42 protein-coding genes are annotated in these 54350 nt (G+C 73.6%); 19 read left to right on the top strand and 23 right to left on the bottom strand.

Going from position 1 to position 54350, the window contains the following annotated elements:
• Positions 1–54: 54 nt before the first annotated feature.
• The 5 genes from VG276_08200 to VG276_08180 form a co-directional block, all read right to left on the bottom strand.
• Entirely contained in the window at positions 55–906 is an 852-nt protein-coding gene (locus VG276_08200) for a MoxR family ATPase (GenBank protein HEV8649373.1), read from the bottom strand.
• Between the two features lie 210 nt (positions 907–1116).
• Positions 1117–2211: a maleylacetate reductase gene (locus VG276_08195; GenBank protein ID HEV8649372.1), complete on the bottom strand. Its 1095-nt coding sequence runs from the start codon at positions 2209–2211 to the stop codon at positions 1117–1119.
• A complete protein-coding gene (locus VG276_08190; GenBank protein HEV8649371.1) occupies positions 2208–3662 on the bottom strand; it encodes an aldehyde dehydrogenase family protein in 1455 nt (484 codons plus the stop codon). The genes VG276_08195 and VG276_08190 overlap by 4 nt, the downstream gene beginning before the upstream one ends.
• A 190-nt stretch (positions 3663–3852) precedes the next feature.
• Positions 3853–4842, bottom strand: coding sequence for a hydroxyquinol 1,2-dioxygenase (locus tag VG276_08185; GenBank protein HEV8649370.1), 990 nt, complete (start codon positions 4840–4842; stop codon positions 3853–3855).
• A 207-nt stretch (positions 4843–5049) separates the two neighbouring features.
• On the bottom strand, positions 5050–5556 hold the full coding sequence (locus tag VG276_08180; protein ID HEV8649369.1) for a hydroxyquinol 1,2-dioxygenase: 507 nt from the start codon (positions 5554–5556) through the stop codon (positions 5050–5052).
• Between the two features lie 123 nt (positions 5557–5679).
• On the opposite strand from VG276_08180, the gene VG276_08175 reads away from it, so the two are divergent.
• The 4 genes from VG276_08175 to VG276_08160 all read left to right on the top strand — a co-directional run bounded on the left by VG276_08175 (position 5680) and on the right by VG276_08160 (position 10270).
• Positions 5680–6450 carry an IclR family transcriptional regulator C-terminal domain-containing protein gene (locus VG276_08175; GenBank protein HEV8649368.1) on the top strand — a complete coding sequence of 257 codons (771 nt, stop codon included), beginning with the start codon at positions 5680–5682 and terminating at the stop codon, positions 6448–6450.
• 426 nt (positions 6451–6876) lie between these two features.
• Positions 6877–9483: a nitrate- and nitrite sensing domain-containing protein gene (locus VG276_08170; protein HEV8649367.1), complete on the top strand. Its 2607-nt coding sequence runs from the start codon at positions 6877–6879 to the stop codon at positions 9481–9483.
• A complete protein-coding gene (locus VG276_08165) occupies positions 9467–9889 on the top strand; it encodes a roadblock/LC7 domain-containing protein (protein ID HEV8649366.1) in 423 nt (140 codons plus the stop codon). The genes VG276_08170 and VG276_08165 overlap by 17 nt, the downstream gene beginning before the upstream one ends.
• Before the next feature lie 18 nt (positions 9890–9907).
• The gene (locus VG276_08160) at positions 9908–10270 is read left to right on the top strand and encodes a DUF742 domain-containing protein (GenBank protein ID HEV8649365.1); all 363 of its coding nucleotides are present in this window, start codon (positions 9908–9910) and stop codon (positions 10268–10270) included.
• Here the strand turns inward: VG276_08160 and VG276_08155 are convergent.
• A complete protein-coding gene (locus VG276_08155) occupies positions 10267–11265 on the bottom strand; it encodes an LLM class flavin-dependent oxidoreductase (protein HEV8649364.1) in 999 nt (332 codons plus the stop codon). The two genes, VG276_08160 and VG276_08155, sit on opposite strands and share 4 nt — an antisense overlap.
• Before the next feature lie 81 nt (positions 11266–11346).
• On the opposite strand from VG276_08155, the gene VG276_08150 reads away from it, so the two are divergent.
• Complete coding sequence (locus tag VG276_08150; GenBank protein HEV8649363.1) at positions 11347–12789, top strand: VWA domain-containing protein; 1443 nt, start codon at positions 11347–11349, stop codon at positions 12787–12789.
• A 461-nt stretch (positions 12790–13250) separates the two neighbouring features.
• Here VG276_08150 and VG276_08145 read toward each other — a convergent pair whose 3' ends face one another.
• Complete coding sequence (locus VG276_08145; GenBank protein ID HEV8649362.1) at positions 13251–14213, bottom strand: NlpC/P60 family protein; 963 nt, start codon at positions 14211–14213, stop codon at positions 13251–13253.
• Positions 14214–14675: 462 nt separating this feature from the next.
• On the opposite strand from VG276_08145, the gene VG276_08140 reads away from it, so the two are divergent.
• The 7 genes from VG276_08140 to VG276_08110 all read left to right on the top strand — a co-directional run bounded on the left by VG276_08140 (position 14676) and on the right by VG276_08110 (position 23313).
• On the top strand, positions 14676–15830 hold the full coding sequence (locus VG276_08140; GenBank protein ID HEV8649361.1) for a MinD/ParA family protein: 1155 nt from the start codon (positions 14676–14678) through the stop codon (positions 15828–15830).
• A 79-nt stretch (positions 15831–15909) separates the two neighbouring features.
• Positions 15910–16227, top strand: coding sequence for a DUF6112 family protein (locus VG276_08135; GenBank protein ID HEV8649360.1), 318 nt, complete (start codon positions 15910–15912; stop codon positions 16225–16227).
• A 103-nt stretch (positions 16228–16330) separates the two neighbouring features.
• Complete coding sequence (locus VG276_08130; protein HEV8649359.1) at positions 16331–17179, top strand: hypothetical protein; 849 nt, start codon at positions 16331–16333, stop codon at positions 17177–17179.
• Positions 17163–18698, top strand: coding sequence for a hypothetical protein (locus VG276_08125; protein HEV8649358.1), 1536 nt, complete (start codon positions 17163–17165; stop codon positions 18696–18698). The genes VG276_08130 and VG276_08125 overlap by 17 nt, the downstream gene beginning before the upstream one ends.
• Entirely contained in the window at positions 18691–20190 is a 1500-nt protein-coding gene (locus tag VG276_08120) for an SCO6880 family protein (protein HEV8649357.1), read from the top strand. Before VG276_08125 ends, VG276_08120 begins: the two co-directional genes overlap by 8 nt.
• Before the next feature lie 43 nt (positions 20191–20233).
• A complete protein-coding gene (locus tag VG276_08115; protein HEV8649356.1) occupies positions 20234–21529 on the top strand; it encodes an ATP-binding protein in 1296 nt (431 codons plus the stop codon).
• Positions 21526–23313, top strand: a complete 1788-nt coding sequence (locus tag VG276_08110; protein ID HEV8649355.1) for a type IV secretory system conjugative DNA transfer family protein — start codon at positions 21526–21528, stop codon at positions 23311–23313. The genes VG276_08115 and VG276_08110 overlap by 4 nt, the downstream gene beginning before the upstream one ends.
• 7 nt (positions 23314–23320) lie before the next feature.
• Here the strand turns inward: VG276_08110 and VG276_08105 are convergent, their stop codons facing one another.
• The gene (locus tag VG276_08105) at positions 23321–24538 is read right to left on the bottom strand and encodes a phosphotransferase family protein (protein ID HEV8649354.1); all 1218 of its coding nucleotides are present in this window, start codon (positions 24536–24538) and stop codon (positions 23321–23323) included.
• The gene (locus VG276_08100) at positions 24535–25935 is read right to left on the bottom strand and encodes an NAD-dependent malic enzyme (GenBank protein ID HEV8649353.1); all 1401 of its coding nucleotides are present in this window, start codon (positions 25933–25935) and stop codon (positions 24535–24537) included. The genes VG276_08105 and VG276_08100 overlap by 4 nt, the downstream gene beginning before the upstream one ends.
• A gap of 252 nt (positions 25936–26187) precedes the next feature.
• On the opposite strand from VG276_08100, the gene VG276_08095 reads away from it, so the two are divergent.
• The 7 genes from VG276_08095 to VG276_08065 all read left to right on the top strand — a co-directional run bounded on the left by VG276_08095 (position 26188) and on the right by VG276_08065 (position 38003).
• Positions 26188–27093 (top strand): LysR family transcriptional regulator, encoded by a 906-nt coding sequence (locus VG276_08095; protein ID HEV8649352.1) that lies wholly within the window; start codon positions 26188–26190, stop codon positions 27091–27093.
• Between the two features lie 114 nt (positions 27094–27207).
• On the top strand, positions 27208–27336 hold the full coding sequence (locus VG276_08090) for a hypothetical protein (GenBank protein HEV8649351.1): 129 nt from the start codon (positions 27208–27210) through the stop codon (positions 27334–27336).
• 192 nt (positions 27337–27528) lie between these two features.
• Positions 27529–28881 (top strand): isocitrate lyase, encoded by a 1353-nt coding sequence (gene aceA / locus VG276_08085; protein HEV8649350.1) that lies wholly within the window; start codon positions 27529–27531, stop codon positions 28879–28881.
• Between the two features lie 182 nt (positions 28882–29063).
• Entirely contained in the window at positions 29064–30452 is a 1389-nt protein-coding gene (locus VG276_08080) for an NlpC/P60 family protein (GenBank protein HEV8649349.1), read from the top strand.
• A gap of 314 nt (positions 30453–30766) precedes the next feature.
• On the top strand, positions 30767–32794 hold the full coding sequence (gene thrS, locus VG276_08075) for a threonine--tRNA ligase (protein ID HEV8649348.1): 2028 nt from the start codon (positions 30767–30769) through the stop codon (positions 32792–32794).
• The gene (locus VG276_08070) at positions 32791–33288 is read left to right on the top strand and encodes an HIT domain-containing protein (protein ID HEV8649347.1); all 498 of its coding nucleotides are present in this window, start codon (positions 32791–32793) and stop codon (positions 33286–33288) included. The genes thrS and VG276_08070 overlap by 4 nt, the downstream gene beginning before the upstream one ends.
• Positions 33289–35444: 2156 nt before the next feature.
• A complete protein-coding gene (locus VG276_08065; GenBank protein ID HEV8649346.1) occupies positions 35445–38003 on the top strand; it encodes a hypothetical protein in 2559 nt (852 codons plus the stop codon).
• A gap of 39 nt (positions 38004–38042) precedes the next feature.
• Here VG276_08065 and VG276_08060 read toward each other — a convergent pair whose 3' ends face one another.
• From VG276_08060 to VG276_07995, 14 genes are all read right to left on the bottom strand, one after another.
• Complete coding sequence (locus VG276_08060; protein HEV8649345.1) at positions 38043–38729, bottom strand: response regulator transcription factor; 687 nt, start codon at positions 38727–38729, stop codon at positions 38043–38045.
• 855 nt (positions 38730–39584) lie between these two features.
• Positions 39585–40793, bottom strand: a complete 1209-nt coding sequence (locus VG276_08055; GenBank protein ID HEV8649344.1) for a hypothetical protein — start codon at positions 40791–40793, stop codon at positions 39585–39587.
• Between the two features lie 303 nt (positions 40794–41096).
• Positions 41097–41855, bottom strand: coding sequence for a sugar transferase (locus tag VG276_08050; GenBank protein ID HEV8649343.1), 759 nt, complete (start codon positions 41853–41855; stop codon positions 41097–41099).
• 14 nt (positions 41856–41869) lie between these two features.
• Positions 41870–43384, bottom strand: a complete 1515-nt coding sequence (locus VG276_08045; protein HEV8649342.1) for a polysaccharide biosynthesis protein — start codon at positions 43382–43384, stop codon at positions 41870–41872.
• Between the two features lie 391 nt (positions 43385–43775).
• Positions 43776–45092: an O-antigen ligase family protein gene (locus tag VG276_08040; GenBank protein HEV8649341.1), complete on the bottom strand. Its 1317-nt coding sequence runs from the start codon at positions 45090–45092 to the stop codon at positions 43776–43778.
• 22 nt (positions 45093–45114) lie between these two features.
• On the bottom strand, positions 45115–46092 hold the full coding sequence (locus VG276_08035) for an NAD-dependent epimerase/dehydratase family protein (GenBank protein ID HEV8649340.1): 978 nt from the start codon (positions 46090–46092) through the stop codon (positions 45115–45117).
• Complete coding sequence (locus tag VG276_08030) at positions 46089–46310, bottom strand: hypothetical protein (protein ID HEV8649339.1); 222 nt, start codon at positions 46308–46310, stop codon at positions 46089–46091. Before VG276_08030 ends, VG276_08035 begins: the two co-directional genes overlap by 4 nt.
• A gap of 7 nt (positions 46311–46317) precedes the next feature.
• A complete protein-coding gene (cysC, locus tag VG276_08025) occupies positions 46318–46926 on the bottom strand; it encodes an adenylyl-sulfate kinase (protein ID HEV8649338.1) in 609 nt (202 codons plus the stop codon).
• Positions 46923–48308 (bottom strand): alkaline phosphatase family protein, encoded by a 1386-nt coding sequence (locus tag VG276_08020; GenBank protein HEV8649337.1) that lies wholly within the window; start codon positions 48306–48308, stop codon positions 46923–46925. The genes cysC and VG276_08020 overlap by 4 nt, the downstream gene beginning before the upstream one ends.
• Positions 48308–49486, bottom strand: a complete 1179-nt coding sequence (gene sat / locus VG276_08015; GenBank protein ID HEV8649336.1) for a sulfate adenylyltransferase — start codon at positions 49484–49486, stop codon at positions 48308–48310. The genes VG276_08020 and sat overlap by 1 nt, the downstream gene beginning before the upstream one ends.
• 77 nt (positions 49487–49563) lie before the next feature.
• A complete protein-coding gene (locus tag VG276_08010) occupies positions 49564–51369 on the bottom strand; it encodes a CpsD/CapB family tyrosine-protein kinase (GenBank protein HEV8649335.1) in 1806 nt (601 codons plus the stop codon).
• A 39-nt stretch (positions 51370–51408) separates the two neighbouring features.
• Positions 51409–52050, bottom strand: a complete 642-nt coding sequence (locus tag VG276_08005) for a response regulator transcription factor (protein ID HEV8649334.1) — start codon at positions 52048–52050, stop codon at positions 51409–51411.
• A gap of 383 nt (positions 52051–52433) precedes the next feature.
• Positions 52434–52940: a pyridoxamine 5'-phosphate oxidase family protein gene (locus tag VG276_08000; GenBank protein ID HEV8649333.1), complete on the bottom strand. Its 507-nt coding sequence runs from the start codon at positions 52938–52940 to the stop codon at positions 52434–52436.
• Positions 52941–53134: 194 nt separating this feature from the next.
• A partial coding sequence (locus tag VG276_07995; GenBank protein HEV8649332.1) for a PKD domain-containing protein occupies positions 53135–54350 on the bottom strand: 1216 nt, incomplete at its 5' end.

Genomic DNA, 54350 nt, shown 5'->3' with positions numbered 1-54350 from the left:
CGGCGCCCAGCGCCTCGGGCGGCAACGCCGTCGAGGCGGCGCCTCTCTCGGCCATCAGCTCGTCCGCTGCCAGGGCTTCGTCGTGTTGGCCGCGCCGCCGTTGCCCCGGTTGTCGTCCTGGGCGAGCTCCTTGGCGGCCTTGGCGATGTCGGTCTGGTACTTGAGCAGGATGTTGGCGGTGCCGGTGGCGATCTCGGCGTCGACCTTCTCGATGCCCAGCAGCAGCAGGGTCTTGGCCCAGTCGAGGGTCTCGGACACCGACGGCGGCTTCTTCAGCTCGAGCTGGCGGATCGAGCGGACGATGCGGGCCACCTGGTCGGCCAGCTCCTCGGTGATGTCGGGCACCTTGGTGAGGACGATCTCGCGCTCGCGCTCGAGGTCGGGGTAGTCGATGTGGAGGAAGAGGCAGCGCCGCTTGAGCGCCTCGGACAGCTCACGGGTGTTGTTGGAGGTCAGGAACACCAGCGGGATCTGCGTGGCGGCGACGGTGCCCAGCTCGGGGATCGAGACCTGGTAGTCGGACAGGATCTCGAGCAGCAGCGCCTCGGTCTCGACCTCGACCCGGTCGACCTCGTCGATCAGCAGGACGACCGGCTCCTCGGAGCGGATGGCCTCGAGCAGCGGGCGGGTGAGCAGGAAGTCCTCGGAGAAGATGTCCTCCTCGATGTCGCTCCACGAGTTGCCGTCGTTGCGCTCGGCCTGGATGCGCAGGAGCTGCTTCTTGTAGTTCCACTCGTAGAGCGCCTTCGACTCGTCCAGGCCCTCGTAGCACTGCAGCCGGATGAGCCGGGAGCCCGTGGCGGCGGCCAGCGCCTTGGCCAGCTCGGTCTTGCCCACGCCGGCCGGCCCTTCGGCCAGGATCGGCTTCTCCAGCCGGTCGGCCAGGAACACGACGCTCGCGATCATGCGGTTGGGGAGGTAGGAGACCGCGCGCAGGCGCTCGGTCACCTCGTCGACGCCGACGAACCTGGTCCCGCTCACGAGGACCTCCTTGGACCTCTCAACCTTGGACCTCTCAACCAACCCACCCGCGTCGATCCGGCTGCACCGCCATGCGTCGATCCGCGGCACCGCCATCCGCCGGTCGTACCGAGCCTCCCGTGTGCGACGCGTATCCTACGACTCGGCCGCCGTGGGCCGAGCGCCCGCCCATGCGTCCGCCAGGATCGCGCGCAGCTCGTCGCGGTCGGCGGGCCGCGGGGCCTGGGCGACGCGGGCGGCGCACAGCTCGGCGGCCCGGTCGAGGTCGGCCTGGTCGAGGCCGAGCTCGCGGAGGCCGGCCGGCGCGCCCAGGCGGCGGGCGAGGTCATAGCAGCCCGAGGCGGCGTCGGCCGCCCCGAGGGCCTCGGCGACCCTGGCCATCTCGCCGGGGACCGCGACGGACACGAAGCGGACCGCGTGGGGGAGCACGGCCGTGTGGGTGCCGGCGTGGTCCAGGCCGAAGGCGCCCCCCAGGACGTGACAGACCTGGTGGTGGAGGGCGGTGCCGGCAACGGCCACGGCGGCGCCGGCCAGCCACGCCCCGAGCAGCGCGTGCGCCCGTCCCTCCAGGTCCTCCGGCTCGGCCACGGCCGCCGGCAGGCCGCGGGCGAGGGCGCGAGCGCCCTCCATGGCCAGCGCCGAGGTAGCCGGGTTGGCGCCGGGCGCGTAGAGCGCCTCCACGCAGTGGGCCAGGGCGTTCATCCCGCTCGGCCCGGTGAGCGAGGCCGGCAGCGAGACGGTCAGGGCCGGGTCGTAGACCACCACCGCGGGCAGCACCCGCGGGTCGCGGCCAGTCTGCTTGCGCCCGTCGCTGGTGAGCCCCCAGATCGGGGTCATCTCCGAGCCGGCGTAGTTGGTGGGCACGGCCACGATCGGGACCGGGTGCTCGAGGGCGACCGCCTTGGCCAGCCCGGTCGCCGACCCGCCGCCGACCGCCACCAGGCAGTCGGCGGCCAGCTCGCCGGCCAGCTCGCGGGCGGCCTGCGCGGTGGCGGCGGGGACGTGCTGGCGGACGTCGGTGAAGCCGCCCGCGACCCGGCCGCCGAGCCGCTCGACGAAGCTGCCCGGGACCCCGCCGAGCCGCTCGGCCGGGCCCTCGACCGCGCGCTTGCTGCCCACCAGCAGCACCCGCGAGGCGCCCAGGCGGTCGACCTCCTCGTCCAGCCGGTCGGCGGCCCCGATGCCGAAGACGACCCGGCCTGGCAGCGCGTCGTAGATGAAGTCCCTCATCGGCTGCCGCGTGGGTACCAGGGCGGCAGCTCCGCGTCGACGTTGACCCACACCGACTTCGGCTCGGTGTAGCCGTGCATCGCCTCGAAGCCCATCTCGCGGCCGTAGCCGGAGTCGCCCACGCCGCCGAACGGCGAGCCGGGGCTCACCCGCTTGTAGCTGTTGACCCAGACCATGCCGCTGCGGATCCCGCGGGCGACCCGGTGGGCGCGGGCCAGGTCGCGGGTCCACAGCCCGCCGCCGAGCCCGTAGGCCACGCCGTTGGCCAGCTCGAGGGCCTCGGCCTCGGTGGTGAACGTGGTGACGGTGCAGAACGGCCCGAAGACCTCCTCGCGGTTCACCCGGGCGGCTGGGTCGGCCCGCACCACGGTCGGTTCCACGTAGCAGCCGCGGGCGAACCCGTCGCCGTCAGGCGCGCGCCCGCCGGTGAGGACCTCGGCGCCCTCGTCGACCGCCACCTTGACGTAGCCGAGCACCCGGTCGCGGTGCTCGGGGGAGGTGAGCGGCCCCATCTCGGTGGCCGGGTCGAGCGGGTCGCCGAGCCGGATCGAGCGGGCCAGGGCGAGGAAGCAGGCGAGGAACTCGTCGGCGACCGCCTCGTGGAGCAGCAGCCGCGAGCCGGCGATGCAGGCCTGGCCCTGGTTGTGGAAGATGGCGAAGGCCGAGCCGTTCACGGCCGCGGGCAGGTTCGCGTCCTCGAAGACGATGTTGGCGCCCTTGCCGCCGAGCTCGAGCTGCAGCCGGGCCAGGTTCCCGGCCGAGGCGGCCACGATCCGCCGGCCGACCTGGGTCGACCCGGTGAACGAGACCTTCTGGACGCCCGGGTGGGCGGCCAGGTGCGCCCCGGCGGTGTGCCCGAAGCCGGGCACCACGTTGATCACGCCCGGCGGGAAGCCGACCTCGGCGGCCAGCTCGGCGACCCGCAGCGACGACAGCGGGGTCAGCTCGGCCGGCTTCATGACCACGGTGTTGCCCGCGGCCAGGGCCGGTCCCATCTTCCAGCTCGTGAACATCAGCGGGAAGTTCCAGGGCACGATCTGGCCGACGACCCCGACCGGCTGGCGCAGCACGTAGTTGAGAAAGCCGGGCTCCACCGGCACGACGCTGCCCTCGAACTTGTCGGCCATGCCGCCGAAGTAGCGGAAGGTGGCCGCGGTGCGGGGCACGTCCAGCGTGGTGGCGTCGCGGATCGGGTGGCCGGTGTCGGTCGACTCGAGCCGGGCCAGCTCGTCGCCGGCCGCCTCGATGGCGTCGGCCAGCCGGAGCAGCAGCCGTCCCCGCTCGGCCGCGGCCAGCGCGCTCCAGGCCGGGAAGGCGGCGCGGGCGGCGTCCACCGCCCGGTCGACGTCGGCCGCCCTGGCCTCGGCCACCCGGGCCAGCAGGGAGCCGTCGTGGGGGCTGGTGACCTCGAAGGTGGCCCGTTCGGCGCCGTGGGTGAACTCGCCGTCGATGAAGAGCTGGTCCTTGACGCGCACGAAGCTGCCCTCCGGGGAGGTGGTCGTGGTGGCCGCCCGCCCGCGGCGGGCGGCCGGGTCGGTCGGGTGGTCCAGGACCGGGTTGGTCGGGTGGTCCGGGACCGGGTTGGTCGGGTGGTCCGGGACCGGTCGGTCCGGTGGTCCGGGACCGGGTCGGTCGGGCGGTCTAGAAGTCGACCGGGTTGGTGGGCAGCTTGCCGCTGGAGATCAGGCTGGGCAGCTCGCTGTCGGCGTTCTCCCACACCAGCAGCATCGACCGCTTGGGGGAGTAGCCCTGGTGGCGGATGTCGGCCGGCATCGCGGCCACGTCCCCCGCCTTCATCGTCACCTTGGACCGGACCGTGCCCGAGTCGCGGTCCTCGACGTCCCAGTGGATCTGGTCGGAGAGCTGCACGAACCACTCCACCCGGTCGTTGCCGTGGATGATCGGCAGGATGTACTCCTCGGTGGTCGGGCAGAACAGCGAGTCCCTGCAGACCGAGACCACCGACGGGTTCCAGGTCACGTCCGAGCGGGACAGGTAGGCGAACAGGTTGAACGCCGCGACCTCGTTCTCGAACCCGGGCTCGGCGGTGATCTGCGGCTCGTCCTGGGGCACGTCGAGGAAGTGCCGGTTGATCGGGTGGCCGGTGTCGTCGCTGCGCAGCTGCTCGTCGCCGGGGACCGCGACCATGCGCTGGGCGGCGACCCGGTGGCGGGTGATGGCCGGGCGGTTGTCGCCGTTCTTGGGGCCGAAGGCGCTGCCGGTCTCGTCGGGGCTGGCGAACGGGTCGAAGGTCTGGTTGGTCCAGTCGTCCAGCATCGCCTTGAACGTCTCGCGGATCAGCGGGGTGGACATGTTCTCGAGGTGGTCGAGCTCGGCCTTGCGCCAGCCGTCGTTGTAGCGGCCGGCGAACAGGTCCACGGTGCCGTAGTGGTTGACGGTGCCCACCACCCCGTCGAAATTCACGATGCCGTAGAAGAAGTCCCAGGCCACGTCGCGCTGCAGCGCCTTGAGGAAGGCGTCGGCGCTCATCACGTGCCTGCCGGTGGGCCACTCGACGTACACGAAGTACTCGTCGCGGCTGAAGGAGAACTCCCCGAGCCGGAACCCCCGGTATCCGTGCTCGTTGGGGTCGGTCGACTGGACGCTGGCCTCGGTCTCGACGGTCGCCACTGGAACCTCCTGATGCCCTCGGTGCTGCGTACTGCCTGGTGCCGCGTACCGCCTGGTGCCGCGTACCGCCTGGTCCTGCGTACCGCCTGGTGCCGCCTACTGCGCGGTGCCGCGCACCGCCTGGTGCCGCCTACTGCTCGTGCCGCCTGTGGCGGCGATCGATTCCAAGGTGACGAGTCTGCCCGCAAAAGGGCGCGGACGGATTCCTCAGGTCTGGCAGATCTCGGCCCACTTGTAGATGGTGTCGCGGCCCTCGATGGTCTGGAGCAGGATGACGCCGGGCCGGTCGGTCCGGAACCGGTAGGCGGCGCCGGTGGGGAGCAGCGCCATGTGGCCCCGGCGGGCGACGATCGTGCCCATGCGGGGGCCGCCCGGCTCGCCGTCGAGGGCGACCGACCCCTCCTGCCCGGCCGGGGCCTGCTGGCCGTCGCCGAGCTTGACCAGCTCGACGGTGACCTCGCCGTCCATCACCAGCGCGAACTCGTCGTGGGAGCAGGTACGCCACTCCGAGGTGCCCTCGGCCCGGATCGCCTCCAGCACGTACTGGCGGTTCTTGCCGACCGCGACCTTCTCGTAGGGCCTGGACCGGGAGGCGACCTCGTAGACGTTGGAGAAGGCGTAGTGCCGGGCGTCGTCGTCGATGACCTCGACCCGGCCCTTCTCGTAGCCGTCCAGGGAGCCGAACTTCGTCAAGTACCGGGTCAACCTGGTCACTCCCCTTCCTGCGCGCTCCGCTCTGTCCGCGCAATTCTGCACCGTTGGCCAGGCTATCGACAGTGCTGTGCGCGTAGCGTACAGTTGTGCGCTCGATGCACATACTGGGCGGAGATACTTGCAATGTCAAGTGATGGCGACCGCAACTTCATCCGCTCGCTGGAGCGCGGCCTCGCCGTGCTGCAGGTGTTCTCGCACGAGGACCCGTCGCTCACCCTGAGCGAGACGGCCGCCCGGGCCGGCATCACCCGGGCCACGGCCCGCCGGATCCTGCTCACCCTCGAGCGCCTCGGCTACGTGCGCTCGGACGGCCGGCGGTTCTCCCTCACCCCGCGCGTCCTGCGCCTCGGCTACGCCTACCTGTCGTCCCTGGGGCTCTGGCAGATCGCCGAGCCCTACATGGAGCAGCTCGCCGACCTCACCCACGAGTCCTGCTCGGCGGCCACGCTGGACGGCACCAGCCTGGTCTACGTCGCCCGCGTGCCGGCCAAGCGGGTCATGACGATCTCGCTCGGGGTCGGCTCCCGGCTGCCCGCCTACCCGACCTCGATGGGCCGGGTGCTGCTCGCCGACCTGCCCCCGTCCGAGCTTGACGACTATTTCCGCCAGGCCACCCTGGAGCGGCTCGCCCCCGGCACGCTCACCGACGAGCGCCTCCTTCGCCGGCTCTTGGAGCAGGTCCGCCAGCAGGGCTTCGCCCTGGTCGACCAGGAGCTCGAGGACGGGGTGCGGTCGATCGCGGTGCCCGTCCGGGGCCGGGACGGCCGCGCCCTGGCCGCCCTCAACGTCTCCGGCCACGCCGGCAGGGTGACCGTCGAGCAGCTCCGCGTGGAGTTCCTGCCCCACCTGCTCCACGCCGCCAAGCTCATCGGCGACGAGGCGGCGCGCCGCTGAGGGATCTCCCTCGCCTGAAGCGCGCGAGGCCCGGCCGCCTGAAGCGCGCGAGGCCCCTCGGCTGAAGCGCGCGAGGCCCGGCTTGAGGAGCGAAGCGACAGCCGGACAGTTGCAGCCGATCGGGCGAACCAGTGCAGGAGGGTTCCGGCGGGGACGGCCGAGTTGGCGTGGAAGGTGCATCCGCGGGGACGGACAAGGCGTTTGACAGGCCCCTGGTCCTGATGCCACGCCACGCCCGACCTGTTCACGGCTTCTTGCGCGCTTGCAGGTGGAAGTGGCCAACGGTTAGGTTCCGGCTTAGTCCCCCATATGCCCAGTCCGTCACCGGCCCTCTGGGCGCTGCGGCATGTCGGCACCCAAGACTCGACCGAAGCATGGCGTGGGCAGCGAGCCCGGTCGTACGTCCGCTGCGACGAAGGATGGCAGATGCTGGCGAACCTTCCGATCCGGTCCAAGCTCATCGCCGTCCTGGTCGTGCCGATGCTGGTCCTCACCGTGCTCACCCTGATCCAGATCAGGTCGATCCTGAAAGCGGGCGACCAGGCCGACCGGGTGAACAGGCTGACCGGCTTTGCCGTGGAGCTGTCGGCGTTCGTCCACGAGCTGCAGCGGGAACGCGGCCTGTCGGCCGGCTACGTGGCCGCCGGGGCCGGGTACGGCGGCATGATCGCCCAGCGCGTGTGGGTGACCCAGGAGCTGCGCGACTTCACCGCCGACGCCGCGGCGCTCGACCTCGACGGCTTCGACTCCCGCCTGCGCCAGCGGCTCCAGGCGGCCAAGGCCGAGCTGGCCAAGCTCGGCACCCAGCGCCAGGCGATCGACGACCGCCGGGGAACGTCTGTGGACGGGACGTTCAGGTACTACTCGGGCGCGATCGCCAACCTGCTCGAGGTCGAGGCCGCCATCGCCGCCGAGACCGATGACAGCGAGGTCCTGCGCAGCACGTCGGCGTTCACCGCGCTCGCCCGGGCCAAAGAGGCCACCTCCCAGGAGCGCGACCTCGTCAACGCCGTGCTGTCGGTCGGCCGCTTCGGGCCCAAGCAGTACGAGCAGTTCGTGTCCGTGATCGGCTCCGAGGAGACCTGGGTCGCGCAGTTCCAGAGCTCCGCCACCGCTCCCCAGCGGGAGTTCTACCAGCGCACGGCGACCGGCGCGCACATCCAGCGGGCCGTCGGATACCGCAACGCCGTCCTCGAGAGCGGCACTCGCGGGCGGATCGCCACCGACCTGTCCGGGGGGAGCGCGGTGACCGCCGGCCCCGGCGCCAAGCAGGCCGCCTCGAGCAACGCGAAGAACTGGTACGTCGTGATGACCGCCAAGGTCGACCTGCTGCGTCAGGTGGAGTCCAAGCTCGCCGCCGACCTGGTCTCGGCGAGCGCCGCCTCGGAGTCGTCGGCCTCCAGGCAGGCCGCGGTGTCCAGCGGGGTCCTGCTGGTCGCCCTCGCCCTCACCCTGGGCATCTCGCTGCTCGTCGGGCGCTCCATGGTCGGGCCGCTCCGGCGCCTGCGGCACACCGCCATCGACGTGGCCGAGCAGCGGCTCCCCGGGGCGGTCGAGCGGCTGCAGCGTGGGGAGCGCGTCGACGTGGTGGCTGAGACGGCACCGATCGGGATCGCCTCGCGGGACGAGATCGGGCAGGTCACCGAGGCGTTCAACTCCGTCCACCGGGTCGCCGTCCAGGTCGCCACCGACCAGGCCGCGCTGCGCAAGAGCGTCGCCGACACCTTCCTGAACCTGGCCAGGCGCAGCCAGACTCTGATCCACCGCCAGCTCAAGATGATCGACCGCCTGGAACGGAAGACGACCGACCCCGACGAGCTGGAAGAGCTGTTCCGGCTCGACCACCTGGCCACGCGCATGCGCCGCAACGCCGAGGACCTGATCGTGCTCTCTGGCGCCAAGCCGGCCCGGCGCTGGGGTCGCCCGGTGCCGCTCAACGACGTCATCCGGGGCGCGATCGGCGAGGTGGAGGACTACACCCGGGTCACTCTGCTGCCGGCCGCTGGCTTAGCCGTGGTCGGCCAGGCCGTCGGCGACGTGATCCATCTGCTCGCCGAGTTGATCGAGAACGCGACCTCGTTCTCCCCGCCCCACACCAAGGTGCATGTCGCCGGGCAGCCTACAGCCACCGGTTACGTGGTCGAGATCGAGGACCGCGGCATCGGCCTGTCCGACGCCGAGCTCTTCGATGCCAACGAGCGCCTGTCCAGCCCGCCGGCCATGGACCTGGCGCTCAGCCAGCGCCTCGGCCTGTTCGTGGTCGCGCGCCTGGCCGAGCATCACGGCATCAAGGTTCAGCTCCGACACTCCTGGTACGGCGGGGTGACGGCGCTGGTGGGGCTGCCCGAGGCGCTGATCGCGCGGCTGTCCGGCATGCCGGAGGTGGCCGGTGGCGGGCGGCGGGGCGAGCTGGCCGCCCCGGCCCACGGCGAGGACGACGGCGAGGCGCCCGCCAACGGCCTGCCGATCTTCGAGGGGGCCAGGTCGGACTGGTTCGCGGGCGGCGGCGAGCTGGTGCACATGCCCATGGATCGCCACGGCGCCGAGCACGGCGTCAACGGACGCCTGCCGGTCGGGCGCGGCCCCCGGGCCGGCATTCCGCCGCAGGGCACGCCATCGCAGGGCACGCCATCGCAGGGCACGCCGCTGCGCGAAGCCGGCCGCCGCGGGCCGCGCCCGCCCGACGACGCCCCATTGCCTCAGGCCGACGACGTGCTCCCCTTGATCCAGGACGAGCTCCCCCTGATCCAGAAGGAGGCGGGCGCCCCGGCACCGCCCGCAGCAGCGCCCGGCGAGGCTGCGGCCCACCTGCCGCGCCGGGTCCCCCAGGCCAGCCTCGCCCCCGGCATCGTCGCGAACGGGCAGGCGACCGACCCGGAGGCGGGTAGGGGCAGCACGCTCCCACGCCGCACACCGGACGACGTCCGAGCGTTGCTGTCGAGCTACCGCTCCAGCGTCGAGCGGGGGCGCCACGTGGCATCGACCGACGCCTTCCGGTCCTCAGCAGGGGACGACGATGACCAAGCCCAGTAGAGCGGCGCAGAACCTCAGCTGGCTGATGACGAACTTCGTCGAGCGGGTGGTCGGCACCATCCACACGCTGGTGGTGTCGTCCGACGGGCTGCCGCTGGCCATGTCCGACGGGCTCGACCGCCTCCGGGCCGACCAGCTCTCGGCGGTCGTCTCCGGCCTGTCGAGCATCGCCGACGGGGCCGCCCGTCACTTCGGCGGCGGCTCGGTCACCCAGACCATCGTGGAGATGGACAAGGGCTTCCTGTTCGTGATGGCCGTCAGCGACGGATCCTGCCTTGCCGTGCTGGCCTCGACGGACTGCGAAATCGGGCTGATCGGTTACGAGATGGCGCTGCTCGTGGCTCGAGCGGGAGACATGCTCACCCCGGCCGTGCGGGCCGAGCTGCAGGCCTCGCTCCCGCGATGAGCGGAAGGATCGGCTGGCATGAGCACCGGGGACTGGTACGACGACGATCCAGTCGTCCGGCCCTACGCGATGACCGGCGGGCGCACGCGTCCAGCCCATGCGGACCTGGAGGTGGAGTCGCTGGTCTCGACCACGTCGGTGGGTGAGGCGTCCGCGCAGGCGCTCAACTTCGAGCAGCAGTTGATCGCCCTGCTCTGCCGTGACGTGCTCAGCGTGGCCGAGGTCTCGGCCCGGCTCGACCTTCCCCTCGGCGTGGCTCGCGTGCTCGTCGGTGACATGTCCGAGGAGGGCCTGGTGATGGTCCACCGTCCCGCCGACCCCAACGACCGCCCGGACCTGGCCCTCCTGGAACGGGTGCTGTACGGGCTCAAAGCCATCTAGGTTCCGGTCCACCGGGGGCGCCCGCCCCAGCCGGCTGGCGGCTCCGGGGCGGGGGAGCGGGGGGCGCCGGGGGTGAGCTGGGCCAACGTGCCGATCGTCATCGCCGTCACCTGCGCGATCACGTCGTGCACGTCGAGGGAGTTCGGCAGCAGGCAGCGCAGGTCGGTGACGCCGGCATGAGCCAGCTCGATGACCCGGTCGTGGCATCGCTCGAGGGTGCCGAACACGGCGACCTCCTCGGGCCGCCCGAGCCTGGCGAAGGCCGGCTCGGCCTGCCAGCGGGCGTGCGCCTCGGCGGTGGTGCGCCCGACCGAGACGGGCAGGCGGGCCGCGATGCCCAGGGTGGCCGGGTCGCGCCCGGCCACCAGGCAGGCCTGGCGCGCCTCGGCCGCGGCGGCCAGGACCTGCTCGAAGGGCAGGGCGGCGCCGGCGGCGTCCCTGCCGGGCAGGAGCAGGCCGTCGACGACGCCGACGGCCCAGCCGAGCTGCTCGGGCCCGGCCGCCTCGACCGACAGCGTGGGCCGCACGGCCGGGCCGCTGCGCACGGCGGCAGAGAGCGAGCTGGCGCCGGCGTCCAGCCTGGCCGGCACCGCCGTCTCGGCCAGGGTGTCCAGGAACGCCTCCACGTACGCGGCGAGCCGGCCCGGCCCGGCGGGCGGGGGAGCGTCGCGCAGGCACAGCTCGAGGCGGTCGCCCGCGGTGGCGCCGAGGGTGGCGACCATCGCTGCCAGGATGGCGGGCGGCCGCTGGCCGGTGTCGAGCAGGGCGCCGACCCGGGCCTGGCCGGTCACGGGCGCGAGCAGGGCGAGGGTGGTCCAGGCCTCGAGGCGGGGCGTAGGCTCGGGCGCGTCCTCGAGCCAGAGGGCGGCGATGCCGACCCGGTCGCACATCCGGGCCACCTCGGTGAGCCGGCCGACCGGGTTCCTGGTGTCGAGGACGACGGCGAGGCGGACCAGGCGCCCGGGTGGCGGCGACGTTGGCCGAGCGTCGGGCATACCCTGTCCTCTTTCGCCAGCAGCGTTCGCTAAGCGCATATTTGTACGTATAGCGTACACGGAGCGTGCCACGTGGCCGGAATGGTTGCAAGCGCAAGGTCCGCGCCGGACGGTGCCGCGCGCTCGCTCGAGACCTCCCTCCTCGAGTTCTTCCACCGCCTCCGGGACGCCCGCGTGCCGGTGTCCATGGTGGAGGTGCTCGACGCCATCGCCGCGCTGCGCCACGTGGAGCTGGCCGACCGCGCCCAGTTCCGGGCCGCGCTGGCCATGACCCTGGTCAAGCGGGCCGAGGACCGGCAGGCGTTCGACGTGCTGTTCGACGTCTGCTTCCCGTTCACCCCCGGCCCGGTCGCGGCCGCCGGGTCGGGCGGCCTCGGGCCGGCGGCCGCGACCGGGCCGGCCTCCTCGGGGACCGCCGCGGAGGCCGAGCCACAGGGTCCCGCCTCCACCGACCTGCTCGAAGCCCTGCTCGACGCGCTGCGCCACGGCGACCGGGCCGCCCTGCGCACGCTCGCCGGGCTCGCCGTGGACCGCTACGCCGGGCTGGACGCGCAACCCGATGCGTCCGAGCGCTACTACATGTACCGGATCCTGCGCCAGGTCGAGCTGTACCGGCTGCTCCAGCTCGCGCTGGCCGCCGAGGACGGCGCAGAGGACGCGAGCCCCCAGGCCCGCGAGGAGCTGAGCCGGCGCATCGACGACTTCCGCCGCATGCTGGCCGAGCAGGTCCGCCACCGGCTTGCCGTCCGGGTCGGCGCCCAGCAGGTGGCCGAGCTCTACCGCGACCGGCAGCTGGACGAGATCGACTTCCTCGGCGCCACCTTCACCCAGCTCGGCGAGCTGCGCCAGGCCGTCCGCCCGCTGGCCCGCAAGCTGGCCGCCCGGGTGGCGCAGAAGCGCCGGCTCAGGCGCCGGGGCCGGCTCGACGTGCGGCGGACGGTGCGGCGCTCGCTGTCGTCGGGCGGGGTGCCGGTCAACCCCGCGTTCCGAGCCGTGCGCGCCTCAAAGCCCGACCTGTGGGTGCTGGCCGACGTGTCCGGCTCGGTGGTCGAGTTCGCCAAGTTCACGCTGGCGCTGCTGCACGCGATGAACCAGGAGTTCGCACGGATGCGGTCGTTCGCCTTCGTGGACGGCGTGGACGAGGTGACCGGGCTGCTCGACGAGAGCGACCAGGCGATCGACCTGCGCAACGCCTTCGCCAGGGCGCGGGTGGTGTGGGCGGACGGCCACTCCGACTACGGCAACGTCTTCGAGCGGTTCGCCGAGCGGTACGGGCCTGACCTGGACGCCCGCAGCACGCTGGTCGTCATGGGCGACGCCCGCGGCAACTACCGCGACCCCGGGATCGAGGCGCTCCAGGGCCTGCGCGCCGGGGCACGCCGGCTGTACTGGCTCAACCCGGAGCCCCGGTCGGAGTGGGACACCACCGACTCGGTGATGAGCCTGTACGCGCCCGTGTGCGACCGCGTGTTCGAGGTGCGCAACCTGCGCCAGCTCACCGCCTGCGTCTATGAGATCACCTGAGGTGCGCCGGGCGTCCCGCCGGCGGCCTGGGCCGTCCCTGCACCACCGCCCTGAGGGGGCGGCGCACTGGAGCGACCTGGTAGCGCCCCACCCCTCCGAGGCACGGCTGGCAAGGGGAGGCACCGGGCCGTAGGCAGAAGTCGGGATTTGCACCAGGACGGTTTTGTGATATTGTTCTTGCCCGGTTCGGGCATCCCGAGATGGTTGCGCCTGTTCGCGCATGGCCGCGGGACGCCGAGCCGTTTTCTGGTTTGGCCGCCGATGACGGCGTCTGTGGCCCCCGCGCCACCCCCCGGGTTCTCCTCCCGGAGCCCGGGGGGGTGGCAGCGGTACGCTGGGACTGCTCGCCGACCCCCCCGACCATGGCAGAGGCGCTGTTGGGAGGCGGCGGGAGCGTGCCTGCCAAACCGCGGCGCCCCAGCACGTTGGCACCGGCGCTGTTGGGGGCCGGGAGCCGGGGATCAGGTGGGTGCGGCGGTGGGGCGGACTGCGCCGATGTAGTCGCCGCGCAGGGCGGGCTCGATGCGGATGACGGTGTTCCGGCGGGGGGCGTCGATCATGTTGCCCGCGCCGATGTAGATGCCGACATGGTGGATGGTGGCCGGGTCGCCGAGGTCGTAGGCGTAGAACACCAGGTCCCCCGGGAGCAGGTCGGCCGGGTTGCCCACCCTGGCCCCGAAGTACCACTGCTCCCGCGAGGTCCGCGGGATCTTCGCCCCGCCGGCCTGGTAGGCCCGCATGGTCAGGCCCGAGCAGTCGAAGGTGCCCTCCTCGCCGGCGGCGCCCCACCGGTAGGGCTGGCCGAGCTGGCTGTAGGCGAACGCGACGGCGCGCTCGACCGCGGGCCCAGCCGGCAGGCCGGCCGCGCCGCCGGCGGCATAGCCCGAGGCGACGGCCAGGACCTGGCTGACGTACCAGTCGGCACGGTTGTAGGCGAAGATGGCCCGGGTGAGGTCGCCGCCCTGGCCGGCGCCGTTGGCGCACAGGTACCGGGCGGCCGAGAAAATCGCGTCGGCCGGCTGGTAGACGCTGGCGATGCCGTCGCCGTCGCCGTCCATGCCGTACCTGAGGTCGGGCGGGACCTGGCGGACGGGCGTCCCGCCCCAGGTGTTGCCCGCCTTGCCCCCGATGCCGAACTGCATGGGGCCGGCCGCGCCGGCGAAGTTCATCCCCGACTGCACCCCGGGCAGGGTCGAGCGGCCGTGGTTGGTCTCCTTCTTGCCGATCGCCGCCAGCACCTGCCAGGGCAGGCCGGGGCAGGTGTCGGCGGCGCTCTGGTAGAGGGTGAGGTACTCCGGTGGGATGTCGGCCATGGCGCCCGCGCTGGGCCCGCTGCCGCCGATGATCCGGGTCGCCAGGCCCACCACGAGCAGGCTGATGACGAGCAGCAGGGCGACCGGGACGCCAATCGCGAGCTTCTTCATCGGCTGCCTCGATCCGGGGTCGCCAGGGCGGGGATGCGCAGGCGGAAGGGGGATTTCTGGGGTATATCAACGCGAAGGCTCGCCCCTCGCAGGCACTTCAGTGCTATTTTAGTTCCTCGGGATGGTTGAGAGGATACCGTCCGGCGGGTCCTCGATCCAGTGCCCCGCGAGCCCCCGCCGGGCTCATCCGAGACCCTGTCCAGGAGGAAGCGTAGACGAGCAGCGGCCGGCAGGCGGCCAGGCCAACTGCCACGGCTGTCACCCGACACGTCCCTCGTACCCCCGGCAAATCCGATTCACTTGCTTTTGTGGCACTGCGGAGCAGTGTAACCTTTGGTACTGCCCACATGGACGGTTAGCGGCATCCCGGACCATCCGTCACACCACTTCGCCAGCGAAATCCGATCCACGTTGAGACATCACCGACACGGCAACTCGAGCGGCTCCGAAGGAGGGTTGGACGTGGCGCAGCAGTCGGGCTCCTCCCCCGGTGGAGGCGGCCATGAGGAGGCCCTTGTCCCGCTGGGCCTCATCGACGACGACGCGTCCAAGCCGGCCGAGACCGCCAGGACAGTCGGACCCGACCAGCAGCGCCGCCCGCTCCCCGACGCGCCCCGGACCCGCCCCCCGTTCCGGGCCGACCGCGTGCCGCCAAGCCGCGCCCAGCGCCGCCCGGGCGGGCCCTTGGCCTCGCAGCAGCACTCCACCGCGGCCGACTTCACCGCCGAGCGGTACCTGCGCGGGCAGTCGCGGGCGCCCCGCGACGGCTGGCGCCGGGTGGTCTACTGGCTCACCGGCGGCCGCGTCAACTTCGGTCCCAGCCCCGCCGAGCTGCGCGAGCGCGAGCTGATCGCCCGCGCCAAGGCGCCGGTGGCCGGCTGCCGCTCGATCGCGGTGATCAGCCGCAAGGGCGGGGTGGGCAAGACCACCACCACGCTGATGCTGGGCCACACCTTCGCGTCGCTGCGCGGCGACCGGGTGGTGGCCCTGGACGGCAACCCCGACGCCGGGTCGCTGGGCTACCGGGTCCGGCGCGAGACCGCCGCCACCATCACCAACCTGCTCGCCGACGAGGCTGAGATCGTCCGCTACGCCGACATCCGGGCCTACACCTCCCAGGCCCCGACCCGCCTCGAGGTGGTCGCCTCCGACGACGACCCCCGCATCACCAAGGCGCTCGGCGAGGAGGACTACCGGCGCGCGATCGCGCTGCTCGAGCGGCACTACAACCTGATCTGCCTGGACACCGGCACCGGGGTGCTGGAGTCGGCCACCAAGGGGATCTTGCAGCTGGCCGACCAGATCGTGGTGGTGATGGCGCCAAGCCTGGACTCGGCCAGGGCGGCCAGCTCGACGCTGGACTGGCTGAACGAGAACGGCCACGCCGAGCTGGTGCAGGGCGCGGTCGCGGTGGTCAACGCCGTGCAGCCCGAGGGCCCGGTCGAGGTCGACAAGATCCAGCAGCACTTCGCCGGCCGCTGCCGGGCCGTGGTCCAGGTGCCGTGGGACCCGCATCTCAGCGCCGGCGCGGAGACCCAGGTCGAGCGGCTCCGGCCCCAGACCCGCCACGCCTACCTCGAAGTGGCCGCCGCCGTCGCAGACGGGTTCACCGCATGAGCACCCGCGACGCACACCACACGAGGGGACCGTCCCCCGACGGTACCCGTACCATGCTTGACCAGGGAGGGATTTGAGCATGCGCGCGCTCGAGCACGTCACCGTCGCCGCCACCATCGTCGCCCAGAAGGTGAACATAAGCCCCAACTTCTCCGCGATCCCGGGCGCCGGGCCGTTCCAGAAGGTCATCGACGGCATCGGCGGCTTCGCCTTGCTGCTGTCGCTGGTCGGCATCGTGATCGGCGGCGCCATGTGGGGCGTCGGCTCGCTCAGCTCCAACTACCACCAGGCCGCCGTCGGCAAGCGGGCCACGCTCTACTCCATCGTCGGGGCGGTCATCGTGGGTGCTTCCGCGGCCCTCGTGAACTGGGCGTTCTCCCTCGGGCAGACCGCCTGACCACCCGTAGCAGCAGGGGACAGGGGGGTCCGGGACCGAGGCCGGGCCGCCCGGCCTGGCCGACCCTCCAGGAACCGCAAGGCGACGAGAGGAGCAGCGTCCGGTGGCGGTGACCGAGCAGGCCCGCGCCAGGGTGGTCTACCGGCCGTCCGACCAGCGCAGCGCCAGGCCCACCAGTGGGCCTGGCCGCCTCTGGGTGCTCGCGCTCGTGGCCGTGGTGTTCGCCGGCGGGATGGTGATCGGCCGCTCCACCACCAGGCCGGCGGTCACCCAGGACCCGACCGCTCCCAGGGCGACCGCCGCGTCCCCGGCCGCCACCGCGCCTGCCCCCGGGGCCGCCAGCACGCCCGGGGTGACGGCCGGGACGCCCGCGGCCAGCCCGGCCGCGTCCGCCAAGGCCGGCCCGCGCCAGGTCGTCGACGGGGTGGGCGTGGGCTGGGCCCACTCCAGGCAGGGCGCTCTGGCCGCCGCGACCAACTACGCCACGGTCCTCGGGGGCGACCTGGTGTTCGACACCCAGCGTCGGCACAAGGCCGTGGTCCTGCTCGCCGCCCCCGAGGCGCGGGCGGAGCTGCAGCGGGCCTGGGACGGCGCCGTGCCCGTGCTCCGCAAGGCCCTGCGCCTGCCCGCCGACGGGCCGGTCGCCGACAAGATCGCCCTGCGCACGGCGCCCTTCGGCCACTCCATCGAGCGCTACGATGACGCCAGCGCCCGCGTGTCGATCTGGACGGTGGCGCTCGCCGGGTCGACCACCGGGATCCCGGTCCAGAGCGGGTGGGGCATCACCACGATCGACCTGAAGTGGGTCGGCGGCGACTGGAAGGAGGTCCGGGCCACGACCCGGACCGCGCCGACCCCGCTCTCCCTCGACACCGAGGTGCCCTCCGCCGCATCCGCGTTCGTCCAACTCACCCAGCAGTTCAAGGAGTATGACCATGCAGCGGGATCGTAGGCGCGCCTGGGGCCGCTGGCTCGCAGAGCGCCAGTCGAGCACACGCGGCTCGCGGGTAGGCAGTGTCGGGTCGTCTCGGCGGGCGCGCCCGCTTCGCCGGTACTCGGCCGGCGCTCTGGTGCTCGTCGGCGTGCTCGCCCTGCTGCTCGTGGTCGCGCCCGCGGCCATGGCCCAGACCGCCCCCGGCCCGCCGGGCCAGCCCGCCGACACGGGCAAGAAGCCGGACCAGTGCGACCAGATCACCAACCAGGTGCTGCAGAACGTCTGCAAGGCGGGCACCAACCCGGTCGGAGCGGCCGGGGGCGCGATCGGCCAGGCCGCCGGCAACCTCGCGGCCACCGCCGGGGACAGCGCGCTGCGCAGCTTCACCAACGCGGTCGCGTCGGCCGGCCAGTGGTTCCTCGAGAAGGTCGGCAGCCTGATCAACGACACCACCTCGCCCGACGTGGTCAACGCCGGCTGGTTCGTGTCCCAGTACCGCATCATGCTGGCGCTGGCGATCGTCATCGCGCTGCCGTTCCTGCTGGTGTCGGTCGCCCAGTCGGTGGTGCGGGCCGACGGCATGCAGGCGATCCGGTCCGCCTTCGTCTACCTGCCCATCGCCGCCATCTTCTCGTTCGTCGGGCCGGCCATGGCGCAGATGCTGATCAACACGAGCGACTGGATGAGCTCGGCGGTCGGCCACGACGCGTCCCAGAACGCCGACAAGTTCATGCACGACGCCGGCGGCTGGCTGGGCGCGCTCGGCGCGGGCACGGTCAACCCGGTCGCGCCGGTGTTCGGCGTGCTGCTGGCCGCGATCATCGTGGTGGTCGGGGCCATCTCGATCTGGCTGGAGCTGCTGCTGCGCGACGCCGCCATCTACATCTCGGTGCTGTTCCTGCCCATCGGGTTCTCCGCCATGGTCTGGCAGGCCGGCTGGCGCTGGTGCAAGCGGCTGATCGAGTTCCTCATCGCGATCATCTTCGCCAAGGTGTTCATCGTCGCCATCGTCAACCTGGCCGCGGCCGGCCTGGCCAGGGGCGGCCTGGCCGACAAGTTCGAGGGCGTCCTGGCCGGCGGGGCGCTGCTGCTGATGGCCGCGTTCACCCCGATCGCGCTGCTCAAGCTCATCCCGCTGGCCGAGGCGGCGGTGGTGACCGCCGGCCACCAGCGCGCCGCCCTGCGCCAGGCGACCGCGGGCGCGACCGCGTTCACCGGCTCCTCCATGGTCACCCAGATGATCCAGTCCCGCTTCCGGGCCAACGCCGGCGGTGCCGGAGGCGGCGCGGGGAGCTGGGGCAGCCCGGCCACCGCCGCGGTCGCGGCCGGCTCCGCCGCGGTGTCGGCCGCGCGCAACCGGGCCGAGTCGGGCTTCGCCGCCTTCGGCCCCGCCAACGCAGGCGGGAGCACCGGTACCAGCGGCAGCGGTGTACCGTCGTCCTCGGGCGCCGCCGGCGGCAGCGCCGCCGGCGGCGCGGCCACCCGGCCGCGGCCGCTTGGCGAGCTTGCGACGGAAGGAAAGAGCGCGGATGCGTAACCCGCCCGAGGTCCGCTACCGGTTCGGGCCCCTGGAACGCAGGGGCCTGATCGGCAGCCTCCGCCCCGGGCAGCTGCTGGTCCTCGGAGCCGCGGTGCTCCTGACGATCATGATCGTGCAGGCGCTGAAGAGCGGGGCCGGCCTGGGTATCGGCACCCTGGTCCTGGCCGGCGGCGGGCTGGCGAGCTTCGTGCCCGTCGGGGGCCGCACCTTCAACGAGTGGATCCCGGTCATGGCCAGCTTCCTCGGCCGGCGTGTGAGCGGCAGGAACCGCTTCCGCTCGGGCGCGCCCGAGGCGGGCACCCGCTTCAAGGGCGGCGACGTCCCGGTGAGCCTGCCCGACTCCATCGGCAAGGTCGAGCTGATCGCCTTCCCGTTCCGCGGCGTGGAGCTGGGCGTGATCGCCGACCGGGCCAACGGCACCTACACCGCCACCGTCCAGGCACGGGCCCGCTCGTTCGTGCTGCTGGACCCGGCCGACAAGGCGAGCCGGCTGGCCGGCTGGGCCGGGGTCATCGCCGGGCTGGCCCGGGAGGGCAGCCCGATCAGCCGGGTGCAGTGGATCGAGCGGACCGTGCCCGACGACCGCAACGGCCTGGGCCGCTACCTGCGCGAGGCCATGGACCCCGCCATCGGCCTGGACGCCGCCCCGCTGCAGAGCTACCTGCGCCTGACCCAGGCCGCCGGCCCGGTCACCGAGCAGCATGAGCTGTTCGTGGTCGTGCAGGTCAACGCGAGCAAGGCCGCGCGCGCGATCAAGCAGGCGGGCGGCAAGGACACCGGCGCCTGCGTGGTGCTGGCCCGCGAGCTCGAGACGATGGCCCGCCGCCTGGAGGGCGCCGAGATCGAGGTGCTGCACGCGCTCGGCCCGCGGCGCCTGGCCGCCACGATCCGGCTCGCCTTCGACCCCAAGGCACGCCCCAGCCTGGGCCGCCTGGCCACCGTCGACCCCAGCCGGGAGGAGGGGGTCAGCGCCCGCAACGCCTGGCCGCGGCGCACCGAGGCGCACTGGTCCTATTACCGGACCAACGACGTGGTGCACACCACCTACTGGATCGCTGAGTGGCCCCGCCTGGACGTCGGGCCGGACTTCCTGGCCCCCCTGCTGGTGCAGACCCGGTCGATGCGCACGGTCTCGGTCACCATGGAGCCGGTGCCGCCGCTCAAGGCCATGCGCGCGGTCGGCTTCGCCAAGACGGCCGACTACGCCGACGAGGAGCTGCGCCAGAAGCTCGGCTTCCTCGGCACCGCCAAGCGCCGCAACCAGAGCGAGGCGGTGGCCAGGCGCGAGCAGGAGCTGGCCGACGGCCACGCCGACGTCCGCTTCTCCGGCTGGATCACCGTGACCGCCGACAGCCCCGACGCCCTCGCCGAAGCCTCCGGCGAGGTCGAGCACGCCGCCGGCCAGTCCCGCCTCGAGCTCCAGCGCTGCGACGGTGAGCAAGAATTGGCATTCACGTACACGCTGCCCCTGGGTCGAGGGTTGAAGTGAGCGAGTACCTGACCGACCTCGACAGGAGCAGGCGAGGCGAGGCATGAGGATCAAGCCTCGCCGGCCGGCGCACCGGGTCACCACCGCCCACCTGCAGGCGGCCTACCCCTTCATCTCCGAGGGCGGACTTGGCAGCCGTGGCGTGTACATCGGACGTGACGTATTCGGGGGCTCGTTCTGTTACGACGCGTGGACGCTCTATGGCAAGGAAATCACCGGACCTAACATGCTCGTCATCGGGCAGATCGGGTACGCAAAATCGAGCCTCGTGAAGACGTTCATATGGAGACAGATGCTCTTCGGGCGGACCGCCTGGATCATCGACCCGAAGGGGGAGTACGACCAGCTGGCGGCGGTGTGCGGGGTGAAGCCGATCCGGTTCGTGAGCGGGGGGCAGATCCGGCTGAACCCGTTGGACCCGATGATCGGGGGGGACGCGCAGCTGGCGCTGCTGCGGTCGATCGCGGGGGTGATGCTCGGGCGGAACCTCAGGCCGGAGGAGGACGCCTGCCTGGAGCGGGCCCACGACGAGGCGGTCATCGAGGCGTCCAGGCGCAGCGCCCAGCCGACCGTGCCGCAGGTGGTCAACCGGCTGCTGGAACCCTCCGACGCCACCGCCCACGAGCTTCGGACCTCGCCGGAGCGGCTGGCCGAGGACGGCCGCCAGCTCGCGCTCTCGCTGCGCCGCATGGGCGCCGGCGACCTTCGCGGCATGTTCGACGGGCCGACCTCGAGCGGGCTCGACCTGTCCGGCCGGCTGGTGGTGTTCAACCTGCGCGAGGTCAAGGACGAGGCCCGCCCGATCCTGATGGCCTGCACGGCGGCCTGGCTGCAGGGCTCCTGGGCCCGCGACGACGGCGTGAAGCGCATCGTGGTGCTCGACGAGGCCTGGGTCGTGCTGCGCCACCTGGCCATCGCCCGCTGGCTGCGGGAGAGCTGGAAGCTGGCCCGCCAGTACGGGGTGCAGAACATCGCGGTGATGCACCGACTCTCGGACCTGACCGCGGCCGGGGACACCGGCTCGGAGCAGGTGCAGCTGGCCAAGGGGCTGCTCGAGGACTCCGAGACCCGGGTGATCTACCGTCAGTCCCCGGGCGAGGTCGAGCAGGCCCGGGAGCTGCTCGGGCTCACCCAGACCGAGGTGGACCAGATCCCCACCCTGGAGCGGGGCGAGGCGCTGTGGCGCGTGGGCCGCCGCTCGTTCATCGTCCAGCACCGCCTGGACCCGGTGCTCGAGCGGGAGATCGTCGACACCGACGCCAACATGGGGATCGCCTCGTCCGCGCCGAGCGGCTGGACCGGCCTGCCGGTGCCCGAGGCGGTGGAGCCTGCCTCATGAGCGCCAAGAAGGTCGTGAAGCGGGAAGGCCCGCTCGACCAGGCGCTCCTGCTCGGCATCGCGATCGTGCTCGGCGGTGGGGCCGTGCTCTGGCTGACCGGGGAGGTCGCCGGCTGGCTGCACGGGCACCGCTGGCCCAAGGTCTCGATCAGCGACATGGGGCCGGTGCTGGTCAACCTCGTGCGCCACCCCGGCGACCCGGCGGTCGCATGGCCGCCGCAGACGAGGGACCTGCTGCCTGGCCCGGTCGGCTTCTACTTCATCTTCGGGCTGCTGCTCCTGCTGCTCACCGCCGTGCTGATGTACCTGAACCTGGGGCTGCGGACCGTGCGCCGCCGGCTCGGCAAGGTGATCGTGGTACCCGGCCCACGCGCGGCCGCCGCCAAGGGCCAGCAGCCGGCCTGGGCCCGCCCGCAGGCGTTCCGCGACCTGTACGTGCGGGAGCCGATGCCCGGGCGGGTCACGCTCGGGCGGGTCAACGGCCGGCCGGTCGCGGCCGAGCCGCTGCAGTCGGTGATCGCGCTCGGCCCCACCCAGAGCCAGAAGACGGCCGGGCTGGTGGTGCCGGCCGTGTTCGAGTGGGACGGGCCGGTCCTGGCCGCCTCGATCAAGTCCGACCTGGTCCGCAACACCATCGACCAGCGCTGGCAGCGGGGGGAGGTCTACCTCTACGACCCGACCGGGATCACCGGGCTGGACCAGAACTCCTGGTCGCCGCTTGGCCGCTGCGGGACCTGGCACGGCGCCTACCGGACCGCCCTGTCGCTGGTGAGCGCGGGCCAGCCGCAGGCCCAGGCGGCCATGCAAGACCCCGACCTGCACCACAACATGGCGCCCACGCTGCTCGCGCCGCTGCTCCACGCAGCCGCCATCACGGGGCGGAGCATGGCCGACGTGGTCCGCTGGGTGCAGCGCCTGGACCGGGCCGAGGTCCGCCAGGAGGTCACCGCCGCCCTCAACATGGCCGAGGACCAGGCCGCGGAGGACGCGATCCAGTCGGTGTGGAACCTGGGCGACAACCGCAGCCAGGTGTACGCGAACGTCCTGGCCGCTGTGGTGGCCTACGCCGACCCAGCGGTCAAGGAGGCGGTGCCCGCCACCCAGCTCACCGCCGAGCGCCTGCTCGACGGCGGCGCGAACACCGCCTACGTGTGCGCGGCAGCCCACGAGCAGCGCCGGCTCGGCCCGCTGTTCGTCGCGCTGCTCCAGGAGGTCATCGACCTGGCCTACCAGAAGTCGGCCAGTACCGGGATGCCGCTTCACCCACCCTTGCTGGTGGCGCTCGACGACGCCGCCGTGTCCGCGGCCCTGCCCCAGCTCGACCTGCTCGCGTCGACCGCGGCCAGCAGCGGCGTCCAGCTCCTGACCACCTTCCGGGACCTGAACCAGATCCACTCCCGCTACGCCGACCGGGCCGAGGCCGTCTTCGCCAACCACCGCGCCAAGATCCTGCTGAGCGGCATCACCGACGAGCGCACGCTCGGCCTGCTCTCGCACCTGCTCGAGGACGAGACGCTGCGCCAGGTCGCGCCGGCCGCGGCGTCCGGGGCCGCTGCCGCCGACGGGGAGAAGAAGGAGGGCGCGCTGGCCCGGTCCAGGCCGGGCGCGTCGCCGGCGGAGGCGCTGCGCCGCATCCAGCCGGGGCAGGGCGTGCTGCTCTACGGGCACATGCCCCCGGCCTTCATTACCCTGCGCCCGTGGTTCCGGGACCGCAGGATGGCCCTGCGGGCCTCCTCGGGCGAGCGCGGGGGCAGGATCGGCGGAGGCATCGCCCGGCCGTTCTGACGGCGGGTCAGCGGCCGGCGCGCTCGACGGCGTGCAGCGCAAGGTCGGCGAGCCGCGCGACCAGCTGGGGGAAGGCCTGGTAGGCAGTATCGCCCGTGCCGTAGGCGCCGGCCGCGAAGCGGGCGTACACGCCCTCGAGGATGACCGCGAGCTTCCAGTAGCCGAACGCCACGAAGTAGTCGAGCTGGTCCACCGGGCGCCCGGACGCCTCGGCGTACGCCGCGGCCAGCTCGGACCGGGAGGGGAACCCGGGCAGGCGGGTCGGGGCGGTGCCGAGCGGGAGGGTCTCGTCGGTCGGCTCGCTCCAGTAGACGAGCAGCAGCCCCAGGTCGGCCAGGGGCTCGCCGAGCGTGCACAGCTCCCAGTCGAGCACGGCCCGCACCTGGCCGGCGGGGGAGAGGATGACGTTGTCCAGCCGGTAGTCGCCGTGCACGATGGCGGCCGGGCCGGTCTCCTCGGGGATGCCGGCGGCCAGGCGCCGGTGCACCTCGTCGACGGCGGGCAGGTCGCGGGTCCTCGACTGCTCCCACTGCCGCTGCCAGCGCCGGAGCTGGCGCTCGGCGTAGCCGCCGGGCCGGCCGAGCTGGTCGAGCCCCACCGCGGCCGGGTCGACCCGGTGCAGGGCGACCAGGGTCCCGACCAGCGAGAGGCTGGCCGCCCGGCGCTCTCCCGGGCCGAACTGCTGCTCGACGCTGGCCTCCTCCCTTGGGACGATGCCGTCGACGTGCTCCATGACGTAGAACGGCGCCCCGTTGACCGTCTCGTCGGTGCAGAGCCCGTAGGTGAGAGGCACGGGCACCTCGGTCGGGCCCAGGGCGGTGATGATGCGGTGCTCGCGCCCCATGTCGTGGGCGGAGGGCAGCACGCCGGAGAGGGGCGGGCGCCGCAGCACCCAGGAGCCCCCGGCCTGGTCGGTCACCCGGTAGGTGAGGTTGGACTGGCCCCCGCGGATCGGCACGAACCCCAGCGGCGGGCGCGCCTCGGGCACGTGCTCGACGAACCAGTCGGTGACGGCACCGGCGCGGATCCCGGCCGGCCCGGACGCCAGGGGAGCATCCTGGTCGCCGCCCGGTGCCGCCGGCCCTGCCGGGTCGCCGCCGGCCGGTGCTGCCGGTGCTGCCGGTGCCGTCGGGTCGCCGCCGGCAGGTGCCGCCGGGTCGCCGCCGGCAGGTGCCGCCGGTGCCGCCGGTGCCGCCGATGCCGGGTCGCTGCCGCCGGTGGTCATGCCGGGGCGCTCCGCTCCCGTTCGGTGGCCTCCTGGACCGCGCGGGCCACGGCCGGTGAGACGCCGCGGTCGAACACGCTCGGCACGATGTAGTCGGGCCGCAGCTCGTCGTCGGCGACCATCCCGGCGATGGCCTCGGCCGCGGCGACCTCCATGGCCTCGGTGATGTGGCGCGCCCCGGCGTCCAGCGCCCCCCGGAACACCCCGGGGAACGCCAGCACGTTGTTGATCTGGTTGGGCTCGTCGCTGCGGCCGGTGGCGACCACCGCGGCGTGGCGGCGGGCACCGGCCGGTTCGACCTCCGGGATGGGGTTGGCCAGCGCGAACACGATCGCGCCGGGTGCCATGGTCGCGACGTCGTCGGGGGTGAGCAGGTTGGGGGCGCTCACCCCGACGAACACGTCCGCGCCGGCCAGCGCGCCGCGCAGGCTGCCGCGCAGGCAGCGCGGGTTGGTGTGCTCGGCCACCCACTGCTTGCTGGAGTCGAGCCCCTCCCGGTCGGGATGCAGGACCCCCTGCCGGTCGCAGGCGACGATCTCGCCCGCGCCCTCGGCCTGCAGGAGCTTGATGACCGCGACCCCGGCCGCTCCCGCCCCCGACAGCACCAGGCGCACTTCGTCGAGCTTCTTGCCCACCACCCGCAGGGCGTTGATGAGGCCGGCCAGGACCACGATAGCGGTGCCGTGCTGGTCGTCGTGGAACACCGGGATGTCGAGCGTCTCGCGCAGCCGGCGCTCGACCTCGAAGCAGCGCGGCGCGGCGATGTCCTCCAGGTTCACCCCGCCGTAGCCGGGCGCGAGCAGCTGCACGGTGCGCACGATCTCGTCGGTGTCCTGGGTGTCGAGGCAGACCGGCCAGGCGTCGACCCCGGCGAACTGCTTGAACAGCACTGCCTTGCCCTCCATGACCGGCATGGCCGCGGCCGGGCCGATGTTGCCGAGGCCGAGCACGGCCGAGCCGTCGGTGACCACCGCGACGGTGTTGCGCTTGATGGTGAGCTTCCGGGCGTCGGCCGGGTTGGCGGCGATGGCCAGGCAGACCCGGGCCACGCCGGGGGTGTAGGCCATGGACAGGTCGTCGCGGTTCCGCAGGGGGACCTTGGAGGTGACCTCGAGCTTGCCGCCCAGGTGGAGCAGGAAGGTCCGGTCGCTGGTCTTGTGGACGTGGGCGCCGTCGACCGCCTCGACCGCGCGGGTGATCGCCTCGGCGTGCGCCGCATCCGCGGCGTTGCAGGTCAGGTCGACCACCAGCAGCTCGGGATGGGACTCGACGATGTCGACGGCGACGACGGTGCCGGCCGCCTCCCCGACCGCGGTGGTGATCCGGCCGATGCCGCGCGGGTCGGCCCCGAGGTGCACCCGGATCGTGATCGAGTACGACGCGCTTGGAACTCCCATATGGCGTTCGGCTCCTTCCAGGACCTTGGCGGCGGCCGTCCGGATGCCCGGCCCGGGGCTCAGCCGGTCGAGGCCCGGCCGAAGCCTACTACCGTTGCCCCGACTGGCTGCGTGCCCGGGCCGGGCATCCGGACGGCCGCGGGCCTGGGCCGGCTGTGTGCCTGGGCCGGCCGCGTGCCTGGGCCGGCTGCGTGCCCGAGCCGGCGCTGGGTTACCGTAGGCCGTCCAGCGTCTGAACGAGAGGTGAACGCCGTGCTGCTTGCGCAGGTGGAGGCCTTCCTCGAGGTGATGCGGCTCGGCAGCGTCAGCCGGGCCGCGGACGCGCTGTTCGTCAGCCAGCCGACCCTCACCGCGAGGCTCAAGAACCTCGAGGCGGAGCTCGGCGAGGCGCTCTTCGTCCGCACCGGGCGGGGGCTCAAGCCGACCGAGGCCGGGCTGGCCTTTCAGCCCCACGCCGAGCGGGCCCTGCGGGCCCTGCAGGAGGGCCAGGCGATGATCGCCGAGCTCCAGCGCGGCGAGGCCGGCGCGCTCGTGGTCGGGGCGGCGCCGGCGGCGAGCACCTACGTGCTGCCGGCCCTGCTGCGGCGCTTCATGGCCAGCGCCCCCGGCGTGCAGCTCGTGGTCCGGACCGGCCACTCCGAGGAGGTCCTGCACATGGTCCTGCAGGACGAGGTCCAGGTCGGCCTGGTCCGCTCCATGCACCACCCTGACGTCGAGAGCGTCCCGGTGTACGAGGACGCGCTGGTGCTCGTGGCACCCGCCGGCCACCCGTTCGCCACCGGCGACGGCGTCGGCATGGAGAACATGGGCAGCGAGCCGCTCATCCTGTTCGACCGGACCTCGAGCTACCACGAGCTGACCAACGCCCTGTTCAGGCAGGCCGGGGTGCTGCCCCGCAGCGTCCTGGAGGTGGACAACATCGAGGCGGCCAAGAAGATGGTCGAGCAGGGGCTCGGCGTCGCCCTGCTGCCCGAGATCGCGGTGACGGCGGAGGTGGCGGCAGGCACGCTGGCCCAGGTGCCGCTGGTGGGCGCCAGCCCGGTGCGCCGGCACATCGTGGCCGTGCGGCGCCGGAGCGCGGGCCCGGCCCCGGCCGTGGTGCGGCGTTTCCTCAAGGTGGTGGCCGAGCAGGCGCGGGAGCTCCCACATCCGGACTGAGCTGCTGGTATCGAAGCAGTCGATGGATCTCATCGTAACAAATGATTGGAAAAATGGCTGAGTGTACTTTTATCCTCGGTTATTGTCGCCGGCGCCCGGAGGAGGCCGAGGACCATGACTTCGATCGTGACCGCCAATGCATCGACAGCGTGGTCGGTAGCCGAGCCGGACCTGCCCGTGGGCGATGCCTGGGCCGAATGCGAATGCCCGGAGGCGTGCCGGCTCGACCACGAGCAGGACTGACCCGAGTCCCCACCTCCTAGCCGGTCGTCGCAGCTCCGCCGCCCAAGACGCTCGTGGGGCGAGCGGTTCGACGATCACTCGCGGGAAATTCCTGCTGTACTCCCGCCGCTCTCGGTTTGCGACACGCAAACGAGGAGAACTTTGTGCCCCCCGAGCGCGGAACCAGAACAATCAAAGGATGTGAGCAACACCGTGCCAAGCCTCCCACCGCAGACCACAACGCCCGCCGACCGGGGCGACGCCGCGGCCGACCCGTGGGGGGCGAGCCCGCGCTGGCAGGGGATCCGCCGGGACTACTCCTGGGCCGACGTCGACCGCCTGCGCCCGTCGCTGCCGGTCGAGCACACCATCGCCAGGCACGGCGCCGAGCGGCTGTGGCAGCTGCTCCACGACCAGGACTACCTGCCCGCCCTGGGGGCGCTCACCGGCGGACAGGCGGTGCAGATGGTCAAGGCCGGCCTCAAGGCCATCTACCTGTCCGGCTGGCAGGTCGCGGCCGACGCCAACCTGGCCGAGCAGGTCTACCCCGACCAGAGCCTGTACCCGGCCAACAGCGTCCCTGCCGTCATCCGGCGGGTCAACAACGCGCTGCTGCGCGCCGACCACGTCGACCGGGTCGAGGGCAGGACCGGCACGCCGTGGCTCGCGCCCGTCGTGGCCGACGCCGAGGCGGGCTTCGGCGGCGCCCTCAACGCGTTCGAGCTGATGGGCTCGATGATCGCGGCCGGCGCGGCCGGGGTGCACTTCGAGGACCAGCTGGCGTCGGAGAAGAAGTGCGGGCACCTGAGCGGCAAGGTGCTGGTGCCGACCGCCCAGTTCATCCGGACCCTGACCGCCGCGCGGCTGGCCGCCGACGTGGCCGGGGTGCCGACGATCCTGGTGGCGCGGACCGACGCGCTCGCCGCGACCCTGCTCACCAGCGACGTGGACGAGCGTGACCGGGCGTTCGCCACCGGCGGGCGGACCGCCGAGGGCTACCACGTGGTCCGGGGCGGCCAGGAGGCGGCCGTCGCCCGCGCGCTCGCCTACGCGCCCTACGCCGACCTGCTCTGGTGCGAGACCTCCACCCCCGACCTCGGGCAGGCCCGCCGCTTCGCCGAGGCGGTGCACGCCGAGTTCCCAGGCAAGCTGCTCGCCTACAACTGCTCGCCGTCGTTCAACTGGCGCCGGCACCTCGACGACGACACCATCGCCAAGTTCCAGAAGGAGCTGGGCGCCATGGGCTACCGGTTCCAGTTCATCACCCTGGCCGGCTTCCACGCCCTCAACGCGGCCATGTTCGAGCTGGCCCTGGGCTACGCCGAGGAGGGGATGAGCGCCTACGTCCGGCTGCAGGAGCGGGAGTTCGAGCTCGAGGCGGAGGGCTACTCGGCCACCAGGCACCAGCGGGAGGTCGGCACCGGGTACTTCGACGCGGTGGCCAGGGTGATCTCGGCCGGCACGGCCTCCACCCTCGCGCTCTCCGGGTCGACCGAGCAGGAGCAGTTCGGCGGGGCCAGCGGGCCGGTTCCGCCGGGGACCTCCGCCGCGCCCGGCCCGCGCTGAACGTCGGGAGCTCACGGCACCGTCCTCCGTAGTTGTACGGAGTCAGTACTAAGCAGAACCGGGTACTATGCCCTCTGGTCCGGCGAGAGGGGGCGAACGTGTCCAAAGGCGGCGCTACGCCAGACCCTTGCGTCGGAGCGGCGGGACGCAGCGCTCGGCTCGTCCTGGTCGTCACCGTGCTCATGGCCCTGCTCGTGCAGGGCGTCGCCGCCATCGCGGTCCCCCGCGACGTGAGCCAGCTCACCCAGAGGGCCAAGCAGGTCCAAGCCCAGCTCGACGAGCAGCACGCCACCATCGAGCGCCTGACCGAGCAGCTCAACGAGACGACCGACCGCCAGGCGGGGCTGAGGCGGCAGCTCGCCGCGTTGCAGCGGCGCCAGCGCGAGGTCCAGGCCGAGCTGGCACGAGCCCAGCGGCGGCTCGACGAGCAGGCCAGGGCCACCTACATCGCGGGCCCGGGCAACGTGGTCTCGGAGTTCGTCGGCTCCCCCGACCTGGCCGAGGCCCTCAACCGCATCCCCCTGCAGCGGTCGGTGCTCGAGGCACAGGTTGCCACCCTCGACGACGTGCGCAAGGCCAAGGCAGCCCTCGACTCGGTGAAGGCGCAGACCGACGCCCACCTGGCCGAGCAGAAGAAGGTCGCCGACAGCATCACGGCGCAGCGGGCCCGCATCAAGACGCTGGCCGGCCAGCTCCAGGCGACCCTGGCCGGGATGGACCAGGAGCTCGCCGGCGCCCTGACGGCCGCGCAGCGCCTGGACGAGTCGGCCCGCCGGGCCGCCTTCGCGTTCTTCGCCGCCGGCGCGGGTGGCCGGGGCGCCCTGGGCGGGGCGTACTTCCAGCCCGCACCGGCCGCCCAGCGGGCCGTCCGGTACGCCCTCGCCCAGCTCGGCGACCCGTACCTGTGGGGGGCGAGCGGGCCGGACCGGTTCGACTGCTCGGGCCTGACCATGTCCTCCTACCGGGCGGCCGGCATCGGCATCCCGCGGGTCTCCCGCGCCCAGTGGGGGGCCGGCACCTACCTCGACGTGGGCAGCCTGCTGCCTGGGGACCTCGTGTTCTTCGCCGACGACGTGACGAGGCCGTCCACCATCCACCACGTCGGCATGTACGTCGGCCGCGGGCTCATGGTCCATGCGCCCCACACCGGCGACGTCGTGAAGATCGCGTCGATCTGGCGGTCGGGCTACATCGGCGCGGTCCGGGTCGTGCCCGCGGTCACCAGGTCGGGTGTGACGCCGCCGCCGACGATTGTCATCCCGCCCGGCCCGCCGCCACCACCACCACCGCCGCCGCCGATGACGACGCGGCCGCCGACGACCGCGCCGCCGAGGACCACGGCCCCGCCGAGGACCACGGCCCCGCCGAAGACGACCGCCCCGCCGAAGACGACCGCGCCGCCCACGACCACCAAGCCGCCGACGACCACGGCGCCGCCGACGACGGTGCCGCCCACCACGGCGGCACCCGCCACCACGGCGGCACCCGCCACCACGGCGGCGGCACCCACCACCGCGGCACCCACCACCACGGCGGCGGTGGCCGGGCCGACCACGACTGGGTCCCCCTGATCGGGCGGTCACCGGCGACCGGTTCCCCACGACCGGCCCCCACGACGGCCCCCCACGACCGGTTCCCCACGACCGGCCCCCACGACCGGCCCCCCTACAGACGTTCGCGATCCAGGGTGACAGTGCCCGTCCCGCCGAAGGGCTGCTCAACCTGCCATGTCGCGCCGTGGACGATGTCACCCCGATGGGGCGAGGCTCTGTAGATTGGGCCGTCACCGGCTCGCGGCTGCGAGGCGGCGAAATTCGCGACGGTCGGGCGGAAGGGCTGGCGTATCATCGGCCATCGCCAATTCGTCCAGGCAGGAGGCACCCGCGTGCACGACATCCAGGTCAAGCTCCCCGACGGCTCGGTACGGCAGGTCCCTGCCGGCACGACCCCGGCCGAGCTGCTGGACACCACGGGTGCCGCCGCTGCGCTGGTCGACGGGGAGCCCTGGGACCTCAGCCGCGGCATCGACCACGATGCCGCGGTGGCGCCGCTGCCCGCGGCCAGCGAGGAGGGTCGGGCGGTCCTGCGCCACTCCGCCGCCCACGTGCTCGCCCAGGCCGTGACCGGCCTGTATCCGGGCGCCAGGTACGCGATCGGGCCGCCGATCGAGGACGGCTTCTACTACGACTTCGACGTTCCCGAGCCGTTCACCCCCGACGATCTCGAGCGCATCGAGGCCCGCATGCGCGAGATCGTCGCCGAGGGCCAGCCCTTCCGGCGCGGCGAGCTGTCCCGGGAGGAGGGGCTCCGGCTGTTCGCCGACCAGCCCTACAAGCGGGAGATCATCGAGGCGGTGGACGAGGCCGAGGGGGCCGGACCGGCCGTGTCGGTCTACCGCAACGACGGCTGGGTCGACCTCTGCCGGGGGCCGCACGTGCCGAGCACCCGCGCCATCCCGGCGTTCAAGCTGCTGCGCAGCGCCGGCGCCTACTGGCGCGGCGACGAGCAGCGCCAGCAGCTCCAGCGGATCTACGGCACCGCGTGGGAGTCCGAGGCTGCCCTGGCCGAGCACCTGCACCGGGTGGAGGAGGCCGAGCGCCGCGACCACCGCCGCCTCGGGGTCGAGCTCGACCTGTTCCACTTCCCGCCCGAGATCGGCAGCGGGCTGCCCGTGTTCCATCCCAAGGGCGGGCTCATCCGAAAGCTCATGGAGGACTACTCCCGGGCCGAGCACGAGGCCGCCGGCTACTCCTTCGTCTCGACCCCGCACATCGCCCGGTCGACGCTGTTCGAGATCTCCGGGCACCTGCAGTGGTACGCCGAGGGCATGTACCCGCCCATGGAGATGGAGGGCGCCCGTTACTACCCGAAGCCGATGAACTGCCCGATGCACATCCTGATCTACCGGTCCCGTGGCCGCTCCTACCGGGAGCTGCCGCTGCGGCTGTTCGAGTTCGGGACCGTGTACCGCTTCGAGCGCTCAGGGGTCCTCCACGGTCTCGCCCGCGCGCGTGGCTTCACCCAGGACGACTCCCACATCTTCTGCACCCGCGAACAGCTCGGCCCCGAGCTGGCCAGCCTTCTCGACTTCGTGCTCCGGTTGCTGCGGACCTTCGGCCTCACCGACTTCGAGGCCGAGCTGGCCACCCGGCCGGAGAAGTTCGTCGGCGCGCCGGAGGAGTGGGACGAGGCCGAGGCCGCCCTGCGCGCGGCGCTCGACACCAGCGGCGTCCCCTATGTCGTCGCCGAGGGTGAAGGCGCGTTCTACGCGCCAAAGATCGACGTGCACGTCCGCGACGCCATCGGCCGGCGCTGGCAGATGGCGACGCTCCAGGTCGACTTCCAGCTCCCGCAGCGGTTCGGCATCGAGTACACCGGCACCGACAACACCCGTCACCGCCCGTTCATGATCCACCGGGCGCTGTTCGGCTCGGTCGAGCGGTTCCTCGGCATCCTCATCGAGCACTACGCCGGGGCGCTGCCGACCTGGCTCGCGCCGGTCCAGGCCCGGATCGTGCCGATCGCCGACCGCCACCTCGTGTATGCGACGAGCGTGGCCGGTGCCCTGCGCGCGGCCGGCCTGCGGCCCGAGATCGACGACTCGTCCGGCCGCATGCAGGCCAAGGTCCGCGACGCCCAGCTGGCGAAAGTGCCCTACATCCTGGTGCTCGGCGACCGCGACGAGGCGGCCGGGGCGGTCAGCGTCCGCATCCTGGACGGCACCGAGCGGCGGGGCGTCCCACTCGCCGAGTTCGTGGCGCACGTCACCGCCGAGGTGGACGCCAAGGCCACCTCGCCGACCCTGCCTCCGCCGCCCCCGGCGGCTGCGGCTGCGGCTGCGGCGGTCGCTGAGGCTGCGGCGGTCGCTGAGGCAGCTGCGGAGGCTGCGGAGGCGGAGGCCGGCGCGCCGTGACGGCCGAGCGCCTCTGGACCCCCTGGCGGATGGCCTACATCCGCCAGGGGGACGACACCGGGCGCGGCTGCGTGTTCTGCGAGCTGCCGGCCCAGGGCGACGACCGGGCCAACCACATCCTGGGCCGGGGCGAGCTCGTGTTCGCGATCCTCAACTCGTTCCCGTACAACCCAGGCCACCTCATGGTCATGCCGTTCCGCCACGTCGGCGAGTACTCCGACCTCACCCTTGAGGAGCTGTCGGAGCTGATGGCCATGACCGGCACCGCCATCCGGGCGCTGAAGGCCGAGGCCGGGCCGCACGGCTTCAACCTGGGCATGAACCTCGGCCAGGTGGCCGGGGCGGGCGTCGCCGACCACGTCCATCTGCACCTGGTCCCGCGCTGGGGCGGGGACACCAACTTCATGCCGATCGTGGGCCAGACCAAGGTCCTTCCCGAGCTGCTGGAGGAGACCTACGAGAAGCTCCGCCCCCACTTCGCGCCGCCCGCGTAGCTCGGCGAAGTCCCGACGTCTTCGTACCTTTCGACCGGAAATGGCGCAAGGGCGGAGCTAGGGGAGAAGATACGGCCCCGTTCGTACCGGTCTCATGCTGCGCCCTTGCGAGCTGGCGTGTCGGCCGGATCCAGGGACGCGGTGCTGTCGTGCAGCGCGCCCCCCAGGACGATGGACGATGGAGGAGCGCAGTGCGAGCTCGCCGATGCCTTGCCAGGGCGCCCGCCCGTCGGGTCCTCCCACCGCCGGCCAGCCGGTGACCGCCGGTTCCTCGTCCCTCAGGGCCTCACCAGCCTGGGCGCCGGAGGTGGGAGGGGGGGTGATCGTTGGTGGCTGGCCGTATCGCTAGGCGGATCGTGCTGTTCACGCGGGACGCCGGTCTCACCGTCGCGCTGCGGACCCTGCTCCCCGACGAGGACCGGGTGATCCAGCTCGAGCGTCCGGACGACCAGCCGGGCGAGCTCAACCCGGGCCGGGACACGGTCGTGCTCGACTTCCCACGCGGCTCTCGGTGGGACGCGTACGCCGCGGTCCGCGAGGAGTTCTCCGGCCGCATCGTGATCCTGCTCCTCACCGGCGAGCAGGACGACTCGTTCGAGGGCGACGCGGCCTGCGTGCTCCTGCGGCGCCCCTTCCAGCTCCACGACCTGTCCAGGGAGCTGGTCGTCCCCGCCGGTGGGCGCTGGAGGGGCAACGCCGGCAGCGGCCCGGCCCGCCGCGGTGAGCCGCGGCCGGCCCCCAGCCCGCCGAAGGCGCCCGCCCCGCCGAGGGCCCCTGGCCCGCCGAGGCCGCCCGCCGCGCCGAAGATGACCGCCCCGCCGAAGGCGCCCGCGCCGCCGAGGGCCCCCGCGCCGCCGAAGGCCCCCGCCCCGCCGAAGATGACCGCGGCACCGAGAGCGCCCGCCGAGCCCCCGGCGCCCGCACAGTCCGCGGCGCCCGAGTGGCCCCGGGCCTCCACGGCGCCGGAGGCCCCCGGCGGACCCGGGCCGCCGGACCAGCCACTCGCTGGACGCGACGGGCTCCCCGCCGAGTCGGGAGCCTCGGCCGTCCCTCCGCTCGCGCCACCCGATGCTCCGCACGGAGCCGTCGCGCCGTTGCGGCGCGGCCAAACCGCGGAGGTGCCGCCGCCCTCGCCGGAGCCCCCCTCAGCGGGTGCCGCTCCGCCCGGGTCCACCCCTGGGGCCGCCAGCCCCTCCCAGGATGGTGCTCCACCCAGGCCTGTCCCCGGGGATCAGGGACCGGTTCCGCAGGTGGACGACTGGTTCGGTGCGACCGCGAGGCGGCCGTCCAGGCTGGCGGAGGCGGACTGGTTCACGCCCACCTTGCCGGCGCACGCCGGGGAGCCCCATGGGCCGCCCCCCGCGCCGCCCCATGGGGCGGCGCCCGCGCCGCCCCATGGGGCGGCGCCCGCGCCGCCCCCCGCACGGTCACGGCCGGCAGGGGAGCGCGCGGGGACGCCGCCACCGGTGCCCGACCCGGGCGACGCCGCCCGCTCTCCTGGCCCGCAGGTCCGGCCGTACGCATCGGACGTGGCGCGCCCGCAGGCCTGGCCCTCGGACGCTGTCCCGCCCCGTCCGCAGGCTGCCACGCGGTCGCAGGCGCCGCCTTCGGGCGCGTCCGAGGGGCAGCAGGACCCAGAGCTGGGGCCGGCGGGCGGGCAGATCCGGCTCGGCCCAGGCCGCGACCTGCTGCCGCCAACGCCGGGTCTGCCGATCCCAGGGGGACCGCCGGGCCCGCCCACCCCAGGGGGACCGCCAGACCTGCCGACCCCAGGGGGACCGCCGGACACCGGCTCCGAAGGCGGGGCAGGACTGGCTCCGGCGGGCCCGGCGCCCCGCCCCGGACCAGGACCGCGGTCCGTGCCGAGCCGGAGAGCCCGTCCCGGGGAGCTGGAGCCCTGGCCGCCCGTTGCCAGCCGGGAGGCGGGCGCGCGACCCGCCGAGCTCGATCCCTGGCCTCCTCCGCCGGGAACACCGCCTCCGCCGGGAACACCGCCCCCGCCGGGAACACCGCCCCCGCCGGGAACACCGCCCCCGCCGGGAACACGGGCCACGCCGGGAACGCCGGAGCCGCCCGGAACACGGGCAGCGCCGGGAACGCCGCCCGCGCTGGGCGCGCCGCCCGCGCCGGGCGCGCCGCCCGCGCCGGGCGTGGTGGTGCCCTCACGAGCCGCAGCCGGCCGGACCGACCCGGCGGCCCCCCGGCCGCGGCGGGCTCCGGACCGCCGGCCTGCCCCAGGCCCGGGGCTCGCGCGGGTCGCCGCCGCCATCCTGGTCGCCGCCGTCGCCTTCCTGGTCTCGGCGCTGTACGCCGACCGCAGTCCGGACGCGAGTGCCAGCGAGGCAGCCGCCGTCCAGGTGGCCCGCAACGTGGCCCGTGCGGGCGGGCTGGCGTGGCGCGGTGAGCCCGTGCTGGACCAGCCTCCGCTCCCGTTCGCCCTCCACGGCGCCTGGCTCTCGCTCACCGGGCGTGCGACCGGTGAGGTGGTCCCATCGATCCACCAGGGCCGGCTGGTGTCCAGCGTCTGCCTCGCCCTGGCGATCGGGGTGCTCGCGCTGCTCGTGCTGGCCCTCACCGATCCGGCGCAGGACGGGATGCTCCGCTTCCTGGTCGGCCTTGCCGCCGCCCTGGTCGCCGCCCTCGACCCGGTCCTGGTCGGTGCCGGACGGATGGTGACCGTCGAGGCCCTGGGGCTGCTGGCCGGGCTGCTCGCCCTCTGGCTGGCCTGGCTGCTCCGCGACCGGCCGGCAGCGGTATACGTGCCGGTCGTCGGCCTCGCCTCGGGGGTCGCCCTGCTCGCGGACGGCCGGACCGTGGTCCTGCTGGTCGTGCCGGTGGTGTTCGGCGTGCTCGCCCGCGGCCGACCCGAGCCCTTCGCCGGCCGGGCGCTGGCCGCCCTGCTGACCGGCGCCTGGTTCTGGTCGGCCTACGCGGCCTGGGCACTCACCGCCGACCCGGGCGGTGCCGACGCAGGCCTGGCCTTGCTGCGCCGGCTGGCCGCGCTCGTCCACCTCGTACGACCGGACCGGCCCCTGCCGCTCGGCAGGCCGCTCTCCCTGGCCGTACCACGCGACCTCGCCACCGTGGCCGTGCTCGCGCTGGCCCTGCCCACGCTGGCCGCCCTGTGGCGCTGGCGGTCCGACCGCGCCCGGCTCTTCGTGCTCGCCTGGAATCTGGCCGGCGCCGTGGCCGGGATGCTGCTCCTCGCGGGCGGCGCCCTCGACGAGACCTGGATGACCTACCTGCTGCCGGGGGCGACCGCCGCGGTCGTGCTCGGGTTCGAGGCGGCCCGGGCCCGGCTCGCCGGCGGGCGCGTCGTGCTCGGACGAATCTCGGCGCTGGCCGCGCCCGTGCTCGTGGTCGGGCTGCTTGTGCTCGCCGGGTCGGGCTGGAGCGGGCGCTACGGACAGCCCGACGACGCGCTCGCCCGGATCAGCAAGCTTGTGGCCGGCGAGACACCGTCCTGCTCGGTGCTGAACGGGTCCAGCCCGGCCGACCCGGACCTGTTCACGATCGACGAGCGCCGGGTGACCGAGTTCTCGAGCGGCCCGGCCGCCCTCGCCCACGGCGTCCGCTACTTCCTGCTCCGGGCCGACGACGTGGCCGCGGGGCGGGGGACGATGTCGGCCGGGTTGGCCGGCTGGCTGCGGGCCGAGGGCAAGCCGATCGCAGCCGTCCCGAGCCGGAGCCACGGGAGCGTCGAGCTGTGGCAGGTGAGCCAGCCGTCGACCAGCCGGGTGGCGGACCTGCTGCTGATCCCCGGTGGGGTGTTCGAGAACGCCGTCGGCTCCAGCTGCGGCGGCTTCCCCGTGGTAGACGACGACGCGGGCCAGTTCTTCTCCGGCTACCAGGCGATCGGCGGCAAGTCCATGATCGGCCGCCCGCTCAGCCGGTCGTGGCGGACGAGCGGTCGGACCCTGCAGGCATTCGACACGATGGTCCTCGGCACCGTGGGCGGTGCGGACGGGGGCCCGAAGGTGGTCCGGCCGGTCAGGCTGGTCGCGCAACTCGCCCACAACGTGCCCACGCTGCTCGCCGCGAGCGGCATGCCGCAGCCCGAGACCGGACCTGATGCCAGCGTCCAGGTGCGGCGGCAGTTGCTCACCGACCCGAGGATCGCCCGCTTCTACCTCGGCGCGCCCGTTGAGACCGCCGACCCCGTGGTGTGGCAGGCGGCGGACGCGCGCTACGGCAGCCCGGTCTCCCGCCCGCGCCCGACCGCGCCAGGCGTCGTCCGGCAGGCGTTCGAGCGGGTCGTCATCGAGGTGGACCGGGAGGGCTCGGCCCGGCTCGCCCCCATCGGGATGGTCGCGGTGAAGGCCGGGCTCGTTCCGGCCGAGGCGCTGCGCCCGCAGCCCGTACCCGACCTGCCCGCTATGTGGCCCGAGGACCCGGCGGCGGGCTCGACCGACCGCCTGCTCGTCCACTCGGGCGTCGCGCTGGGCGCCTGGGCGCTGCTCGCCCTCGCCCTGCTCGTGGGGCACCGGCTGCGGGCCGGGCGGGGCACGCCCCCGCCTGCCGAACCAGGGCTGCCGCGGCGGCCTCCGCCCCCTGGCTTCCCGGCCCGAGGCTTCCCGCCACCCGACCGGGCCGCCGCCAACGGCCGCGCGACCCGTGCCACGCCGGCTCGCAGGGTCGCCTCCGACTCCGAAGGCCGTGCCTCCGGGCCGGCCCAGCCGGCGGCGGAGCCGGCCGACCGCGCCCCCAGGCTCTGAGCGGCCCCGACCGGGCCGGGACTGGGGAAGGACCGCCGGTCAGGACTGCACCCCGGTGACCCCGGTGCTGGCGGCGCCTCCGGGCGGCACCACCCCGTGGTGGACCGCGAAGGCGGCCGCCTCGAGCTTGGAGTGCACCCCGAGCTTCACGAGCACGTTCTGCACGTGGGTGCGGACGGTGTTGACCGAGAGGTAGCACTCCTGGGCGATGCGCCGGTTCGACCAGCCGGCGGTGAGCAGCGCGAGAATCTGCTGCTCGCGCGGGCTCAGGCTGTTGACGAGCAGTCGGACCTCCCGGTCGGCCTCGTCGCCCGGCTCGGTCGAGGCCAGGTAGCTGACCGGGCCGTCCTGCCCCTCGGCGAGCTGGCGGATGATCCCGGCGAGCTGCCGCGATGACGCGTCCTTGGTGGCGAACCCGTGCGCGCCCGCCTTCAGCAGGTTGGACACGAGCTTCGGCCGGGTGTCGGCCGAGAGCATGAGCAGCCGGGTCGCCGGCGCCGAGCGCCGGGCCGCCGCGACGACCTCCTCGATGTCAGTGGACGGCATGTGGACGTCCAGCACCAGGACGTCCGGCTTGTGCTCGTCGAGCATCCGCAGCGCGGACCCCCCGTCGGGCGCGGTCGCCACGACCTCGAGGTCGTCCTCGACCGACAGGACCATGCGCAGTCCCTCGACGAAGACCTCGTGGTCGTCTGCCAGGGCGACCCTGATCGCCGCGGTGCTCATCCTGCCCCCCTGTGGTCTGGGTGGTGCGCACGCGCCACCGTCGTCGTTCCTGGCCCGCACCGGCAGGCTGCACACCTGCGGCGCCTCGCCGCCGGCCCGACGCCGTCCCGCGAGCGGACCAGCCACGGGTCGTTCTGGACGCTCGCGGTGGCGGAGGAGGGCGACGCCGGCTGCCGGGCCGGTCGCCCCGGGCACGGCGCATGCCGCAGCCAGGCGACGTCATGCCGTGGACAGGGTGCTGGCACTGGCGTGACTCCCCCGAGGCGAATGGGCGGTCCCTGCCCCCCGAAACGCCCACACCTTTCGTCTCAGCTGCCGGCAACCTACGGTGGCGCATCGCATCACGCCAATCATGAGTACTGCATAGCTACATCCGGCGTTCCGAGCCCCGCCGCCTCCGTGACCCCGCATGTTCGTTGCGCGGTGCTGCTTCGAGACGACTGGCCCCCCTCCGGCCGCTCCGGACCGGTGCCGGAGGTCACCTTCGCGTGCGGCTTTGTTCGTGCACCTTTCCACACGCAGAACGGCCCGCCAGGGGCGCCGCACCGGCCCCGCGATTTGCGTCCCCGAAGCGCTGCCCCGGCTGGCGGCATTCCGGCTGCACGTATCGTCCGGACCTGCCCACCTGGTCCCACAAGCAGGTGAGCGCCACTACGCAGTCGGCGGGTTGGAGCCGCGCGGGTGCCTCGGGGGTACTGAGACGGCGGAAACCGGGAGGCCGGGCACATGCATGATCCGGGGACCGACCGGGTCCTGGTCGTCGGGGCGCACGCCGACGACGTCGAGATCGGCATCGAGGCGGGCTCGCCGAAGACGACACCGCCCGCGAACCAGCCGAGCCGTCGCGGGCGCGGGTCAGCAGGGGCCCTGGCGGTGGCGGCAGAGCCAGTCGGCCTTGGCCCGCTCCCACACCCGCACGTCGCGGGTCACGGCCATGCCGCTGGGCACGGGGTGCGGGTAGGCACCGGGACCGAGCCAGACCAGGACCGACCGCTCCGCCCTGGTGCCGGGCGGGAACCGCATCGGGGTCGGGCCGTTGATCGAGTACCGGTCCATGCGCAGCACCGAGTCGCGGATCACTACGTTCGGCGTGGCGGTCTCGCTCCACTTGAAGAACACGTGGTGGCCGCGCCCGTCGGTGCACGCCTGCTCGTACCGGCAGCCGGTGCCGTAGGACATCGGCTGCAGGCGGAGCAGCACGTGGTCGAGGGTGGTCGTCCCGGTCGGCCGGTTCCAGCTGTCGTCGGAGCCGGGCCGCTCGGAGATGCCCACGAAGCACCCGTCGAGCAGGGAGTCCCGCACGGTCAGGCTCTTCGGGTGGGTGTCGTTTTCGATGCAGTCGTCGCGGATGTTGGTGAACCAGATGTTGCGGACGACCAGCTGGGCGGGCGGGTCGCCCTTGGCCGAGATCCCGTCGAAGACGTTGTCGGCCCGCAGGCCGTCCACTACGCCAACGCCTGACCTGGTGCCGAAGGAGAGCGCACCGCCGTTCATGTTGTCGTTCAGGTCGTCCCAGGTCCGCGCCAGGCTCACGCTGGACCGGATGTCGCCACCGAGGATGCACAGCCCGCCCGCGGTCACGTCGCCGCCGGTGATCCCGAAGGTGAGCGCGTGCTCCGTCGTGTTGCCGTAGGCGGTGCTGGTCATCCCGCGCAGGTCGAAGGTGCGGCCGTCAGGCGGGTGGGACTCGCTGACCCGCTCGGTCACCACCCCCCGGTGCCGGCTGACGTCCCTGGCCGGGCAGTGAGAGGCGACCGCGGTCGGGCGTGCCGTGCCCGGGGGCGTGGCCGCGACGGCCCGGGGCGCCTTGGTCGTCGTGGTGGCCCGCGTGGTGGTCGGCGCGGCCGTGGTCGAGGCGGCCGTCGCGCTCGTGTCCGGGAAGGTGCCCGCGGTGGCGGCGCTGGTGGTCGCCGATGCGCCGGCGGTGGCCGGGCGGGGCGGCGACCCGCTACGGGCCCGGGAGACGGCCACCCCGGCCAGCACGGAGGCGACCAGGGCGAGGGCGAGCGCGGCGATCCCGGTGCGCCGGGTGACCCGGACGGGGACGAGGCTGCGGGGTGACACGGCACCTCCGGCGGCGAGACGAACGGCAGGCTTGGGGGAACCTACCGCGCCCGCTCGCCGGCTCACCGCATGCACCCGGCGTAGCGGCAGTACGCAGGCCATTCGATAGCGGGCCGCCCGCCCTGGCCGGACTCGCCAGCATGACCACCGACGTCGCCCCCTGCGCGGCGGGCGGGCGGTCTCCCGCCCGCCGCGCAGGGGGCGACGTACTCCTCCTAGCGCCATTCCGCGTAGCCCCGCTACGGCAGGTCTGGGGGGTACGTGCCGCCCGCACCGTAGCGCGCTACGGTGCGGGCGGCGGCGCTACGGTCGGGCGGGCTGGCGGCGGTCGAGGCGCAGCAGGCCCGCGACCCGCTCGGTGAGCGGGCTCACGATGTAGGCGAAGGTCTCGGCCATGATGGCCACGGTGCGGCCGAGGGTCGGGTGGGCCAGGTACGCCAGGTCGAGCGCGGCCCGCTTGCGCACCAGCTCGCCGAGGTAGTACTGCTCGAGGTCGCTGCCCTCGGCGGACAGGACCTCCTTGTCGCGCAGGCGGACCTGGGCCGGGCCGGTGAGGCCGGGCCGGTGGGCGAACACCTGGTGGCAGTCGTCGGGGTAGCGCCGGGCCAGCGACGGGGTCTCGGGCCTGGGCCCGACCAGGGTCATCTCGCCCCGCAGCACGTTGAGCAGCTGTGGCAGCTCGTCCAGGCCGGAGTGGCGCAGGAGCTGTCCGACGCGGGTGATGCGGGCGTCGCCGGCCGGGGTGAACTCCGGGCCGCCGCTGCCGGTCCGCATGGTCCGGAACTTGAAGATCGTGAACCGCGAGAAGCCCTGGCCGATCCTGGTCTGCCGGAACAGCGCGGGACCGGGGCTCGACAGCTTCACCGCCAAGGCGAGCAGCACGAGCACCGGGCTGAGGAGCAGGAGCCCGACCGTGGCCGCGAGCACGTCGAGCGCTCGGCGGGCCGGGCCGGGTGCGACGCCGGACGGCGCGGCCGTCAGGCCCTCGTCGACCGGCGCTGTGGCCTCGTCGACCGACGCTGTGGCCTGGTCGATCTTGCTGTAGCTGACCTGGTGCAGCACGGTACCTCCACGCGTTAGGACCGGGTGGGCGATGGGGTGTACTCGGGGACCAGCTGGGAGAGCCGGCGGCGCACCAGGGCGGGGTCGCCCGCCTCGGTGGCCGCCAGCAGCGGCTCGAGCTCGGTGAGGAACTCGGGGCCGACGGGGGTGCTCGTCGCCGTCGACCAGACCTTGGGGTGGCCGGTCGGGGTGCGCTGCTCGTGCTCGCTGAACAGCGCCTCGGTGAGCTTCTCGCCGGGCCGCAGCCCGGTGTAGCGGATGGCGACGTCGTCGGAGGCGACGCGGACCTGGGCGGCGTAGTTGCGCACCAGGTCGACGATGCGGACCGGCTCGCCCATGTCGAGCACGAAGACCTCGCCGTGCTCGGCCATGCCGCCCGCCTCGATGACCAGGCCGACGGCCTCCTCCACGGTCATGAAGAAGCGGGTGACCTCGGGGTGGGTGACCGTGACCGGCTCGCCGTTGGCGATCTGCTCCGACAGCACCGACAGGAACGAGCCGCGGCTGCCGAGCACGTTGCCGAAACGGACCGAGGCGAACCGGGTGGCGCCGCCCACGCAGGCCTGGCAGATCATCTCGGCGAGCCGCTTGGTCACCCCGAGGATCGACGAGGGGTCGGCCGCCTTGTCGGTCGAGATCAGGATGAAGCGCTCGGTGGCCGAGAGGAGAGCCGACTGGGCGAGGTGCAGCGTGCCGAGGACGTTGGACTTCACGCCCTCGCCCGGGTGGCGTTCGAGCAGGGGCAGGTGCTTGTGGGCGGCGGCGTGGAACACGACCTGCGGGCGCAGGTCGTGGAAGAGCTGGCGGACCCGCTGCCCGTCGCGGACGTCGGCGATGATCGGCTCGTCGCCGTCGAGCAGCACCTTGCCGTGCAGCTCGAGGCGGAGGCCGTGCAGGTTGGACTCGTCGTGGTCGAGCAGGTACAGCGCGGCCGGGGAGAAGGCGGCGATCTGGCGGCACAGCTCGCTGCCGATGGAGCCGCCCGCGCCGGTGACCAGCACGCGCTTGCCCTCCACCAGCGCCCGCGAGCCCCGCCTGACCACGCGCAGTTCGTCGCGGCCGAGCAGCCGGTCCACCCGCAGGCGGCGCAGGTCGGACAGGCGCGCGTCGCGCTCCAGCGGGGCGACGAAGGTGGGCAGGTAGCGCACGCCGACCCCGGCCGCCGCGGCGGCCCGGGCCAGGCTGCGGATGCGGGCCGTGGGCAGCGACGGGATGGCGACGATGACCACGTCGACGGCCTGCTCCTCGGCCACGGCCACGAGGTCGCCGGTGGTGCCGAGCACCGGCAGGTCGGGCCGCGCCCGCGCGGGCGCGGCCGGGTCGTCGTCGAGGAAGCCGATCGGGCGGAGCCCGAAGTCGGGCGTGCGCACCAGGTCGCGGGCGATCGCCCGGCCCGCCTCGCCGGCGCCCACGATCAGGCAGCGCAGCCCCTGCCTGGCGGCCGGCACAGGGGCGGTCGCGCCGTCGAGCGCGACCCAGGCGGGCGCGCACGCGGCAGCCCCGAACTCGCCGCCGTGCGACCGCTGCATCTCCACCGCCCCCCGGACCGAATCTGCCGGCAAGCCCAGCACCGGGCACGAGAACGGGGTCGTGGACCGCTGGACCGGTAGCGTGCTTGCTCGATAGGCATACGCTCGCGCGTTCGCGCCGCCTCCGGATGAGCCAGCAGCGTGAAAGTCTCTACGGCATCGGGATGATCCTCGCCTGCGCTTCCGGCCGGCAGAGCAAGCCGCTCACCAGCAACGAAAGGTCACGGCCATATAACGGCCATGTCTCGTTCCCATGCCTCGGGACGGGCAACCGTAGGTGGGCTACGTCGTTCTCGTCGCGACTGCCGGCCGGAAGCGCAGGCGAGGGTGAGCGGGCGCGGGCCTCGACACGACCTGGTCGTAACGGTCCAGCAGCGTGGCGCGACGACGCTCAGGCGTGGGTGAGCGGGCGCGGGGCGGCCGGGTCGCGCCCGGGGCGGTGGGCTGGCGGGGGCACGGGGGCTGCTGCGGCCGGGGCGCGCTGGCGGCCCGCGGCCACGGTCACCGCCACCCAGCAGAGCGCGAACAGCACCCAGACATGGCGGAAGTGCATCGTCTCGTGGCTCATGCTCATGAGCAGGTTCGCGGCGACGCCGGCGCCCAGCCCGCGCATGGCGTCCGGGCCGCGCCCGCCGGCCACCAGCAACCCGCCGGCCCATCGCAGCAGCACCACGTACAGCACGAGGATGCCGACGAAGCCGAGCACGCCCCGCTCGATCAGGTAGGCGATGAAGTCGTTGTGCAGGCTCTGGTTGCGGCCTTTGGCGTTGACCACCACGTCGATCGCCTCGCCGGGCCCGAGTCCGATGGCCAGGCGCGAGCCGGAGCCCCGGAAGCCGGAGTCCCACAGCTGCAGCCGCACCTGGGTGCCCCGGTCCAGGCGGCCGAGGTTGTCGGCGAACGCGCCGTCCCGCTCTCGGGCGGCGAACGTGCTCACCTCGGCCAGGCCGAAGCGGGGCACCCCGACCACCGCGACGGTCACGCCCAGGGCGATGGTCGCGAGCAGCAGGAGGCTGCCCACGAACGCCATGAGCTGCTCCCGGGTCCGGGCCGCGCGCAGGTAGGGCCCGAGGGCGAGGAACCCCCACCCGGCCAGGACGCCGGTGAGGGCGCCGTTGGAGCCGGTCACGTACATGCCGAACAGGATCCAGCCGAGCACCAGGAAGCGGGCCACGCGCCAGCGGGGCCAGGGGGAGCTGAGCGCCACGAAGTACGACACCAGCATGAAGCTCGCGGCCAGGTTCGGGTTGCCGGTGGTGGTGGCGAGCCGGTCGTCGAACGTCTGCCCGAGCAGTGCCTTGGCCAGTGCGGGGGGCAGCGCCTGCAGGAAGGTCAGGATCAGCAGGGTGCCCCAGGCCAGCGCGGCGACCGCCCAGACCTTGAGGATCGTGTGCAGGGCCCGCTCCCGGCCGGAGAGGTCGTTGCAGATGGCCAGGAACAGGGCGAACAGGTACAGGTCGATGACCAGGTTCAGCAGCCCTTTGGACGGGTCGGCGCTGGCGACCAGCGCGATCAGGCTCGCCGTCAGGATCAGCCCGAAGGCGGCCCCGGCCGGCCAGCGCAGCGGCCGGCCGCTGCGAAGCAGCCCGAACAGGGCCGCCACGACGTAGCTCACGGCGAACAGGTCGACCAGGGCACTGTTGCCGGGGCCGCTGGGCAGCAGCAGGGGCAGGAAGAAGATCGCCCCGCCGAGCAGGAACAGGCTCACCCGGGCACCGTCCTCCCAGCGGTCATGGCGCGCCCCGGCGGGCGCCGAGCCGGTGCCGGCCAGCGACCCAGGCGGCCTGGGCGGCCAGCCCCTCCTCGAGGTCGACCTCGGGTCGGTAGCCGAGCAGGGCCTCGGCCCGGGTGCCGTCCGCGCCGGTGTGCCTGGCGTCGCCTGGCCGGCTGGGCTCCCGGACGACCTCGATCCGGCGCCCGGCGGCCTGGCCGACCAGCTCGAGCACCTCGTTGACGCTCACCCGGCGCCCGCCGCCGACGTTGACCGCCTCGGCGTGGATGGGCGCGCACATCGCCAGCAGGTTGGCCCGGACCACGTCGGAGACGAACGTGAAGTCGCGGGTCTGCTCGCCGTCGCCGTAGACGGTGATGGGCCGGCCGTTGTAGGCGGCCTCGAAGAAGCGCCGGAAGCCCATGTCGGGGCGCTGCCGAGGGCCGTAGACGGTGAAGTAGCGCAGCGTGGCCACGGTCATCGACGACACCGCCGGGTTCGCGTAGGCCAGGCAGAGATGCTCGCTGGCGAGCTTGGTGACCCCGTAGGGGGAGACCGGCCGGGTGGTGGACTCCTCGGTGGTCGGGTAGGTCGGCGCGTCCCCGTACACGCTCGAGGAGGACGCGGCCACCAGCCTCGGCACCCCGACGCGCACGCACGCCTCGAGGAGCTGCTGGGTGGCGAGCACGTTGTGGTGGACGTAGATGGCGAAGTCGGCCCCCCAGGAGGCGCGCACGCCCGGCTGGGCGGCCTGGTGGAACACGGCGCTGGCCCCTTCCAGCCAGCCGTCCAGGTCGACGGAGGCGAGGTCGCCCTCGATGAAGCGGAACCCGGGCCGGCCGAGCAGCCCGGCCAGGTTCGCCTGCTTCTCCGCTGGCGCGTAGTAGGGGGTCAGCGCGTCGACCCCGACGACCTCATGGCCTTCGGCGAGCAGGGCCTCGGCCAGGTGCGAGCCGACGAACCCGGCCACGCCGGTGACGAACACATGCCCGTTCATTGCAGGTACCCCAAGCTCTCGAGAGCCCGCCGCACCTCGGCGTCGGGCTCGTCCGGACCGGTGGCGGCGGGTACAGCGCCGGCGTGAGGGACGGCGTCGCCGTCCGGCCCTCCCAGCCGGGTGAGACGGTCGTCCAGGTCCAGGGCCTCCTCGGGTCGCTCTGGGGCGAGGTCGTGCAGCTCGCCCGGGTCGGTGGTCAGGTCGTGGCGGGTGACCATGGCCGCGTCAGCCGAGGTCGCCGAGGGCGCCCAGGCGGGCGGCGACTGCTTCCTCTTCACTGCTCGAGTACACCTCGTCGGGATCGCTGGTGAGACCTCTGAGGGTGAGAGCGTCCAGTACCCGCTGGACGGACGCGTCGACGGTCTCGATGTGGGTGTGGACGGTGACCTCGGGGGCGGCAGGCGGCTCGTAGGGGTCGGACACGCCGGTGAAGTTCGGGATGTCGCCGGCCATGGCCCTGGCGTACAGGCCCTTGGGGTCGCGCTCGGCGCAGGTGGCCAGCGGCGCGTCCACGAACACCTCGACGAAGTCGTCGACCGAGGCGCGGACCCTCTCCCTGGCCTCGGCGTACGGCGAGATCGCGGCGACCAGCACGGCCACACCGTGGTGGGCGAGCTTGCCCGCCACCCAGCCGATGCGGGCGACGTTGGTGTCCCGGTCGGCCCGGCTGAAGCCGAGGCCCTCGCAGAGGTTGAGGCGGACCTCGTCGCCGTCGAGCACCTCGACCCGGAGCCCGCGCTCGGCAAGCTCCTGCTCGACCCGCCGGGCCAGCGTCGACTTGCCCGCCCCGGACAGGCCGGTGAACCACAGCACAAAGCCGCTGTCTCGGGTCACGCGACGATCCTTCCCCGCTGGCCGGGCGTGGCGGGAAGGCCGAGCATCCGTTGCAGGGTGGGTGCCACGTCGTAGATGGACAGGTCGGCACGCCTGCCGCTGGGCAGGCCGTCCCCGACCAGCGCGAACACGCCGTTCTCGGCGTGGTTGGCGTCGTCCGGGCCGGTGTCGTTCTCGAAGGTGAAGAGCCCGGGGCCGTGGCCGATCGACCCGACCGCCCGCCAGCGCAGGTCGCCGAAGTAGACGACCAGGTCGGGGGCGACCCCGCGGACCTCCGGGTAGACCTCCTCGGGGCGGAGCGCCCGCGTGCCCATGCGGTGGCCGCGGTGGTCGACCAGGCTCTCGAGCGCGTCGACGAGCTCCTGGCGGACCTCCTCGTAGCGGCTCGCGGGCACGGTGCCGGTGGGCTCGCGGCCTTCGACGTTGAGGAACAGGCGCCCGTAGTAGCCGCCGTCACCCCAGGCGGTCGTACGCGACCAGTCGATCCTGGCCTGGTTGACCGGGGTGGGGCCGGCTGGGGCCTCGGCCAGCACGAGCAGGCCCTGGTCGACGAGCCACTGGTTGAAGCGGAAGCCGCCGAGCATGGGTTGGGCGCCGTGGTCGGACACGACCAGGACCGCGGTGTCGTCGGGCAGCGCCTCGAGGAAGCTGGCCAGGTGCCGGTCCAGGGCCCGGTAGTAGTCGGTGAACACCCCGGCGTGCCGGTTGCCGGGCTCGTGGCGGGGATGGCTGGGGTCGCAGTGGCTCCAGAAGCCGTGGTGCAGCCGGTCCGGCCCCATGTCCACGAACCAGAACAGGTCCCAGGGCCGGGTCGTGGCCAGGTGCCTGGCCAGCTCGAAGCGCTGCTCGGTCATGTCGAAGACCTGCTGGGCGACGCGGGCCTTGTCGTCGCTGCGGAAGTCGGCCACGTCGAGCACGTAGCCGCCGGTCACCTGCTGCACCTCGTCGCGCAGCTCGGGCGGGTGGGTGAAGGCGGCGTCGGTCGAGGGGGCCATGAAGCAGGAGACCATGCAGCCCTGGATCGCCGAGGGCGGGTAGGTGCCCGGCACGCCGAGCACGACGCTCTGGCCCCCGGCCGCGCCGAGGCGGTCCCACAGGCGCGGCACCTTGATCGCCTTGGAGGTCGCGAACGCGAGCTTGTCGTAGCTGTGGTCGGAGCGGTTGCGGAAGCCGTACACGCCGAGCTCGCCCGGGGTGAGCCCCGAGGCCATGCAGGACCAGGCCGGCACCGTGATGGGTGGCACGACGCTGCGCAGCGGGCCCCAGAGCGCCTGCTCGGTGAGCTTGCGCAGGGTCGGCATGTCGTCGGCGTGGCGGTCGAACAGCAGCTCGGGCGTGCCGCAGTCCAGCCCGACGACGGCGACCCGGGCAGGCGCGGCCATCAGGCCGTCCCCCGCCGGTACGCCGCCCGCAGCAGCCCGGCCACCTCGGGCCGGGAGAACTCGGGCGGGGGCAGCTCGCCGGCGGCGAGCATCGCCCGCACCTCGGTTCCGGAGAGCTCGACACGGTCGGCGGGGGGGTGGGGGCAGGTCCGCGCCGTCGCCATCGCCGCGCAGCGACGGCAGTGGAAGGCGTTGTCGAACAGCAGCGGGGTGATGCCGAGGTCGTCCGGGTCGAGCGAGGCGACCAGCTCCTGGGCGGCGTAGGGGCCGTACCAGGAGCCGACCCCGGCATGGTCGCGGCCGATGATGAAGTGGGTGCAGCCGTGGTTCTTGCGCACGATCGCGTGGAGCACGGCCTCGCGTGGGCCGGCGTAGCGCATCGGCGCGACCAGCGCCGCCAGCACCACCCGCTCGGCCGGGAAGTAGCCGAGCACCGCCTCGTAGGCCCGCATCCGCACCTCGGCCGGGACGTCGCCCTCCTTGGTCGGCCCCACCAGCGGGTGCAGCAGCAGGCCGTCGCAGTGCTCGAGCGCGCACTTGAGCAGGTACTCGTGGGCTCGGTGGACGGGGTTGCGGGTCTGGAAGCCGACCACCCGGCGCCAGCCGCGCTCGGCGAACGCCCGCCGGGTCTCGGCCGGGGCCAGCGCGTAGGGGCCGACCGGCCCCTCGACCGGGGTGAGCAGGGTGCTGGTGGGGCCGGCGACCGCCCGCCGGGGCGCGGCGAGCACGCGCGCGACCCCGGGGTGGGCCGGGTCGGTGGTGCCGTAGACCAGCTCGGCCTCGGCCTCCCGGTCGCGCTCGAACACCTCGGCGACCTCCATCACCCCGAGCAGCCCGCCGGCGTCGTCGCGCAGCGCGAGCCGTTCGGACCCGGCGTCGGCCCCGTCGGCCAGGCCCAGGCAGACCGGGATCGGCCACAGCGTCCCGTCGGGCAGCCGCATGTCGAGCATGCACGCCTTGTGCTGGCCGGCGTCCATGAACCCGTCGAGCGGGCTGTAGGCGCCGACCGCGATCGCGCGCAGGTCGGCCGCCTCGGCCGGGGTCAGGTGGACCGAAGGCAGGCCGCCGGCGTCGAGCTCGGCCGCCTCGGCGGGGGAGAGGGCACGGTCGACCAGCCGGCCGCCGTGCGGACGAGCCCCGGTGCCCGGGTCCGCCTCCTCGTAGTCAGCAGTGTGCACGCTCGTCATCCTTGGGTGGTCGTGTCTTCCGCGGCGGGCCGGCCGCCGCCCGCCAGGGGAGCGGGCGGCAGGTCCTGTTACCTGCCGGGCGGCGCGCCGCGCAGCGCCTGGCGGCTCCCGGGCCGCCCGCCCTCGGCCTCGCCCGGCCGCTCCCCGTTCTGGCGGAGCGGCATGGGCAGGCCCGAGGGAGCCCTGTTGCCCTCGACCTGGGAGGTGGGGGCGCTGCGCACGCGGGCGGTGATCGAGTCGCTGTAGCTCTCCTGGGAGGCGTAGTGCCCGTAGCGGACGAGCCGGGTGAGCTTCGAGGTCTTGGAGCCGAGCAGGATCGAGCCGAGGGTGCGCAGCCCCTCGCGGCGCAGCCCCTCGGCCACCTCGCGGATCGACTTGGTGGAGGCGCGGCCCGACTTGACCACCAGCAGGGACGCGTCGGCCGCGCCGGCGAGCGAGATCGCGTCGGCCGACCAGCGCGACGGCGGGGTGTCGAGGATGACGATCATGCCGGTCGCCCGCAGCAGCTTGAGCATCGCGCCCACCTGCTTGGTGGCGAGCAGGTCGGCCGGGTTGCTCTTGCTGGCGCCGGCCGGGAGCACGACCAGGTTGTCGCTGACCGAGACGAACAGCGAGGCGAGGTCGTTGCGCTCACCCTCCAGGTAGCCGGCCAGGCCGTCGGACTCTGGCAGCTCGAGCAGCTTCTCGATCCCGGGCCGGCGCAGGTCGCTGGAGACCAGCACGACGTTGCGGCCCAGCCGGGCCAGCACGTGGGCCAGGTTCACCGCGACGGTCGACTTCCCCTCGTGGGCGTCGGCCGACAAGATGGCGAGCACCTTGACGCTGGTGCCGAGCCCGCGCCGCTCCAGGGCGCCGACCAGCCGGCGGTAGCCCTCGGCGGTCGGGCTGAACGGCCGCTCGAGCACCGCCACCCCCTTGCGGCGCTGGCGCCGGGGCAGGTGGGGGACGTCGGCGATCACGGTGAGGTCGGTGGCCGACTCGACGTCGTCGGCGGACAGCACCTTGGGCGCGTACGCCTCGGCCACGAACGCGGCGCCGATCCCGCCGAGCAGGCCGAGCAGCAGGCCGATGGCGAGCGCCACCCCACGCCCGGCCGGGTTGCTCTGGGGCTCGACGTTGATCGGCTCGTTAAGGGTGGTGGGCGTGCCGAGCAGCGCCGCCCGCTTGTCGATGTCGTCGAGCTCGGCCTGCTTGTTGGTCAGCAGCGTGGTGTTGAAGCTGAGCTGGGCCTCGGTACCCGGGGAGGCGGTGCCGTTGGGGCTCCTCGAGCGCTCGGCGTTGGCCTGCTGCGACAACCTCTGGACCAGCTGGGTTAGCCCTTGGATCTGCCGCACCCGGGGCATGCGGATCACGGTGAGCTGCTTGTTGTACCTGGAGTTGCGGCGCGTGGCGTAGGTCTCGGCGTAGCGGGTGAGCACCCGCTCGGCCAGGACCGGGTCGTCGTCGGCGTAGGAGACGGTGAACTGGGTGGTGCCCGGGATGGGGGCGGCCTGGAGCGCGGCGTTCAGCCTCGACACCCACTGGGCCTTGGGCTGGCCGCGCAGGGGCTTGAGCCGCGCGGCGGCCGGGCCGAGGTCGCTGATGACCGCCTGCACGGCCTGCACGTCGGGCACCAGCACCGGGGTGGCGCCGCGGTCGACCTGCCGGTCGCCGGCGTCGCTCAGGTTGACCGAGCGGACGTCCATCTGGACCGAGGCCAGGTACTTGGCGTTGGACGGCAGGATCCGGGGCAGGAGCAGCAGGCCGGCAACCAGGCCGAGCAGGACGCCGGCGGTCACGAGGTACTTGCGCCGCCACGCCGAGCGGGTGTAGTCGGCCAGCGAGGCGCTGGCGCGGTTCGGGTCGCTGGTCGTCGGGCCGGACATCGAGGACATAGGCGGTGCGGCCTTCCCGGATCGTGTCGAGGGAACCTGTCAGGGGGAGCTGGACAGCTCGAGGCCGCGCTGCATCGCGAACGCGGCCGCCTCGAGCTTGGAGTGCATCTCGAGCTTCTCGAGGATGTTCTGGATGTGGGTGCGGACGGTGTTGGGGCTGATGAACAGCTCCGACCCGATGTGGGCGTTGTCCCAGCCGCGCCCGAGGAGCACCAGCACCTCCCGCTCGCGCGGGGAGAGCCGCGAGAGGGGGGAGTCGGCCTTCTCGGTCTGGCGCTCGACCAGCCGCCGGAACACGCCCGGCAGCATCGAGCGGGGCACCACGCCCTCGCCCTCGAGCACCGCCTGGACTGCACGCAGCACGGTCTTGGCGCCGCTGGTCTTGCCGACCACGCCGGCCGCGCCGTCGTGGATGGCGGCCACCACCAGGTCGAGCTCGAGCTCCCGGGCCAGCACCACGACCTTGACGTCGGGGTGCTCACGCAGGATGCGTGCGACCAGGCTGGGCCGCTCGGAGAAGGCCAGGTCGGCGTCGACCAGCAGGAGGTCGGGCTGGCGCGGCCCGACCGACGCCAGCACGTCGGTGGACGAGCACTGGCCGACGACGTCGTGCTCGCCGTCGCGGTCGAACAGCGCTGCCAGCGCTTCGTTGAACAGCGGCTGGCAGTCAGCGAGGAGCACCCTTGCCAATCCTTCCTCCCCTTGCCGTCTGCCCCTCCTGCCTCCGCCGGGCCGGGTGGCAGTCTCGCCAATGACCCTTGCGATGGTGGACCACCCGGTGACGACCGCGAATACGCCGACGCAGTAGGCCGCCTACTGCGGTCGCCTTATTCCGAACGGCCCGCCCCCGACCGGGCCTTCCGCAGATCAGCCGCACGGGCCAGGACCAGAGCAGGCGGGACGCCCGCCGGGTCCCGCTTCCTCATCGGCAGGCCCGAGGGAGAACTCCAGCAGTCGGGCCGAGGCGGCGGCTCATGCGTCTGCACTAGGCAATGTTGGGGAGGCCGCCGCCCGGCCCCTCTCTCCTCCACCTCGCCCCCTACGGCGACGCCATCCGGGCGATGCTACCGCTCCGGGAAGCGCCAGCGGGTGGCGCTGGTGGCCATGTCCGCCTCCCGCCAGGCCAGCACCACCCTGGGCGCCACGGCGTAGACCAGGCTGTCCAGGGCGGCCAGGGTCTCGGCGGGCATGGCCATGCCGTACTTGGGCTGGTAGGCGTCGCTGAACCGGGCCAGCACGGCCGGGTCGGTCAGCTCGCGGGCGACCCCGTGGACGACCACCACGTCGTCGCCGCTCTCCAGGTGCACGGCGACCCGCGGGTCGTGGGCCAGGTTGCGAGCCTTGCGGGAGCCGCGGCCGGTGCCGAACGTGAACGCCCCGTCCAGCCAGAGCCCCCACACAGGCATGGCGTGCGGCCCGCCGTCCGGGCTGGCCGTGACCACCCAGTAGTTCCTGGCCGCGGTCAGGCGCTCCTCCACCTGGCCCCAGGCGAGCAGGCCCTCGCCAGACCCGGCGATGCCGTACTCCTCGGGCATCCACGGACGGCCGGCGACCGGCACCGCCTCGGACACGCTCCACCACCTCCACCGGGCTCGTTCGGCCTGCCCGCGCTCGTTCGGCCTGCCCGCGCTCGTTCAGTCTGCCGCGCTCGTTCAGCCCAGGCGGGGCGAGATCGGCCGGCGGGCGAGCCCCGATGCTAGCGGTCGCGTGCGTCAGCGGCCCCGGCAGCCATCAGGCTGCCGGGGCCGCTGCGGGTGGAGCGGGGTCAGGGGCCGTTGACAACGGCGTCGTCGGCGTAGAAGCAGGTGCCGGCGGGCGGGCTCGGCACGTAGGCGTTGAAGTCGAGGGTGGAGCCGGCCGTGGCCACGGTGTAGGTCACCTGCACCTGCTGCCAGCCGGTGCCAAGCGTTGCCGTGGTCGTGGCCGAGCTGACCAGCGTGCCGTTGCGGTACTCGCGGAAGCGGAGCCTGAGGGCGGCCCCGGCGGCGTCGGCCCGGACCCACAGGCTGCCGGTGTAGGTGCCCGCCGACGTCGACCCGACCCAGTTGGGCGAGTCGTTGAGCGTGCAGCTCCCCGAGCTGTTGGCCACCTGCGCGGCCCAGCTGCCGCTGTGGCCCCCGGCGACCCGGGTGACCCCGGCGGTGCTCCAGCCGGTGAGGTTCGTCTCGAACCCGGGGTTGGCGACCAGGTTGCCGCTGCCCCCGCCACCGCCACCGCCGGTGGTGACGGTCACGGTGGCCGTGGCGTCGTCGGTCGCGCCGTCGTCGTCGGTGACTGTCACCGTGACCGTGCGGTCGGCCGCCGCGGTGTAGGTGTGCCCCGCCGTCGGGCTCGGCTGCGGCCCGACGGCGGTGCCGTCGCCGAAGTCGAAGCGGTAGGCGACGACGGTGCCGTCCGGGTCGCTCGAGCCGGAGGCGTTGGCCGTGACCGTGAGCGGCGCGGCGCCGGAACTGGGGGCCACGTCGAGCGCGGCCACGGGCGGCTGGTTGGCCGGGGGCGGCGACCCGTCTTGGCGCTCGAGGGCGCCGCGGTCGTCGTAGGGGCGCGGGCCGGTGCCGGTGTTGGCCACCCCCGGGTCATCGGTCCGGGGGCGGCCGTCGGCGTCGCTGGCCTGCTGCCCGCTCACCCCGGAGTCGGCCGAGTCGACCGCGGGCGAGCCCGCGCCCAGGCGGAAGTCGCCCGCGCCGGCGCCCACGAACCGCGGGTCGGCCTGGATGCCGCGCGCCTCCTGCCCGGTCGCGGCGCGGAAGGCGGCCAGCGACGAGTAGCCGGTCGACCCCCACGTGTACATGACGCCAGGGGCGCTGAGGGACACGAGGTTGGCGTCCACGGTCGTGCCAGCGACCGAGGTGGCGTCGACGCGGATGTTGCCCCTGGTGCGGGGGGAGCCGATGGCGTTGTCGACGCTGAGGTTGTTGGCCACGGTGGCGCCGGGGGAGTCGCCCTCGACGTTGATGCCGGCGGTGACGTTGTCGTAGACG

The organism is Actinomycetes bacterium (assembly GCA_036000965.1).
Taxonomy (GTDB): domain Bacteria; phylum Actinomycetota; class CALGFH01; order CALGFH01; family CALGFH01; genus DASYUT01.
Note: the sequence above shows the minus strand (reverse complement) of the source record. Positions and strands in the feature narration are given on the sequence as shown.

What these genes read in the sequence shown, in the direction of transcription:
- VG276_08200 (HEV8649373.1), bottom strand. Translation starts at nt 906, where the DNA reads ATGATCGCGAGCGTCGTGTTCCTGGCCGACCGGCTGGAGAAGCCGATC.
- VG276_08195 (HEV8649372.1), bottom strand. Translation starts at nt 2,211, where the DNA reads ATGAGGGACTTCATCTACGACGCGCTGCCAGGCCGGGTCGTCTTCGGC.
- VG276_08175 (HEV8649368.1), top strand. Translation starts at nt 5,680, where the DNA reads ATGTCAAGTGATGGCGACCGCAACTTCATCCGCTCGCTGGAGCGCGGC.
- VG276_08170 (HEV8649367.1), top strand. Translation starts at nt 6,877, where the DNA reads ATGCTGGCGAACCTTCCGATCCGGTCCAAGCTCATCGCCGTCCTGGTC.
- VG276_08165 (HEV8649366.1), top strand. Translation starts at nt 9,467, where the DNA reads ATGACCAAGCCCAGTAGAGCGGCGCAGAACCTCAGCTGGCTGATGACG.
- VG276_08160 (HEV8649365.1), top strand. Translation starts at nt 9,908, where the DNA reads ATGAGCACCGGGGACTGGTACGACGACGATCCAGTCGTCCGGCCCTAC.
- VG276_08155 (HEV8649364.1), bottom strand. Translation starts at nt 11,265, where the DNA reads ATGCCCGACGCTCGGCCAACGTCGCCGCCACCCGGGCGCCTGGTCCGC.
- VG276_08150 (HEV8649363.1), top strand. Translation starts at nt 11,347, where the DNA reads ATGGTTGCAAGCGCAAGGTCCGCGCCGGACGGTGCCGCGCGCTCGCTC.
- VG276_08145 (HEV8649362.1), bottom strand. Translation starts at nt 14,213, where the DNA reads ATGAAGAAGCTCGCGATTGGCGTCCCGGTCGCCCTGCTGCTCGTCATC.
- VG276_08135 (HEV8649360.1), top strand. Translation starts at nt 15,910, where the DNA reads ATGCGCGCGCTCGAGCACGTCACCGTCGCCGCCACCATCGTCGCCCAG.
- VG276_08125 (HEV8649358.1), top strand. Translation starts at nt 17,163, where the DNA reads ATGCAGCGGGATCGTAGGCGCGCCTGGGGCCGCTGGCTCGCAGAGCGC.
- VG276_08120 (HEV8649357.1), top strand. Translation starts at nt 18,691, where the DNA reads ATGCGTAACCCGCCCGAGGTCCGCTACCGGTTCGGGCCCCTGGAACGC.
- VG276_08115 (HEV8649356.1), top strand. Translation starts at nt 20,234, where the DNA reads ATGAGGATCAAGCCTCGCCGGCCGGCGCACCGGGTCACCACCGCCCAC.
- VG276_08110 (HEV8649355.1), top strand. Translation starts at nt 21,526, where the DNA reads ATGAGCGCCAAGAAGGTCGTGAAGCGGGAAGGCCCGCTCGACCAGGCG.
- VG276_08105 (HEV8649354.1), bottom strand. Translation starts at nt 24,538, where the DNA reads ATGACCACCGGCGGCAGCGACCCGGCATCGGCGGCACCGGCGGCACCG.
- VG276_08100 (HEV8649353.1), bottom strand. Translation starts at nt 25,935, where the DNA reads ATGGGAGTTCCAAGCGCGTCGTACTCGATCACGATCCGGGTGCACCTC.
- VG276_08090 (HEV8649351.1), top strand. Translation starts at nt 27,208, where the DNA reads ATGACTTCGATCGTGACCGCCAATGCATCGACAGCGTGGTCGGTAGCC.
- VG276_08080 (HEV8649349.1), top strand. Translation starts at nt 29,064, where the DNA reads ATGGCCCTGCTCGTGCAGGGCGTCGCCGCCATCGCGGTCCCCCGCGAC.
- VG276_08060 (HEV8649345.1), bottom strand. Translation starts at nt 38,729, where the DNA reads ATGAGCACCGCGGCGATCAGGGTCGCCCTGGCAGACGACCACGAGGTC.
- VG276_08045 (HEV8649342.1), bottom strand. Translation starts at nt 43,384, where the DNA reads ATGCAGCGGTCGCACGGCGGCGAGTTCGGGGCTGCCGCGTGCGCGCCC.
- VG276_08035 (HEV8649340.1), bottom strand. Translation starts at nt 46,092, where the DNA reads ATGAACGGGCATGTGTTCGTCACCGGCGTGGCCGGGTTCGTCGGCTCG.
- VG276_08030 (HEV8649339.1), bottom strand. Translation starts at nt 46,310, where the DNA reads ATGGTCACCCGCCACGACCTGACCACCGACCCGGGCGAGCTGCACGAC.
- VG276_08020 (HEV8649337.1), bottom strand. Translation starts at nt 48,308, where the DNA reads ATGGCCGCGCCTGCCCGGGTCGCCGTCGTCGGGCTGGACTGCGGCACG.
- VG276_08010 (HEV8649335.1), bottom strand. Translation starts at nt 51,369, where the DNA reads ATGTCCTCGATGTCCGGCCCGACGACCAGCGACCCGAACCGCGCCAGC.